The 57,671-nt window shown below is 52.9% G+C and carries 44 protein-coding genes (2 of these 44 only partly in view); 21 read left to right on the plus strand and 23 right to left on the minus strand.

Annotation, left to right across the window (positions count from 1 at the left end):
• On the minus strand, positions 1-142 hold the 5' portion of the coding sequence (locus EFA69_RS19835; RefSeq protein ID WP_245964642.1) for a hypothetical protein. 1,133 nt of this gene lie to the left of the window's left edge; 142 of the gene's 1,275 nt are visible here — the first part of the coding sequence; it begins with the start codon at positions 140-142; the stop codon falls past the left edge of the window.
• Positions 143-273: 131 nt separating this feature from the next.
• Here EFA69_RS19835 and EFA69_RS20170 point away from each other — a divergent pair, with 131 nt between their 5' ends.
• On the plus strand, positions 274-531 hold the full coding sequence (locus tag EFA69_RS20170) for a hypothetical protein (protein WP_148041427.1): 258 nt from the start codon (positions 274-276) through the stop codon (positions 529-531).
• 9 nt (positions 532-540) lie between these two features.
• Here EFA69_RS20170 and EFA69_RS19845 read toward each other — a convergent pair whose 3' ends face one another.
• From EFA69_RS19845 to EFA69_RS19855, 3 genes are all read right to left on the minus strand, one after another.
• Positions 541-2,946 carry a TonB-dependent receptor gene (locus tag EFA69_RS19845; protein ID WP_123134938.1) on the minus strand — a complete coding sequence of 802 codons (2,406 nt, stop codon included), beginning with the start codon at positions 2,944-2,946 and terminating at the stop codon, positions 541-543.
• Between the two features lie 463 nt (positions 2,947-3,409).
• A complete protein-coding gene (locus tag EFA69_RS19850; protein ID WP_148041428.1) occupies positions 3,410-3,712 on the minus strand; it encodes a hypothetical protein in 303 nt (100 codons plus the stop codon).
• A gap of 203 nt (positions 3,713-3,915) precedes the next feature.
• Complete coding sequence (locus tag EFA69_RS19855) at positions 3,916-4,872, minus strand: CvpA family protein (protein WP_123134779.1); 957 nt, start codon at positions 4,870-4,872, stop codon at positions 3,916-3,918.
• Positions 4,873-5,026: 154 nt separating this feature from the next.
• Between EFA69_RS19855 and EFA69_RS19860 the strand changes: the two genes are divergently transcribed.
• The 3 genes from EFA69_RS19860 (at position 5,027) to EFA69_RS19870 (ending at position 7,124) form a co-directional block, all read left to right on the plus strand.
• Complete coding sequence (locus tag EFA69_RS19860; protein WP_123134939.1) at positions 5,027-5,314, plus strand: GNAT family N-acetyltransferase; 288 nt, start codon at positions 5,027-5,029, stop codon at positions 5,312-5,314.
• A 176-nt stretch (positions 5,315-5,490) separates the two neighbouring features.
• Positions 5,491-6,366, plus strand: a complete 876-nt coding sequence (locus EFA69_RS19865) for a prephenate dehydrogenase (RefSeq protein ID WP_123134940.1) — start codon at positions 5,491-5,493, stop codon at positions 6,364-6,366.
• A 92-nt stretch (positions 6,367-6,458) separates the two neighbouring features.
• Complete coding sequence (locus tag EFA69_RS19870) at positions 6,459-7,124, plus strand: hypothetical protein (protein WP_245964643.1); 666 nt, start codon at positions 6,459-6,461, stop codon at positions 7,122-7,124.
• A gap of 9 nt (positions 7,125-7,133) precedes the next feature.
• Here EFA69_RS19870 and EFA69_RS19875 read toward each other — a convergent pair whose 3' ends face one another.
• From EFA69_RS19875 to EFA69_RS19940, 14 genes are all read right to left on the minus strand, one after another.
• Entirely contained in the window at positions 7,134-7,769 is a 636-nt protein-coding gene (locus EFA69_RS19875; protein WP_123134781.1) for a hypothetical protein, read from the minus strand.
• A 194-nt stretch (positions 7,770-7,963) separates the two neighbouring features.
• Positions 7,964-9,019 carry an MJ1255/VC2487 family glycosyltransferase gene (locus EFA69_RS19880; protein WP_123134782.1) on the minus strand — a complete coding sequence of 352 codons (1,056 nt, stop codon included), beginning with the start codon at positions 9,017-9,019 and terminating at the stop codon, positions 7,964-7,966.
• Between the two features lie 4 nt (positions 9,020-9,023).
• A complete protein-coding gene (locus tag EFA69_RS19885) occupies positions 9,024-9,821 on the minus strand; it encodes a phosphatase PAP2 family protein (protein ID WP_123134783.1) in 798 nt (265 codons plus the stop codon).
• Positions 9,822-9,895: 74 nt separating this feature from the next.
• The gene (locus EFA69_RS19890) at positions 9,896-11,410 is read right to left on the minus strand and encodes an ATP-binding cassette domain-containing protein (RefSeq protein ID WP_123134784.1); all 1,515 of its coding nucleotides are present in this window, start codon (positions 11,408-11,410) and stop codon (positions 9,896-9,898) included.
• A 160-nt stretch (positions 11,411-11,570) separates the two neighbouring features.
• Positions 11,571-12,605, minus strand: a complete 1,035-nt coding sequence (locus EFA69_RS19895) for a glycerophosphodiester phosphodiesterase (protein WP_245964644.1) — start codon at positions 12,603-12,605, stop codon at positions 11,571-11,573.
• Positions 12,606-12,829: 224 nt separating this feature from the next.
• On the minus strand, positions 12,830-14,101 hold the full coding sequence (gene ilvA, locus EFA69_RS19900) for a threonine ammonia-lyase IlvA (RefSeq protein WP_123134785.1): 1,272 nt from the start codon (positions 14,099-14,101) through the stop codon (positions 12,830-12,832).
• 429 nt (positions 14,102-14,530) lie between these two features.
• Entirely contained in the window at positions 14,531-15,574 is a 1,044-nt protein-coding gene (ilvC, locus tag EFA69_RS19905; protein ID WP_066837499.1) for a ketol-acid reductoisomerase, read from the minus strand.
• A 326-nt stretch (positions 15,575-15,900) separates the two neighbouring features.
• Positions 15,901-16,509 carry an acetolactate synthase small subunit gene (gene ilvN / locus EFA69_RS19910; RefSeq protein ID WP_123134786.1) on the minus strand — a complete coding sequence of 203 codons (609 nt, stop codon included), beginning with the start codon at positions 16,507-16,509 and terminating at the stop codon, positions 15,901-15,903.
• 21 nt (positions 16,510-16,530) lie between these two features.
• Positions 16,531-18,264, minus strand: a complete 1,734-nt coding sequence (gene ilvB / locus EFA69_RS19915; RefSeq protein ID WP_123134787.1) for a biosynthetic-type acetolactate synthase large subunit — start codon at positions 18,262-18,264, stop codon at positions 16,531-16,533.
• Positions 18,227-19,948: a dihydroxy-acid dehydratase gene (gene ilvD / locus EFA69_RS19920; protein WP_123134788.1), complete on the minus strand. Its 1,722-nt coding sequence runs from the start codon at positions 19,946-19,948 to the stop codon at positions 18,227-18,229. The genes ilvB and ilvD overlap by 38 nt, the downstream gene beginning before the upstream one ends.
• 415 nt (positions 19,949-20,363) lie before the next feature.
• Entirely contained in the window at positions 20,364-21,482 is a 1,119-nt protein-coding gene (gene leuB, locus EFA69_RS19925) for a 3-isopropylmalate dehydrogenase (RefSeq protein WP_123134789.1), read from the minus strand.
• Entirely contained in the window at positions 21,470-22,066 is a 597-nt protein-coding gene (gene leuD, locus EFA69_RS19930) for a 3-isopropylmalate dehydratase small subunit (protein WP_123134790.1), read from the minus strand. The genes leuB and leuD overlap by 13 nt, the downstream gene beginning before the upstream one ends.
• A gap of 209 nt (positions 22,067-22,275) precedes the next feature.
• Positions 22,276-23,670 (minus strand): 3-isopropylmalate dehydratase large subunit, encoded by a 1,395-nt coding sequence (gene leuC, locus EFA69_RS19935; protein ID WP_123134791.1) that lies wholly within the window; start codon positions 23,668-23,670, stop codon positions 22,276-22,278.
• Between the two features lie 108 nt (positions 23,671-23,778).
• Positions 23,779-24,945 carry a 2-isopropylmalate synthase gene (locus EFA69_RS19940; protein WP_123134792.1) on the minus strand — a complete coding sequence of 389 codons (1,167 nt, stop codon included), beginning with the start codon at positions 24,943-24,945 and terminating at the stop codon, positions 23,779-23,781.
• A gap of 147 nt (positions 24,946-25,092) precedes the next feature.
• Here EFA69_RS19940 and EFA69_RS19945 point away from each other — a divergent pair, with 147 nt between their 5' ends.
• The gene (locus EFA69_RS19945) at positions 25,093-26,640 is read left to right on the plus strand and encodes a hypothetical protein (RefSeq protein ID WP_123134793.1); all 1,548 of its coding nucleotides are present in this window, start codon (positions 25,093-25,095) and stop codon (positions 26,638-26,640) included.
• Positions 26,641-26,787: 147 nt separating this feature from the next.
• Positions 26,788-27,648 carry a bestrophin family protein gene (locus EFA69_RS19950; protein WP_123134794.1) on the plus strand — a complete coding sequence of 287 codons (861 nt, stop codon included), beginning with the start codon at positions 26,788-26,790 and terminating at the stop codon, positions 27,646-27,648.
• 156 nt (positions 27,649-27,804) lie between these two features.
• On the opposite strand, the gene EFA69_RS19955 is transcribed toward EFA69_RS19950, so the two are convergent.
• The 3 genes from EFA69_RS19955 to EFA69_RS19965 all read right to left on the minus strand — a co-directional run bounded on the left by EFA69_RS19955 (position 27,805) and on the right by EFA69_RS19965 (position 31,692).
• Entirely contained in the window at positions 27,805-28,359 is a 555-nt protein-coding gene (locus EFA69_RS19955; RefSeq protein WP_245964645.1) for a GAF domain-containing protein, read from the minus strand.
• A gap of 423 nt (positions 28,360-28,782) precedes the next feature.
• On the minus strand, positions 28,783-29,319 hold the full coding sequence (locus tag EFA69_RS19960) for a YceI family protein (protein ID WP_123134795.1): 537 nt from the start codon (positions 29,317-29,319) through the stop codon (positions 28,783-28,785).
• A 177-nt stretch (positions 29,320-29,496) separates the two neighbouring features.
• Positions 29,497-31,692 (minus strand): FUSC family membrane protein, encoded by a 2,196-nt coding sequence (locus EFA69_RS19965; RefSeq protein WP_123134796.1) that lies wholly within the window; start codon positions 31,690-31,692, stop codon positions 29,497-29,499.
• 237 nt (positions 31,693-31,929) lie between these two features.
• Here EFA69_RS19965 and EFA69_RS19970 point away from each other — a divergent pair, with 237 nt between their 5' ends.
• From EFA69_RS19970 to EFA69_RS20010, 9 genes are all read left to right on the plus strand, one after another.
• Complete coding sequence (locus tag EFA69_RS19970; protein WP_123134797.1) at positions 31,930-32,904, plus strand: YpdA family putative bacillithiol disulfide reductase; 975 nt, start codon at positions 31,930-31,932, stop codon at positions 32,902-32,904.
• 268 nt (positions 32,905-33,172) lie between these two features.
• Positions 33,173-33,739: a TetR/AcrR family transcriptional regulator gene (locus EFA69_RS19975; protein ID WP_183906882.1), complete on the plus strand. Its 567-nt coding sequence runs from the start codon at positions 33,173-33,175 to the stop codon at positions 33,737-33,739.
• Positions 33,740-33,785: 46 nt separating this feature from the next.
• Positions 33,786-35,117 carry a TolC family protein gene (locus tag EFA69_RS19980; RefSeq protein WP_123134799.1) on the plus strand — a complete coding sequence of 444 codons (1,332 nt, stop codon included), beginning with the start codon at positions 33,786-33,788 and terminating at the stop codon, positions 35,115-35,117.
• A 27-nt stretch (positions 35,118-35,144) separates the two neighbouring features.
• Positions 35,145-36,284, plus strand: a complete 1,140-nt coding sequence (locus tag EFA69_RS19985) for an efflux RND transporter periplasmic adaptor subunit (protein WP_123134800.1) — start codon at positions 35,145-35,147, stop codon at positions 36,282-36,284.
• Positions 36,285-36,316: 32 nt separating this feature from the next.
• The gene (locus EFA69_RS19990) at positions 36,317-39,484 is read left to right on the plus strand and encodes an efflux RND transporter permease subunit (RefSeq protein ID WP_123134801.1); all 3,168 of its coding nucleotides are present in this window, start codon (positions 36,317-36,319) and stop codon (positions 39,482-39,484) included.
• An 82-nt stretch (positions 39,485-39,566) separates the two neighbouring features.
• Entirely contained in the window at positions 39,567-40,058 is a 492-nt protein-coding gene (locus tag EFA69_RS19995) for a hypothetical protein (protein WP_148041430.1), read from the plus strand.
• A gap of 398 nt (positions 40,059-40,456) precedes the next feature.
• On the plus strand, positions 40,457-44,962 hold the full coding sequence (gene gltB / locus EFA69_RS20000; RefSeq protein ID WP_394342834.1) for a glutamate synthase large subunit: 4,506 nt from the start codon (positions 40,457-40,459) through the stop codon (positions 44,960-44,962).
• On the plus strand, positions 44,962-46,416 hold the full coding sequence (locus EFA69_RS20005; protein ID WP_123134803.1) for a glutamate synthase subunit beta: 1,455 nt from the start codon (positions 44,962-44,964) through the stop codon (positions 46,414-46,416). The genes gltB and EFA69_RS20005 overlap by 1 nt, the downstream gene beginning before the upstream one ends.
• Positions 46,417-46,644: 228 nt before the next feature.
• Positions 46,645-47,496 (plus strand): alpha/beta fold hydrolase, encoded by an 852-nt coding sequence (locus EFA69_RS20010; RefSeq protein ID WP_123134804.1) that lies wholly within the window; start codon positions 46,645-46,647, stop codon positions 47,494-47,496.
• Positions 47,497-47,632: 136 nt separating this feature from the next.
• Here the strand turns inward: EFA69_RS20010 and EFA69_RS20015 are convergent, their stop codons facing one another.
• Positions 47,633-48,961: a DUF6600 domain-containing protein gene (locus EFA69_RS20015; protein WP_148041431.1), complete on the minus strand. Its 1,329-nt coding sequence runs from the start codon at positions 48,959-48,961 to the stop codon at positions 47,633-47,635.
• 468 nt (positions 48,962-49,429) lie between these two features.
• Between EFA69_RS20015 and EFA69_RS20020 the strand changes: the two genes are divergently transcribed.
• Together EFA69_RS20020 and EFA69_RS20025 are read left to right on the plus strand one after the other, a co-directional pair.
• Positions 49,430-50,617 carry a sensor histidine kinase gene (locus EFA69_RS20020; protein ID WP_123134806.1) on the plus strand — a complete coding sequence of 396 codons (1,188 nt, stop codon included), beginning with the start codon at positions 49,430-49,432 and terminating at the stop codon, positions 50,615-50,617.
• Between the two features lie 847 nt (positions 50,618-51,464).
• A complete protein-coding gene (locus EFA69_RS20025; RefSeq protein WP_123134807.1) occupies positions 51,465-53,108 on the plus strand; it encodes a M28 family peptidase in 1,644 nt (547 codons plus the stop codon).
• Positions 53,109-53,372: 264 nt separating this feature from the next.
• Here the strand turns inward: EFA69_RS20025 and EFA69_RS20030 are convergent, their stop codons facing one another.
• A complete protein-coding gene (locus EFA69_RS20030) occupies positions 53,373-53,609 on the minus strand; it encodes a hypothetical protein (RefSeq protein WP_123134808.1) in 237 nt (78 codons plus the stop codon).
• Positions 53,610-53,678: 69 nt separating this feature from the next.
• Between EFA69_RS20030 and EFA69_RS20035 the strand changes: the two genes are divergently transcribed.
• The 4 genes from EFA69_RS20035 to EFA69_RS20050 form a co-directional block, all read left to right on the plus strand.
• Positions 53,679-54,146, plus strand: a complete 468-nt coding sequence (locus tag EFA69_RS20035; protein WP_123134809.1) for a GbsR/MarR family transcriptional regulator — start codon at positions 53,679-53,681, stop codon at positions 54,144-54,146.
• 73 nt (positions 54,147-54,219) lie between these two features.
• On the plus strand, positions 54,220-55,575 hold the full coding sequence (locus EFA69_RS20040) for a TolC family protein (RefSeq protein WP_123134810.1): 1,356 nt from the start codon (positions 54,220-54,222) through the stop codon (positions 55,573-55,575).
• Positions 55,576-55,599: 24 nt separating this feature from the next.
• Positions 55,600-56,661: an efflux RND transporter periplasmic adaptor subunit gene (locus tag EFA69_RS20045; RefSeq protein ID WP_123134811.1), complete on the plus strand. Its 1,062-nt coding sequence runs from the start codon at positions 55,600-55,602 to the stop codon at positions 56,659-56,661.
• A gap of 34 nt (positions 56,662-56,695) precedes the next feature.
• Positions 56,696-57,671, plus strand: partial view of an efflux RND transporter permease subunit gene (locus tag EFA69_RS20050; RefSeq protein WP_123134812.1) — the beginning only. Its footprint extends 2,210 nt past the window's final position; the window shows 976 of its 3,186 coding nt (coding positions 1-976); the start codon lies at positions 56,696-56,698; its stop codon lies beyond the right edge, outside the window.

The raw sequence follows: 57,671 nt of genomic DNA on the forward strand, positions 1-57,671 counted from the left end.
GGTCATTTTCATCTTTGTCACAGGACGCGAGAACGGCTATGGCAAGAAAGCCCAGGAGCGCATGCTGCACGCCTTTATGGATGGAGTAAGTAGTACCCTGGATCTGGGAGAAGTAGTTCTTTAGAAATGTATTAACGTTCATTGTCGAATCTTTAAAAATGATGTATTCGCCCCATGGATGGGGTATGCTTTTAAAATCTATGGGATTTAAACTAGGGGTCGCTTCAACTAAACTTCTTTGGCGGCCCTCTCAGAAAGATACCTGACTCCGTTTTGGGAGTAGGAGAAGTGATCCTATACACCAGCCACTGCGGCTCAGGCACCTTCCACTGTGTGATTGACCACGGCAACACTGGTACCGCTCCTTCCGCCTGGAAATGGCAGAGCAAGCAGTGGTCATATACCGCAACCACCGTTTTGGTTTTGTCAGACGGGCGGGAATGGTGGTTGACTAAGATGCCATGCACCGGCCCGCTGAGCACGGCCACCAGCCAGAGAGCCGTGACCATTCTCGCAGATCTTCCGCTATGAGGTTTGCTTTTAGTCATGGCGTAGAAGCGTGAAGGGCACTTTTAGAGAAAGAATAATATTGCGTCCAGCCTCGGGCAGTTCAATCAGGCGGTAAAAGCTGGTATGGTTGAGGTAGCGGGTGTTCAGCAGATTCTGGGCTTGTACGCTTATGGAAAGCTCCTGTCTGCTGACGCGCAAGGTGGTGCCGGCAGAGAAGTTGAGCACCTGGCTGGCGGGCGTCTTTTTCTCCGGCGGTACAATCCGGTATTGGCTACCCGTTAGCCGGTAGTCAAGCGAAAAATAGGTATTCTTGGGTCCCCGGCTGAACTGGGGCTCATAGCTGATATTGATGATCGCTGTCGGCGGGGGTGAAAAGGGCAACGTATAGCCCTTTTTCTCACCAGACAATTGTTCGCTGTACAAGTATTCGGCTAGGAACTCGGTGCTCCAATGTTTCAGGAACCTGTACTTTGCCTCAAACTCTGCGCCGTAGCGCATTACGCTGCTTTGGGCATACTGGAATACCTGATTACCGGCCCCATAATAATAGTCATGGCGTGAAGTTGGGTTTAGGTAGATGTAGTTGGGGAAGTAATTATAGAAGGAACTTAGCTGAACAGACCATTTCGGTTGCGTCCAGGTCACGCTTACATCCAGTTGGTAAGACTGCTCCGGCGATAAACCTGGGTCTCCTTTTTCATAGCTGAAGTAATGGTAGTTCACGCCGTTAGCCGCTAATTCCTTCGCAATGGGCATCCGGAAGCTCTTCCCCAAATTGGCTTTGAGTTGTAGTTTCTCCCGGTTATAGTTGAAACCCGCTGACCAGATAAAACTTTGGAATTGCCGCTGCAGGCTGTCTGCCCTTACCAAGGCCTGAGAAACTGTGCCCTCCTGGGTCTGCACGTCAGAGTTAAACCAGTCTGTGTACTTGGTGATCTTGATCTTCCCGTAATCGTACCGCAAAGCTCCGTGCAGCAGCCAATGCTCGTTCAGCGTGAACTTGTCATACAGAAAAGCACCGGCACTAAATTGCCTGAACGCCGGCACCAGAAAGCTCCAGCCACCAATGCTATTGTCTTGGTATTCTGTATTCACACCTGCGGCCAGGGTGTGCCTGCCCCAGGCCATGTTATCCTTTATATTGAGAGAATACACCTGCTTCTCAAACTCTCTTTCCAAGGTTTGAGGGGTGCGCATCCGGGTTGGGTACAGGGGCGGCATGTACCCATGGTTGACATACGGGCTAAACTCCTGCCTGAAATTCTTCTGGTAACCAAGTTCCGCCTCCACCTCGTGGCCAGGTAAACTAAAAGAACTCCGGTTAATGAGCTTGAAGTGATTAACTTTCTGGTAAGGCATCAGGATATCACGGTGAGAGGCATCCTGTTCCTCGGTGTTTACGCGGCGGGGCTCCAGGCCGTGGGCGTTGGCAAAGAACCCGCTCTTGCTGTAGGTGTTGCTCAGGTAGAACACAGACCGGTATTTCTCTTCCACCACGCCGGTGCTCAGGTGCAGGTTTGTCTCGTGGCCTGCGGTGTTGCGCAGGCGGTTGTCCTTCAGGTCCACGGCATAATCATAGACGTACACCCTACTGGTGGGGACCCGGTAATCTGCGTAATCTAAACGGGTTACCCGGCTATCAAAGAACCAGCGCTCTTTCCGGCCATACAGGTTGAGAGAGGTGCCGTACAGGTTATTATTCGTTTTGCCTATGATATCTACCGCACCGCCCAGCGTATGCTTTGGGGGAACAGGATGGGGTTTGATGTCAATGGCACCGGCAATGGCGTCTGATCCATAAACGAACGAGGCGGCTCCTTTGATCAACTCCACCTGGCTGGCGGCAAACTGGTCTATCTCCAGCCCGTGGTCTACCCCCCACTGCTGTCCCTCGTGTTTCACACCATTCTCCACTACCACCACCCGATTGAACCCCAGCCCCCTGATGAGCGGTTTGGATTGGCCAGAACCTATACCTATCGTCTTGATCCCCGGTTGGCGCTCCAGCGATTTCATCAGGCTTCCTCCCAGGTTACGTCTGATGTAGACCTCGTTCACTACCTCCACATTCATTGATTCCTCCCGTTTCCTGAACTCTGTACGGTCACCGGCCACCACAACTTCCCCAAGTTCCTGCGGAGCAGGGTAAAGGTTGATGTTTACCTCGGTGCCTCCGCCCACCAAGTGAACGGGTACCACTTGCTGCCGATAACCGGTATAGGAGAAGGTAAGGGAATAGTGACCGGCTGGCACGTGCGGAAAAGTGAAATAACCCGATGCGTCGCTTTGCGTGGCCAACATTGAAGGGCTCAGCCTAACCGTTACCCCCGGTAAAGGATTGTTCCTCTCGTCTGTTATTTTTCCAGACAATGAAACATTTTGGCCCAGAGCATTCATGGCAAAGCTGAAGAGCAGTAAGAAAAGCGTAAGCTTCATACAGAGAAAAAATGAAGGACAGACCACAGACATGGCAAGTGTTACTCCTGCCACCAATCCAGATGTAGCCGTTCCGGTTTCCTGACTTTGGAGATGAGAGCATGTACCCAACCCATGCTTAAGCCTTGCGCAGACTTGGACATGGGTGAAAAGCCCTACCAGGAATAGCAAGGATTCCCTGGGCATATCATCACCAACCAGCCGCACCGCTAGAGGAAGGACAAAGACATCTGATGTTTAGAAATTGTGCCGGAATGCCTGCATTAGCGGAGGCAAGGACACACAGAGAAGGGCAAGCACAGGCTGCTTAGAGAATTGGATGATAGAAGGGCATGAATATCCCTGAGTCATCTTCCCAGATTCTCAAAATGAATAGAATACACTCCTGCCACCTGCTCTCTCTAAGCAGAAAGAGTATGACAGAAAAGCTGCGCTACTACAATAGACAGTGGCTTACCAAAAGTTAAGAAAGGAGTTGGGGTGGTCCCCGAAGGTCAATGTTATTGGGATAGGTGAACTTCCAGGCAAAGCAGAAGTCTGTGGTAAGGGAACTAATGGCAACGGTGTAAACCGGAGTGGGTACCGTAGGCAGTTCCAAGAGGTGAGGCTGCCCGTAGTCTTTCTCTTTGCAATGTTTGTGCACTTTGCCCACGGTATGTTTGGCATCACCGGGGGCAGGCTCATCATGGGCCGCCGTGTGCTCGTGGTCATGCAACGCCAGAATCGCCGCCTCCGGTACCATTACCTGGCAGAAGAGCAGTAACAAAAAGCTGGCGATATAGGGTTGTAACCGGAGCATCTAAAACAGAAAAACAGCCTCTACACAACTGGGGCAGATCAGGGGGAAACGGGAGCGATTTGGATAAAGCCTTCCCGTCCTGGCCATTCGGCAGCAATAATAAACAACAGGACCTCTAAATGCAACTAAGTTGCGGTTAAGTTTAAAGGAATGGTAGAAAAGAGTGTGTTTCAGTTCCTAAAGTTCTGGGTAATCATGAGTCTGCGGTCGCTGCCCTGGAGCACGCCAATGCCCACGCGGCCAAACCTATCGCGAAGAATGTTGGCGCGGTGGCCGGGCGAGTTCATGAGCCCCTCATGCGCAATGGTGAGCGTGGGCGCCAAGGCCAGGTTTTCACCGGCCAGCCGGAAAGGAACGTGCGCTTTCCGGATGCGGTCAAAGGGACTCCAACCCTCAGGGGTGTAGTGCGAAAAATAACCCCGGCGGAACATGTCTTCAGAATGGCTTCGGGCCACGCGGCGCAAAGAGGTGTCGGCGGCCAGGGGTTGTAGGTTCTCCTTGGCGCGCTCCTGGTTGATGAGGTGGAGCATCTGGGCTTCCAGGTCGGGGCGTGGCGTCATGCGGGTGACTTTGTAGGGCAACTCAATCATTTCCTCAGAGCCCGGCGCCACGGTGAGTTTGCGCATGGTGCGGTTCAAGGCTTCGTCAAAGACAGGGGCCAGCGCCATTTCGGCCTTTTCCGTCACCGAGGATAATCTAGAAGCCAGTTTGCTTTCCTGCACTTCCTCTTGAATGCTCTGCGGCAGGGGCAGCGCCATGAACAGCACCACCACAATAGCCGCCGTGACAAGTCCGCTTAGCAGCCCCGGTAACAAGCCCAGCACCTGGTTGCCCTTATGCCGATGCACATGGGCAGGCAGCCGGGAAACAATCACATCGCCCAGCGCCTGAATCAGGATACTGGACAACACCGCCACTATGAAAAAAGAAAGGGGCAAGAGCCACAGCTCGTTCCAGTCCAGCACCTGCTCCAGCCACGAAGCCACGTATGGGTAAAACTTGAGCCCCAGCAGCAGGCTGCCCACCCACCGCACCAGGTCCAGCACTCCGTACACAAAACCCCGGTACCAGCCCGTCCAGAGGCTGGAAAGCACAATGATCAGCAGGAGTAAGTCAATGTAATTCATCTTTCGTGTTTGCGTATGGGTGGTGTAGAAACTTAAGCAGATGGGCTTCTCCCGTTTCTTTTACCGCTCTCTTTCTGGTTCTGTTACTTTATTTTCCGCCAAGGGAAACTTCCCCGTAGCTGGTTTTCCGTATAGCTTCTCAAAAAACGAGCATATGAGCAAACAGGAAGTACAGCACGACGAAGAAGACCTGAGGTTCTACATAGCATTGGGCGAAGAAGACGCAGAACTCACCTACTCCCGCACCGAGCAGGAGGAACTGGACCTGGATTACACCTACGTACCCCAAAGCCACCGCAACCAAGGCCTGGCCGACCAACTGGTGAAAACTGCCCTGGACTACGTGAAAGAGCACCAACTCAAGTTTGTGGCTTCCTGCCCCGTGGTGGAGGCCTACGTGAAGCGCCACCCAGAATACGCCCCTTTTATGGCAGATGCCTAAACCCTGTGATCCGGCATTGGACTGTGCCTGCGTTTAGGGGCCGTTTTTGGAAAAACAGCCCCTAAACGCAGGCGTGTTTTTTTTGACTCTTCGCCTGTGCTCCCCAGCCCAGAGATGAAGCCGAACAGAAAACTTGTTGTACCTTCGTCTTTCTACGTTGCGTACGTTTGTCACTCATGAAAACCATCTCCATTGTAGGAACCGGGCTTATTGGCGGTTCGGCGGCCTTAGACCTCAGAAAAGCAGGAAATGTACGGGAACTGATTGGGGTAGACCAAAACCCGGAGCACGCCGCCCGCGCGGTGGAACTGGGCTTGGTGGACCGCATTCTGCCCCTGCAAGAAGCTGCCGCCGTGTCTGATGTCCTTCTGGTGGCCATTCCGGTGTCCGCTATCCAGAAACTGCTGCCTTCGCTGTTGGACATGCTGCCCCCGCAGGCGGTGGTCATTGACCTGGGCTCTACCAAAAGCCTTCTCTGCGAAGCCGTACGCCAGCACCCTAACCGGGCCCAGTTTGTGGCCGCCCACCCCATTGCGGGTACTGAGTACTCAGGCCCCACCGCCGCGCTGGAAGGTTTGTACCAGGGCAAGATGAACATCATCTGTGAGAAAGAGCTGTCCTCTGAACACGCGCTGCACACGGCCCAGGAAGTGTTTTCCACGCTAGGTCTCAAGACGATTTACATGCAGCCCGAGGAGCACGACAAGCACGTGGCCTACGTATCGCACCTCTCGCACGTGAGCTCGTTTCTGCTGGGTTTGACCGTGCTGGACGTGGAGAAAGACGAACGCAACATCTTCACGCTGGCGGGTTCAGGCTTTGCGTCTACGGTGCGTCTGGCCAAAAGCTCCCCAGACATGTGGGCGCCCATCTTTGAGCAGAACGCCCATTTCCTGAGCCACGCCCTGGCCGAGTACATCAAGCACCTGCAACGCTTCCAGGAGTGTCTCCAGAGCGGCCAAACCCAGGAACTGTACCAGATGATGCAGCAGGCCAACCAGATCAGGCCCGTGCTGGATGGCATTGCGCAGGTGTCGCCGGTGGTGAAATAATCCTGTTTAGCGGCTGTTTTTGGAAAAAGAGCCCCTAAACGCAACGGCTGTCTATTTACCGTATAACTCCCTTTTGCCTGCTCCGTACCAAGGTGAAACACATTCTCTACTGGACCGAAGATATTATGGGCATCTCTGATTTATTTGACAAGCTCAAGAAAGAGTGGGAAGTACTCAAGGGCAACGACGCCAAAGACAAGTTCTTCTACAACGAGAACACCTACCCAGACGAGGCCACCGCCCGGCGGGAGTTTGCCCGCAGCAAGCAGAAACTGTTTGACGTGAACCGCTGGTCTAAACTGCCGGGCATCAATTCCACCTTTCAGCTCTTTGACTCCTCCGGCCATCCATCTGAAGCCACCAAAGTACAGGTAGGCGATTTTATGCAGATCATTCTGCCCGCCACCACCATTGAGAACTGGGTAACGGTGGTAGAGGTGACCGAGGAAGAGAACGCCGCCCAGTTCATTGTGCGCCCCAGCCCCAAACCCGAGCCGCAGCGAAACCCTGACGAGAGCGACGGCGTGAAGCATTTCTTCTCCTCTGAAGCCACCAGTACCTTCCGCATCCTCCGCGACGGCACCAAGCTCATGGGCTTTGAGATTGGCCGCGACGAAGCCATCAATAACTCTGGCGAAGAGACACAAAACCGAACCTTGCTCAACACGCTTATCTCAGAAGGTGGCTGGGCTGGTTTTCAGGATTTGCAGTGGAACAAGATCACGCGCTACTACGTGCACCTGGAGGAGGTGGAATAAGGCAGCCGCTTAGTCTGTTCGCTTCTTTCTTTTAGGATAGAGTTCCCCAATGAGCAGATTCAGGTTCAGTCCGCCGTTGGGCACTTTGCGGTTGTAGTTGAACACGCCCCCTACGCTCAGCCCGAACGCGTGAGTGGCCATCACGGCAAAATCACCGCGTATGCTCCAACCGGGTAGCCAATACGTCCTGACATCGTACTCATAATGGGTGCTGTTGAGAATGCCTCCCCATCCGCCGCTGGTCACTTTTTTAATGTTGTGCGGCATTTTGTACCGCACCAGAGAGGGCCCGGTGGAAAGGGAAAGGTGAACTCTTTTTCGTTCGTTCCTGAATTTCCCTATGGTGAGATTAAGCTCGTCTACAGAATGTTTGGGGAGGTTATTGCCGAACAAAGCGGTGTTTCTCAGCTGCCCATCTTGGGTTTCTTCGTACTCCTGTGAATACATTCTCACGGCCAAAAGATAGTTCTGCCGGGTTTCCTTCACAAAAGAGCCATTCAAAATTGCGTGTGACTCACTGGAAGTAGGAATGGTGGTGCCCAGCATGAAGTAATATTTCCGGGTAAACGCAGTATCCGTGGCCGCCTGCCCAAGGGTGGAGAGACTATAGAAAAGGAACAAGGTAAACAGGGAGAAAGCTTTCATGGCCAATACAGATTACGTGTGTGTTCTTACTCCTTTCCCTCCGCAAGCCCCAGCTCACTAAAGATAACACTTTCCTCGTAAAACCAAATCAGTATCAACCAGTTGCAACAACCCTCTCACAAAACGTCCTTTGCGTTTAGGGGCTCTTTTTGGAAAAAGAGCCCCTAAACGCAAAGGACGTTTTCAGGATGGTGCTACTTTATCTGGGAAAGCAGCTTCTCCAACTCCCCAAACAGAATTTCGTTCCCCTCCTGCCGGTAGTGCTGCAACTGCTCCTGAAACTGCGGCACCTCGTACAGAAACGCTTTGAGTCCGTCTGGCGTGAACTCCGGGAAATAACGGCCATACCCCAGTTTCTGCACATAGGCGGCGTTGAGGTACTGCTCAAACTGCTTGGGAATGGGCACCGAACAGATGGGTTTTCGCAGATACACCGCCTCGCTCAGCAATGAAAAACCACCGTTGGCCACCACAGCCTTCGCCGAAGCCAGATCCTGGATGAAGCCCGCCTCACTGAACGCCTTCAGGTGTACATTGCCGTGCTGTTCTTCTTTGTTGAACCCGTAGACGTAGAAGGTTTCACCGGGCAGTTGCTGCAAGGTCTGCAAGAGGTTTTTCTGGTTCGTGCTGGATTGGTACACCAGCACATGGTTCCCCGGCCGGGGCTGCGCCCGCAGAATCTCTTCCCTAATGATGGGGGGCACCACCGTGGTATTGTCTTTGCACACCGGCACGTCAAAGAAAGAGGCCACCAGATAATGCGCTGAGCGGGGCACTTTGGCTTTCACCACGTTTCTGGCCACCTGGAAACTGCTCTTCCACTCGGGCAGCAGCGGCACGTCCAATACACAGCGGTTAATCACCTGCATGTTGTCTATGCTGATGACGGGCAATTTATGGTGCTTGGCGAAAAAGAAACTGAAGGACTCAAAATCTGAGATCACCACCTCCGGGCGGAATTTCTCCATGAGCTCGCGGTACCGGTTAAAGTTCATCTTGAGCGTGGCCGGGGCGGTTCTGAGGGTCAGCATGGCTGTATTCACCGTGGAGACGGCTGCGTTGCGGTACGCGATGTGAAAACCCTTGATCTCATGTACCCGCCCCGGGAAGGCCCTGGCCAGAAACTGGTACGCCCGCGCGCTGGACACTACCTGCACCTCATGCCCCTGCCCCAACAGGTACGTGATGATCACTTTGCTTCTGGTGGCGTGGCCCATGCCCTCGCCGGGTACTCCGTATAATATTTTCATCTGCTTAAGAATATTGCTCTGGGTGGGTAGCCACTTTGAAGACCCGCTTCAACACCCCAGACAAAGAAAACAAATAAGCCAGCACCATGCCCGTTGCCGACCCCAGGGAAACATCCAGCTCAGAATGCACGCCCAAAGCCACCCTGGACATACAGACCAGCACCGCCCACAGCATGGGCAGCACCAACCAAGGGCGGTGCCGGCGCGGCAGCTGGAGCCCCAGCCACATGGTGAGCATAGAGCCCAGCAGGAAAGCGTTCTGGGAGTGGCCCGATGGGAAAGAATAGCCCGCCTCGCTCACCCAATGCTCCAGCACCACCGGCGAGATCTGGGTATACTTCTCAGGGTTCTTTTTCAGATACTCCGCCAGATACACCCGGCGCGTCTCAGCGTCTTGCAGGTAAAAAGTGTCCAGCAAGGAAGCCTCCTGCCCTTTGCCGCCCAGCAGAAACTGATGGCTGGGGCGTGGCACCTCCGCCAGCGGCTTTATCACGTACTCGTTCAGCATGGCCATACTGCCCAGCGTGAACAGCAAAAACAGAAACGCCACCGTGAAAGATTGTGCCCGCAACTTAAGGCCTGTCTGTTGGCTGGCCGCCAGCAGACAGAGCAAAATGCCCAGCACCGGCGTGCCGTAAACACCGCCAGACTGGGATAATACGTACCAGAAAAGCGTATCACGGTCGGCCTGCAGGTAACCGCTGAACGACACCGGCAGCAGCCACACCACCAGCACCAGCAAAAGCCAGCTCACGCCCGTGAGCAGAAGGGCAAACTTATTTTGGCTTAAATGTTTCCTCATGGATGAACCTACCCAGAACTTCTTGTGGAAGGGATGGGCATAAAATGGAAAGATACGGCATTGCGCGCAATTAACTACGCCGGAGCCAACACCTTTCCCTGCTCCAGCCGCAGCACCTTAGTTACACAAGCTGGAATCTCCTGGGCGTAGTGCGTCACGTAGAGCAGCGTGGTAGTACTATGGGCACAGATCTGTTCCAGCAGTTCTTTGAACCCTCTCTGCTGTTGCGCATCCATCCCCTGGCAAGGCTCGTCCAGAATAAGTAGCGGCGGATGCTTAATGAGGGCCCGCGCCAGAAGGCATAGCCGCTGCACACTAGCTGAGACCGTTCTGAGCGGTTTGTCTTTTGCGTCTGCCACACCCATAAGTTCCAGCCAGCGCAGGGCTTGGGCCGCATTCTCAGGTTGGCTTTTCCGCATCAGCCCCAGCGTGTCATACAACCCAGACTCCACCACCTCCAGGCAGGTGTTTTGGTACGGGAAAAACTGAAACAGCTCCGGCGAGACAAACCCAATTTTCTTTCTGATGTCCCAGATGGTTTCACCGGTGCCGCGCTTACGGTCAAAGAGCGTAATGTCCTGGGCAAAGGCCTGCGGGTGGTCGCCGTTGAGCAAACTGAGCAGCGTGCTTTTCCCGGCTCCGTTAGGTCCCAGCAATGCCCACCGTTCCCCTTGCTGCACCCGCCAGTCCACGTTCTGCAACACCGTTTTGTGGCCGTAGCGCACGTTTACATTCTTCAGTTCCAGAATGGTTTCATACGCAGCCAGCGGTTTGTCTGAAAGCAAACCCGTTAGGGCAGCAGCATCCAGAGCCGGTTTTTGGCCATGGCTAAATACTTGGTGGTGAAAGTTTTCCTTCGGCTGTGCCGAAATAATTTTGCCTTGATGCAGTACCGCTACATGGGTAATAGCCCGGGGAATTTCCTGCGCAGAAGTAGCCATGACCACCGTTACGCCCGAGGCGATGATCTCAGAGAGCAATTGATTGAAATGGACACGGGACTCCGCATCCAGACCAGTGAGCGGCATGTCCAGGAGCAACAATTGAGGGTTGCGCAGCATGGCGGCTGCCAGCAGCAGATGTTTGGTTTCGCCGTTAGAGAGAGTAATGAGTGGTTTATTCCTTAGCTCCTCCAGCCGGACAGCCTGCACCACTTTTTCCAGCGTCCAGACAGGATTTGGTCGGGACGGGGCCGGCAACCCAGACAGATATTCCTGAACGGTGGGCGCATCCTGGGCGTCTGAGGCATGGTACCGCTGTTGGTAGTAAAAGTCTGCGGTATTGGTGGAATGGTTCTTAAACGTATGCTTCTGCCCCACCTCCGCCACCAGATCCCGGAAAGAAGAAAAAGCATCTTGCTGCTTAGGATGGGTTTCCAGAAACCGCTCATAGAAGCCGTACGCCACGTGCCCTCCTACCACGCTCAACCTACCGGCCAGAGCCTGCAGCAGAGAGGTTTTGCCCGCGCCGCTCTCCCCCACCAAGGCCCACTGCTGCCCGGGCAGAATCTGGAAATCCAGCTGGGAGAAAACGGTCTGGTTCACGTACCTGACGGATACGTTCTGGAAGGTGAGAAAAGGGAGAGACATGGAGAAAAGAGCAAATTCAGCGAATAAAAATCTGTATAGAATAGAAAGTTATGCCCACTTGTGCTGGAAACGTTTAGGGACTGTTTTTGAAAAAACAGCCCCTAAACGGAAACATCAGAAATGTATTAGTTTGGAGTGTACCGCGCTGTGCACAAGAATCTTATTTCTTTACCTTGCCCAGTAAAATCTCTGGTTCGTTGGTGGTAATGAAATCCGCTTTGCGCTCCAGCAGCCAATCCATCATTTCGGGGGTGTTTACGGTCCAGACGTTTACGGTGAGGCCTAGTTGGTGGGCTTCGTTTATCCACTGCGGGTTCTTTTGCACCACAGACAGGTTATAGTCAAAGCCCGTCATCTTGTCCTTGGCCAGCTCAGCGGGCGCTTTGCCGCCGTTGAGGTACGCCACCTTAGCCGATGGCTCCAGTTCCAGCACCTTTTTAAGAATGTCATAGTCAAAGCTGATGTAGTCTACCCAGCCCTGCGCCTTGTGCTTTTGCACCAACTCCACCACTTTTCTGGCCAGCGCCTGCCCCCGCTCTTTGCTCACAGAAGAAGGCTTTATCTCCAGAATGAGCTTGGTTTTGTTCTGGTTCAGGCCAGCCAGCAGGTAAGCCTCCAGCGTAGGCAACGGCTCGCCGTTGGGAAGTTTGAGTTTGGCCAGTTCCCCTGATGTTGTCTTTTCAATGTGCGTTCCTTTTACGTCATGGTCATGGTACACAAACAGCACTGAGTCAGCGGACATGTGTACGTCAAACTCACTGCCGGCGCAGCCCAGCCTGATGGCATGTTGCAGGGCCGGAATGGAGTTTTCGCTCACGCCCGTATTCTTGAACGCTCCGCGGTGGGCAATCACGCCGTTGGTGATGAACTCGTCTTTCACAATCCGGAAGGTTTCCTGTTTTCCGTTGGCCGCCAGCGTCACCTCCAGCCATTGATTTTGCGAGGCCGCCCCAGCGGTTTGCTTCAGCCGCAGGGTATTGTCTGTGCCTAACTCAAAGAGCTTCTTGCTTTCCCCCACCAGTTTCACCTTAGGAACGGCAGTACCCTGGCCTACCGCCAGTACTTTTCCTATAGTCGGCTTGCCGGTAGTATAGGTGAAATTGGAAAGGGTAAGCTTTGTTTGGGCCATGGTAACGGAGCAGAAAGCGTAACTCAAGCTTACGCAAGCGGCCAGGCCGAGGAGCATTTTTTTCATGGGTTTAGGGTAGGATTAGCAGTTCAACTTACACAGAATTAACGCATTGAAATTGACAACCTGAAGGCAATATGCAAAGAGGAAGCGTAAAAGCAGCAAGTACCTAAAATTTTGTAGCCACGCCCCAAGCCTGAGCAGAGAGCGTAAAGCGAATGCCCCACCGCCTTTGACAGCAGCGGGGCACTCAAACTACACAACACTTACTAAAACGAACTAATAAAATCTTACACAAATAGATTGAGGAAGTCCTGCTTGCCGTTGAGGTACTCATAGGCGAAGCCTTCCTCCAGCATTCTGAGTTTGATGGCTTCCACATCCTGCGGGTGCTTCACCTCCACCCCAATGAACACCGGGCCTTTCTCTTTGTTGTTCTTCTTGATGTACTGGAAATGGATGATGTCGTCCTCGGGGTGCAATACGCGGTTCACGAAGGTTCTCAGCGCCCCGGGCTTCTGGTTGAACGTGACCATGAAGTAGTGCTTGAGGCCCTGGTGCTGCAGCGCGCGTTCCTTGATATCTTCCATGCGGGTGATGTCATTGTTGCTGCCGCTGATCACGCACACCACGTTTTTACCTTTGATTTCCCCGGCGAAATCTTTTAAAGCCGAAATGCTCAAGGTGCCGGCCGGTTCCAGCACCACGCCTTCCTCATTGTACATCTTGAGAATGTCTTCGCAGATTTGGCCTTCGGGCACCAGCACCACGTCATCTAGCAGTTCCCGGCAGATCTCAAATGTGATCTCACCGGGGCATTTCACGGCCGCCCCATCTACAAACGAGTCAATGGTCTCCAACGCCTGACGCTGATCTTCTTTAATGGACCGGTACATAGACGGCGCGCCCAGCGGCTGTACCCCAATCAGTTTGGTATTGGGGCTCACCTGCTTGAACACACTAGAGACGCCAGAGGCCAACCCGCCCCCGCCAATAGGCATGAACAGGTAATCAATGGCAAAATCAGCGTCTTTGAAAATCTCCAGCCCCACGGTGGCCTGGCCTTCTACAATGGCCAGGTCATCAAACGGCGGAATGAAAGTGCTCCCGCGCCCGTCGCAGAATTCCTTTGCGGCTTTGAACGTGTCATCATAGGTGGCACCGGTGAGCACCACCTCTACCATATCTTTCCCGAAGAGGCGCACTTTGTTCACCTTCTGGGCGGGCGTTTGGGCAGGCATGAAGATGTAGCCTTTGATGCCCAGCAATTGGCAGGCATAGGCCACCCCCTGCGCGTGGTTCCCAGCGCTTGAGCAGACAATCTCCCCCGCCCTTTCCTCGGCAGAAAGCGACGAAATCTTGTTATACGCCCCTCTTATTTTGTAGGAACGCACCACCTGCAAATCTTCCCGCTTCAGGTAAATCTCGGCGTCATAGAGCTGCGACAGCCATAGGTTCTTCATGAGGGGCGTTTTGTAGATCACCCCTTTCAGGTTCTTGGCCGCTTTCTCTACATTTCCCAGCGCTACCACGGTTTCTAATGAAGCTGTCTGTTTCTGCATGGTGAATTCCTCTTTCTGCTTTTGTCCTGTTTTCAGAAAATAAGCCCTAAAACAAGTACCTTTTTCCCTGGCTGCCGAAGGATGCGTGGAGTCTCCCGACTCCCATATTACGCTTGGTCTAACTCCTGACAGACCAACGCACTTCGAATCAGTGCCATTTCGGTCTGTTAGGGGACAGACCGGGGGAGGTAGTTTCCAGACTCCATTCGTCAAAATCCTACTCGTGGCTCCCGGCGAGTCTGGAGACTCGCATCATCTTTTGTCACGAGTCTTGAGACTCGCGCCAGTAGATGACGGTTACCGTTTGGTTTAAACGCCTGTGAAGCCTTAGAGACTTCACAGGCGTTTCTGTTTTGGGCCCATTTTCAAGAAAACATGTCCAAAACGCACTAAAGATTTTATTCTTCTCCTGAGAAAAAGGAGGTAAGACTATCTGCCGGAGCGGAGTTTTCTTACGGTAGCACCGGTCTGCCATAACTCTGACTCACGCACCTCCGCCAACTCGGCTTCCAGCTCGGCACGGTAGCCTGGGGTTGAACCGCGCTGAATGGTACGGGCCGCTTCCTGGCCAGACGCCACGCTGTCATACAGTTCATTCAATACAGGCAAGGTAGCCTCACGGAATTTGCCTTTCCAATCTAAAGCACCACGCTGAGCGGTTACAGAGCAGTTGCTGAACATCCAGTCCATACCGTTCTCGCCTACTAATGGCACCAGGCTCTGGGTTAGTTCTTCCACGGTTTCGTTGAACGCCTCAGACGGTGAGTGACCGCGCTGACGCAATACTTGGTACTGGGCTTCAATGATACCCGCCAAAGCACCCATCAACACACCGCGCTCACCAGTTAAATCAGAGTAGACTTCTTTTTTGAAATCAGTCTCAAATAGGTAACCAGAACCTACGCCAATGCCCATAGCAATAGCTTTCTCGTAGGCTTTACCTGTGGCATCCTGGAACACCGCGAACGAAGAGTTCAACCCGCTACCGGCTAAGAACAGACGGCGCAGGCTGGTGCCGCTTCCTTTAGGGGCTACCAGAATCACATCTACATCAGCGGGCGGAACAATGTTGGTTTGCTCTTTGAACGTGATGCCGAAGCCGTGTGAGAAATACAGGGTGTTGCCTGGCTTCAATCTTTCTTTGATGGTGGGCCAAACGGCAATCTGACCAGCGTCTGACAACAGGTTGCAGATGATGGTACCGCGCTCCACGGCTTCTTCAATAGAGAACAAGGTCTCGCCTTCTACAAAACCGTCTTGCTTGGCTTTCTCCCAAGAGGCTGAATCCTTGCGCTGGCCCACAATCACCTTGAAGCCATTGTCGCGCATGTTCAACGCCTGACCCGGACCTTGCACGCCGTAGCCAATCACCGCAATCACTTCGTCTTTAAGCGTCTCTTGGGCTTTTGCCAACGGATATTCATCGCGGGTTACAACGGTTTCTTCTACACCGCCGAAATTAATCTTTGCCATTTTACTGTAGCTAATAAAGGTTTTAAGATGATTTACACTTCTAAAAGAGCCCTTCTGCGCTCTTTGCGTTTAGGAGCTGTTTTTGGAAAAACAGCCCCTAAACGGCTTTTTTATCTCTGGCGCGAGTCTCCAGACTCGTGCCGATGGATGCGTGGAGTCTCCAGACTCCCATTACTTCTACTGGTGGTTCCCGGCGAGTCTGGAGACTCGCTTCATCTTTTGTCACGAGACTAGAGTCTCGCGCCAGGAAATTCCAGACTTTCTGTTTTTGGCCTTTTTTCAGAAAAACAGGCTCTAAAAGCAATCGGACTCTCCTCGCCGCGGAATTACATGCTGAACACCTTCTCGCGGCTGTTCAGGAATTCGTTCTCCATGACCTCATGCCCCGGCTCGGCGCGCTCAAACTCACGCAGTTTGCGGTTGAAGCCGTCGCTGTCTTTGATGATGGCGATGCGGGCGCTGCGCACAAACTCAATCAACCCGAATGGCTGCAGAATTTTAATCAGGTTGTCGGTTTCCTCGCGGTGGCCGGTGGTTTCAAAGACAGTATAATCTTTTCTAATCACCACCACACGGGCTCCATTTTCGCGCAGCAGCCGCTCCACTTTCGCTTTCTCGGCCACAATATCAGTGGGCACTTTGTAGAGGGCCATTTCTTGCCAAATCACATCTTCGTTGGTGTTGAAGTACACCTTGAGCACCTCTACCTGCTTCTCAATCTGGCGGGCAATTTTGCTCACCACCTCCTCAGTTTCGTGCACCACGATGTTGAAGCGGTGAATTCCCTCTATCTCGCTGGGCGAGGTATTGAGGCTCTCAATGTTCATCTTGCGGCGCGAGAATATCATGGCGATGCGGTTGAGCAACCCAATCTGGTTCTCTGTGTACACCGTGATGTTGTATTCCTGCCGTTCTATTGGCGCTTGCTCACTCATCTTCTTCTTGGTTTAGCAAGGTTATTTCAATCTGATTTCACTCACGCTGCAGCCCTGCGGCACCATAGGGAACACGTTGTTCTCTTTGGTCACCATCACCTCCAGCAAGAAAGAGCCGGGGTTGGAGAGCATTTGCTGCAACGCCTCTACCAAGTCTTCGCGCTGGTTGATGCTGCGACCCGGTATGCCGTAACCCTTGGCTACCGTCACGTAATCTGGGCTGGTAATGTCCACGAACGAGTAGCGGCGCTCATGGAACAGCTCCTGCCACTGGCGCACCATGCCCAGGAACTGGTTATTCAGAATCAGGATTTTCACGTCTATGCCGCTCTGCATGATGGTGCCCAGTTCCTGAATGGTCATCTGCACACCGCCGTCGCCAATTACGGCCACCACGGTTCTGTTAGGTGCCCCAAACTTGGCCCCGATGGCCGCCGGTAACGCGAAGCCCATGGTGCCCAAGCCGCCGCTGGTAATGTTGCTGCGGGTCTGGTTCAATTTGGCGTAGCGGCAGGCCACCATCTGGTGCTGGCCTACGTCGGTGACAATGATGACCTCGCCCTTAGTGAGCTCGTTCAGTTGCTGAATTACTTCGCCCATGGTCATCTCATCGCTGGTGGGGAACAACTCTTCTCTGATGACAGCGTCAATTTCCTTCTGCTCGTACTCTTTGAACTTGGCCAGCCACTCGGTATGCTGTTTGGTTTCCACCATTTGGGTGAGCAACGGTAAGGTTTCTTTGCAGTCGCCCCACACCGGCACGGTGGTTTTCACGTTCTTGTCAATCTCGGCGGGGTCAATGTCCAGGTGAATGACTTGGGCCTGCTTGGCATATTTGTCCAGGCGGCCGGTTACGCGGTCATCAAAGCGCATGCCTATGGCAATCAAGACATCGCACTCATTGGTCATCACGTTGGGGCCGTAGTTGCCGTGCATGCCCAGCATACCCACGTTCTGCGGGTGGTCGGTAGGCAACGCACCTGCGCCCATGATGGTCCAGGCCGCCGGGATTCCGGTTTTCTCCAGAAAAGTCCTGAACTCCTGCTCGGCAGAGCCGAGCATCACGCCCTGGCCCCATAGCACGAACGGCTTCTTGGCTTTATTAATTAATTCCGCCGCCTGGCGGATGTATTCTTTGCGCACAATGGGCTTGGGCCGATAGCTGCGGATGTGGTCACACGGCGTGTAGCCCCGAAAAGCGAACTTCTGCAGCTGGGCGTTTTTGGTAATATCAATCAACACCGGACCGGGGCGACCACTGCGGGCAATGTGAAACGCTTTGGCCAATACCTCCGGAATCTCAGTGGCATCGGTTACCTGATAGTTCCACTTGGTGACCGGCGTGGTAATGCCAATTACATCTGCTTCCTGAAACGCATCTGTCCCTAGCAAGTGCGCGAATACCTGACCCGTGATACAGACCAAAGGCGTGCTGTCAATCAAGGCATCGGCGAGGCCGGTGACTAAATTGGTAGCACCGGGGCCGCTGGTAGCGAACACCACGCCTACTTTGCCGGAGCTTCGGGCATAGCCCTGGGCAGCGTGAATGCCGCCTTGCTCGTGGCGCACCAGTATGTGTTTCAAGTCACCTTCAAAGTCATAGAGCGCATCATAGATGGGCATGATGGCTCCACCCGGATACCCGAAGATGGTGTCTACGCCTTCCACCACGAAGCCGTGCAGTAGCGCCTGGCTACCGCTAATCATGGTATCTGTCTCAGGCAAGGCTGGGGCTTGTTTCTCTTGCGTTAACATAGGCTTCGTCTTGTAAATCGGTGATACAACCGTGGCTGGCATCACTCACTGTTCTAATGTATTTCAATAGCACACCGCCCTGCACGTTGGCTTTCGGGCGTTGCCACACGCTTCTGCGGGCAGTTAATTCGGCTTCGTCAAGCTGCACATCTATGGTGTTGGTGGTGGCGTCCAGCACAATCCAGTCGCCGTCTTCTACCAGAGCAATGGTGCCGCCGTCGTAGGCCTCTGGGCTCACGTGGCCAATCACAAAGCCGTGGGTACCACCCGAGAAACGGCCGTCGGTAATCAAAGCTACTTTGTCGCCTAACCCAGCACCCATGATGGCCGAGGTGGGTTTCAACATTTCGGGCATGCCCGGACCGCCTTTGGGCCCCACGTACCGGATGACGACGACCTGACCCGGTTGAATTTTCCCAGCGGCAATACCGTCATTCAGTTCTTCTTCTGAGTTGAACACAATGGCAGGGCCTTCAAACCGCAGTCCTTCTTTGCCCGAAATCTTAGCCACCGCTCCTTTAGAGGCCAGGTTGCCGTACAGAATCTGGATATGGCCGTCTGATTTGATGGGGTTGGAAAGTGGTCTCAGCAAATCCTGCTCCGCGCCCAGCGGTTTTATATTTTCCAGGTTTTCCGCCAAGGTTTTGCCAGTCACGGTCAATAAATCACCGTTCAGCAAACCAGCTTCCAGCAATGTTTTCTGCACAGCCGGTACACCGCCCAGCGCGGAAAGGTCTTCCATGAGGTACTTGCCACTGGGTTTCAAATCTGCCAACACCGGCACGCGGTTGCTCACGTCCTGGAAATCTTCCATAGTGAGATGCACGCCCGCCGCATGGGCAATGGCGATGAGGTGCAGCACGGCGTTGGTAGAACCGCCCAAAACCGTAATCATGACCAGCGCATTCTCAAACGCCTCACGGGTTAAGATGTCTCTGGGCTTGATGTCTTTCTCTAACAAATTCAGAATGTAGGCTCCGGTGTCCAGCGCTTCCTGGTTTTTCTCTGGGCTCACGGCTGTGGCCGAAGATGAGAACGGCAAGCTCATGCCCAGGGTCTCAATAGCCGCCGCCATGGTGTTGGCCGTGTACATTCCGCCGCAGGCGCCCGGACCCGGACACGCGTTCCGGATGATGCCGCGGTAGTCTTCGTCTGAGATAGTGCCATTCAGTTTTTTGCCGTAGGCCTCAAAACAAGACACAATGTTCAGCTTTTGGCCTTTGTACTCACCGCCTTTGATGGTGCCGCCGTAAATCATCACCGAGGGGCGGTTCAAGCGCGCCATGGCAATCAAGGCACCCGGCATGTTTTTATCACAGCCTACCACCGTGGCCACCGCATCATAGTAATGCGCACCGGCCATGGCTTCAATGGAATCAGCAATCAGTTCTCTACTCACCAGAGAGTAGCGCATACCGGCGTTGCCGTTGGTAATGCCGTCGCTCACGCCAATGGTGTTGAACCGCAGGCCCACCATACCGTTGGCCTGCACACCCATTTTCACGGCATCGGCGAGGCCGTTCAGGTGCATGTTGCAGGTGTTCCCCTCAAAGCCGGTAGAGCAGATGCCCACAAACGGTTTGCGCAGGTCTTCTTCTTTCACCCCTGAGCCAATCAGCATGGCCTGGGAGGCCGGAAGGCTGTCGTCTTTGGTGTAGATGCCGCTGTATTTATTCAGAGCCATGGTGTACTATGTTGTTAATCTGGTAATTATCAAATAAAAGAGCCTTTCTACCGGGTGGTTAGAAAGGCTCCAAAAGATTGTAAGAGGCCTGTCCTAACCACCTTGCGGCAGAGGAGTAATGACGATAAAGCAAATGACCGACCTATGTCGCATCTTGGTTCTCTCTTTGTGTTTAGCGCCCGTTTTTCCTAAAACAGGGCAAAAACGCACTCTATTCTTTGGCTGGCGCGAGTCTCAGGACTCGTGCCGATGGATGCGTGGAGTCTCCAGACTCCAGTGTTTTACTTGTGGTTCCCCGCGAGTCTGAAGACTCGCTTCATCCAGTGTCACAAGACAAAAGTCTCGCGCCAGAGATAACCATCACGAGTTTCCGTTTAGGGGCTGTTTTTGGAAAAAGAGCCCCTAAACGCGTTCATCAGATAATGGTGCTCAGGCCCAGTTCCAGGTTCTTCAGGTGCCGGAAACACTCGCCGCCCTCCTGCACATAGTCCGCAATGAAGCAACCTACCTGCTCGGTGGTGTAAGGGTGTTCTTTGTTCAGTTCGGGTGTAAGCACATTGCGTCTCAGAGCATAGTCCACGCCATCTTTCACCAGATTGGCCTCTTCCTGCAACCCGAAATGCTCCAGCATCATGGCTACGGAAAGAATGGTGGCGATGGGGTTGGCAATGCCCAAGCCTTTGCCCTGCGGGAATGATCCGTGGATAGGCTCAAATAACGCGGCAGTCTCCCCTACGGAGGCCGAAGGCAACAAGCCCAAAGAACCGGCAATCACCGAAGCCTCGTCTGAAATAATATCCCCGAACATGTTCTCGGTGAGAATCACGTCAAATTGCTTGGGGTTCAGAATCATCTGCATGGCGGCGTTGTCCACGAACAGGTAATCAACGGCAACGCTCGGATACTCAGGGGCAATCTGCTGCACCACTTCGCGCCACAGACGGGAAGTCTCTAGCACGTTGGCTTTGTCTACCAGCGTCAGTTTGTTGCGGCGCGTGGTCGCCGATTGGAACGCCAGGTGTGCAATGCGCACAATTTCCTCGCGGGAATATGTGCAGTGGTCATAGGCACCATCTGCGGTGCGGCCTTTCTCTCCGAAGTAGATACCGCCGGTCAGCTCCCGGTAAATCAACATATCAGCCCCTTGAATGCGGTCTGCCTTCAGCGGCGAATGCTCAATCAGCACATCATAAGCGGTTACCGGACGGATGTTGGCGAACAGACCTAATGATTTCCGAAGGCGCAACAGCCCTTGCTCGGGACGTACCTTAGCGGCGGGGTTGTTGTCGTATTTCGGGTCACCAATGGCGCCTAACAAAATGGCATCGGCTTCAAAGCAAGCCTGTAGGGTTGACTCCGGAAGCGGGTCGCCGGTGGCGTCAATGGCGCAGGCGCCCATCAACTGCACATCCAGCTCAAACTGGTGCCCGAAACGCTCAGACACCGCCTCCAGCACTTTCAGGGCCTCGGCACAAACTTCCGGCCCGATTCCGTCGCCGGGTAAAACGGCTATTCTTTTGGTTAATACGCCCATGGTCTGTTGCTTTCGTATTGTTCTATCGCTTCTTTCTGGTTCACTAAAAAATCAATGTCATCGTAGCCATTGATGAGGCACTCTTTCTTGTAGGCGTCAATGGCGAAGGGGATTTTCTCTTCCCACACCGGCACTTCCAGTTCCTGGTTGACCAGATTCACCACCAGCGTGGTCTGCGGGTCTTCTTCAATCTGGGTCAGCAATCTTGCCAGCACCTCGTCGCTCACCTGCAGTGGCAACAGGCCATTGTTCAACGCATTGCCTTTAAAGATATCGGCGAAGAAGCTGGAGATGACCACCTTGAAACCGGCATCATAAATAGCCCAGGCAGCGTGCTCGCGGCTACTGCCGCACCCGAAGTTTTTGCCTGCCACCAGGATTCTTCCGCTGTAGCGGCCTGTGTTCATAACAAAATCTGCCTTCGGCTGACCAGCGTTGTCAAAGCGCCAGTCTCTGAATAAATTCTCCCCGAAACCTTCGCGGGAGGTGGCCTTTAAAAATCGGGCCGGGATAATCTGGTCGGTATCTATATTCTCAATCGGGAGCGGAACCGCTGTGGATTGAAGCACTTCAAACTTTTCCATTTAACTGCTTTATGTGCCACAAGTGCACTTTACAATTCTTTATATGATCGTCCCCCTTTGAAGGGGGTAGGGGGATGATTTCATGTGCTGAGCTTCGCATTCCCGAGAATCATTTTTAATCACTTTGTAGCTGAAGCTGATGGTTCTTCAACTGCCTTTGTCATCCCCCTACCCCCTTCAAAGGGGGACGCAATGCGTGTAAATTTTTCTTAGTTCAGGTATTGGGTAATGTCCACAATCTTTCCTTCCACGGCGGTGATGGCCGCTACCAACGGGCTGGCCAGTAAAGTGCGGGAACCTGGCCCCTGGCGACCCTCAAAATTGCGGTTAGAGGTAGAGACGCAGTAAGCCCCGGCCGGAATCTTGTCTTCGTTCATGGCGAGGCAGGCGCTGCAGCCCGGCTCCCGTAGCTCAAATCCAGCCTCGGCGAGCACTTTGTCAATGCCCTCTTCAATGGCTTGTTTCTCCACGTGCTTGGAACCGGGTACAATAATGGCCTCCACGTGCGGCGCTTTTCTCTTGCCCTGCACATATTTTGCTACCTGGCGCAAGTCTTCAATGCGGGAGTTGGTGCAAGACCCTATGAACACGTACTGAATCTCTTTCCCCAACAACGACTCGCCTGGCTGGAAACCCATGTACTGCAAAGATTTGCTGTAGCTGGCCTGCTCACTCACCGGTACATCAGTTGGAATTACCGCGTCAATGGCCATGCCCATGCCCGGGTTAGTCCCGAACGTAATCATAGGCGCAATGTCGGCCGCGTCAAACGTCAGTTCTTTGTCAAAAGTGGCTCCTTCTTCAGTGAACAGGGTTGCCCAATAGGCCACCGCCTGCTCCCAGCGCTCTCCCTTCGGCGCAAACTCGCGGCCGTTCAGGTAGTCAAAGGTGGTTTGGTCGGGGGCAATCATTCCGCCGCGGGCGCCCATCTCAATAGACATGTTACAAACGGTCATGCGGCCTTCCATGCTCAGGTTGCGGAACGCACTGCCCGCATACTCTACAAAGAAACCTGTTGCTCCACCTGTACCCAGCTTGGAAATCACATAGAGGATGATGTCTTTGGCCGTTACGCCAGGTTTCACATTACCATCAACGGTGATGCGCATGCTCTTGGGTTTGCTCAACAGCAAGCACTGCGAGGCCATCACCTGCGCTACCTGGCTCGTACCAATCCCAAACGCAATGGCGCCGAAAGCTCCGTGGGTAGAGGTGTGGCTATCGCCGCACACAATGGTCATGCCCGGTTGGGTGATGCCCAGTTCCGGACCCATTACGTGCACAATGCCTTGTTTCTCGTGCCCCAGGCCGTACAGTTCAATGTTGTGCTTGGCGCAGTTCTCAGTGAGTTTGTCTACCTGAAACCGGGACAACGGCTCCTCAATGGGCAGGTGCTGGTTTTTGGTAGGCACGTTATGATCGGCGGTGGCTACAATCTGCTCTTTGCGGAACAGCGGCAAGCCCCGCGCCTCAATCTCATCAAACGCCTGCGGGCTGGTTACTTCATGTATGAGGTGACGGTCAATGTAAAATACATCTAACCCACCCGGAATGGACTTCACTACGTGAGCGTCCCATATTTTATCTAATAATGTCTTTGCCATTGTTGGATGTTCTTCTCATTTCTGTGGGCGGCTTACTTGTTCCCAAATTCTGTCTTTGCTGTTCGCCCACAAGTTCCTTTCAGGATGACAATAAATGTTAGGCATTGCCTAACTAGCCGATACCAAATTGTCCTGCTCCACCATTAAATGGAGATCTTCGTCTACTACTTCTTTCTTTCTGTCGGCTACTTCCAGGAAGGCGGTATATGCTTTGTCTAAGGCTTCTTTCTCTAAAGAATAGCCTAATTTCTGCATGCGGTACGCCAGCGCAGCTCGGCCGGAGCGGGCGGTGAGTACAATGGAGGAATCTTCGGCGCCTACTTCTTTAGGATCAATGATCTCATAGGTTTCACGGTTTTTGATCACACCGTCCTGGTGGATGCCGCTAGAGTGCGCAAACGCATTGGCGCCCACAATGGCTTTGTTGGGCTGCACGTGCATGCGCATCATATGAGACACCAGGTGTGAGGTCTCGGTGAGCAAGCGGGAATTTACGCTGGTATCCAGGTTTAGATAAGGGTGTTGGCGTAGAATCATAACCACTTCCTCCAGGGCCGTGTTGCCCGCGCGCTCCCCTACCCCGTTGATGGTACACTCAATCTGGCGGGCACCGTTAATGGCACCGGCAATAGAGTTAGCGGTGGCTAAACCTAGGTCATTATGGCAGTGGGTAGATAGGGTCACATTCTGCACCCCGCGCACGTTCTCATAGAGGTATTTGATTTTGGCACCGTATTCCTCTGGCAGGCAATACCCGGTGGTGTCTGGAATATTCAACACGGTGGCACCGGCTTTGATGACGGCTTCGCAGACCATGGCCAGGAACTCATTGTCGGTGCGGCCAGCGTCTTCAGCGTAGAATTCTACGTCCTCCACAAAGCTTTTCGCTAATTTGACCGCCGCTACGGCCCGCTCAATCACATCGGCCTGGGTGGTGCGCAGCTTGAATTTCACGTGCGATTCTGAGGTGCCAATACCGGTATGGATTCTAGGGTAACGGGCGGTTTTCAAGGCCTCAGCCGCCACTCTGATGTCATTTTCCACGGCGCGGGTGAGGCCGCACACGGTAGCTTCTTTGGTTTGGGCCGCAATGGCGCGCACGGCTTCAAAGTCGCCGGGGCTGGAAACGGGGAAGCCAGCCTCAATCACGTTCACGCCCAGAAGTTCCAGTTGCCGCGCGATTACCAACTTCTCCTCCATGTTTAACTTGCAGCCAGGCACCTGCTCGCCATCGCGCAACGTTGTATCAAATATTTGTATCTTCTGAACTGACATCGTTATTTTGGGCTTCTTGTTCGTTACAAAGAAGTGGGTACTTCTACGGAAGCAAAAAACTTTTTTCAGTACCTCTACTATTTCCAAGAAGCCACTTTTAATTCACATCAATCTGAAAATCAATATTTTAATTACTTTTCATTTACAATGCCCAACCAAAATATTGATCCTATTTTTCAATTGATAAAATCCCTGACTCCCTCTGAGAAACGGCACTTCCGGCTGTTCACCAACAAAAGCGGCTCCAGTGAAGACTTGAAGTTCTTGCAGTTGTTTGATGCCCTGGACCAGCAGGAAACCCTTAACGAGACCCTGATTCTGAAGCAGGTGCCCAGCATAAAGAAAGCGCAGCTGGCCAACCTCAAGAGCAACCTGTACAAGCATCTGCTCTCCAGTCTGCGCGCCTACCATGCTCCCCAGAATCTGGACATTCAGTTGCACGAACAGCTAGACTACGCCCGCGTGCTCTATAACAAAGGATTCTACCAGCAGAGCCTGAAAATGCTGGACAAAGTGAAAGTAGCGGCCCTGGAGTTTGAATTACCGCACATTGCCCTCACGGCCATTGACCTGGAGAAACTGATAGAGAGCCAGTACATTACCCGCAGTTTGAGCGGCCGCGCCGAAAGCCTTACCCAGGAAGCCACCACCGTTTCTACCCACCTGGCCCAGATGCACCAGCTTTCCAACGTTGCATTGCGCTTATATGGGCATTATTTGAAAGTGGGCCTGGCCCGAAACCAGGAAGACCATGAATCCATCACGGCTTTCTTTGAGGCTAACTTACCTATTTTGGATCTGAAGCGAGCCGGTTTCTATGAGAAGCTGTACTACTACCAGGCGCACGTGTGGTACCATCTCATGACCCAGGACCTGAAAGCCTGCTACCGCTACGCCCAGAAATGGGTGGACTTGTTTGAGGAGTACCCGCACATGAAGGAACGGCGGCCGGTGCTGTATATCAAAGGCATGCACAACCTGCTCAACGCACTGTACAACCTGCTCTACCACTCTAAATTTTCTGAGGTGCTGCAACAGCTGGAAGAATTCGCCAATGCCCCCAAGCGCCGTTCCAACCCCAACATTGACACCCTGCTGTTCCTGTACATTTACACGAACAAGATCAATGCGTACTTTCTGGAAGGCAAATTCACGGAGGGGCTGCAGATTATTCCGGGAGTACTCAAGAATCTGGAGGGGTTTCAGGCTCAGCTAGACCCGCACCGCATGCTGGTGTTCTATTACAAAATTGCCAGCCTCTACTTTGGCAGCGGCGATTTCAAGAAAGCCATTGAGTACCTGAACAAAGTCATCCATCACCGCAACACCAGCCTGCGCGAAGATTTACAGTGTTTCGCCCGCATTCTCAACCTCATTGCCCACTACGAGGCTGGTTACGACGATGACACCCTGGATTACCAGATCAGGACGGTGTACCATTTCCTGGGCAAGATGGACAACCAGCAGCAGATGCAGGTGGAGATTTTCCGGTTCCTGCGCAAAGTGGGCGGCATTGCCCCGCACCAGGTGAAGGATGCCTTCATAGAGTTGAAAGACACGTTGATCACGATCTCGCAGAACCCCTTTGAACGCCGGCCTTTCCTGTACCTGGACATTATCTCCTGGCTGGAAAGCAAGATAGACAACGTACCCGTGCAGGAGGTGATGCGCCGCAAGTTAGCCCGGTTGAAATAAATTTCCGCCTTCTGTCTATTTCGGTTAGCTTCTGATCGTTTTGGGGCTGTTTTTGGAAAAAGAGGCTCTAAACGCCTCCGGGCGACGGGCCGAAAAACCCTTTTTTGTAAATGCTTATCTTTGGGCTTCCTATAAGTATTGTAACATATGATCAACTATAACCCCAAAGACTGGTTCGTTTTCATCTTCCGATTCACCAAATCAGACACGTTTCTGCGGCTGCTTCCGCTGTTGATAGGCGTGGGCGTGTACGCGGGGCTGGTGGCGTACGTGGAGCTCAATTATCTGGCGTTTTCCCAGAATGAGCACATCCGGAACGTGGGACTCATGCACAGCGTGCTGGGTTTTGTGCTGTCTATGCTGCTGGTGTTCAGGACCAATACCGCCTATGACCGCTGGTGGGAAGGTAGAAAAATCTGGGGCAGCCTCACCAATTGCTCGCGCAACCTGGCGCTTAAACTGCAAGCCTGCGTCCCCAATCCGGAGGACCGGCTTTTCTTCCGGCAAATGATTTCTTCGTACGCCTTCGCCCTCAAGAGCCACTTACGCGGTAATGAGGATTACCAGGAGCTGGACCCCGTGCTGGACCTTTCCAGGAAGGCGCATGTGCCCAACCAGATTGCCGCCGCTATTTTTGGCCGGGTCAACCATCTGCACCAGATGGGCAGCCTCTCGGCGGGCCAGCTGCTGGTTTTGAACGATGAGATCAAAGTCCTCACGGAAGTGACCGGAGCCAGCGAACGCATCAAGAACACGCCTATTCCGTTCACGTACAGCGTGTTCATTAAGAAATTTATTTTCTTCTACGTCATGACCCTGCCGTTTGGGTGGTCGTTCAGCATGGGTTTTTACGTGATTCCGGTGGTCATGCTCATCCTCTACGCCATGGCCAGCCTGGAGCTGATTGCGGAGGAAATAGAGAACCCCTTCGGGACCGATGACAATGATCTGCCCATTGACCAGATCTGCCACAACATACAGAAACACGTGGGCGAGCTGCTCCCCTAAAGCCTTTGCCCCGGCAACCGATAGCTATGTTCTGGTTTAGGCCTTTTTCCGGAAAAAGAGCCCCTAAACGGAAATATGCCTTTCTTGGTCCGCCCATAAAAGCAGAAGCCTGCCCCAAACGGAGCAGGCTTCTGCTTTTATGGCAAGGGTTGGTTCTTATTGCGCAGAGGAATCCTGCAGGCGGCTTTCTGAGTAGAGTTTGCATTTCCAGAGTTCCAGCTCGTCCATGGCCAGTTTGGCCATGTATTCCAGGGTAATCTGGTCATCAATGCCAAACTCACGGGGTTCTTTGTCTACAATGCACACAGAGCCCAGGTTATAGCCGTCATGGGTGGTGAGCGGAACGGCCGCATAGAAGCGCAAGCCAAACTCCCCGGCCACTAACGGATTTTTAAGCAGGCAAGGCTCTTTGAGGGCGTCTTTGAACACCGTGGCCTGCTGCCGCATCACTGAGAGGGAGCATAAGCTGATGCCGCGCTCCACATCGGTCACGTCTTCCATGCCCACGTTCCCTTTGAAAAACACCCGCTCAGAGTCTACAAAAGAAACCAGGGCAATAGGCACCTTGAACACGTGGGCGGCCAGGGCGGCAATGTGCTTGAAAGGGCCGTTGTCCTCTGATTGCAGTATTTGGTAATCGTGCAGTTTCTTAACGCGTTCTACCTCATTGTCTGGGATAATGCTCACCCCAAAAGTATTGTTTATTGTCATGTACGCTTTCTTCCTATTCTGTCAACTTCTTCTGGCATGCTGGCTATACGTACTTATCCGGAGGTTTGTTAAAAAAAAGATAATATCAGATAGGAGAATAATTATAGAATACGTTTTTTCTCAGAACCCATCGCGCAGCAATCTCTTAACCTTCTGATAATAAAGAAGATTGTACTGGGCTCAATTAGACAAAAGCGCTGAAAAAAATTCACGTGGGTCTTCTTCACTTCAGAGGCTCGTTGAGGTAAACCGCAACGGGCAGGTAGGCAGGGCAAGAATTAGTTTACCTTAAAGCTGGAAGCCGTTTAGCGGCCATTTTTTCAATTTTGGGGCTAAACCAGCCACCGCAGCCTACTGGTTAAAAGGAAAGGGAGCCACACCCATGCGGTTCCCTTTCCTTTGCGTTGCTGCGGTGAAAATAAACTAGGCTTGCTTCACCAGCTGGATTTCAGCTTGCAGGCGGATGTCATCACTCACCACCACGCTTCCGGCCTCGGTGACCGCGTTCCAGGTAAGCCCAAATTCTTTGCGGCTGATTTTTCCCGTAACGGTGAAACCGGCCTTGGTCTGTCCATAGGGGTCTACCACAATACCACCAAACTCCACGTCTACGGTAACGGGTTTGGAGATGCCCCGCACCGTTAACTCGCCGTGCAGTTTAGCGGAGTCTCCGCCGGAGGTTTCGTAGCGGTTGCCCACAAACCGAATCTCACTGTGCGTCTCGGCATCAAAGAAATCGGGGGACTTCAGGTGCGTGTCGCGCTGCTCGTTGTTGGTGTTGATGGAGTTCACATCGGCGGTGAAGACCACATTGGAAGCTTTGGAGAAATCATCGTCCTCGGTGTCCACTTCCACCTGGAAGCTCTGGAAATAACCGGTGACGGTGGTGATCATGAGGTGCTTTACTTTGAACTGCACTTCGCTGTGCGTAGGGTCAAGAATCCACTTGGTGTTTGCCATAGTCTTTAGATTGGTTTAGAGGTTTTTCCGGAGAGTTTGGTATACGTGCCGCTCTTCATTGGGTTGAACAGAAGCCCTAACATTAAATGTATATACATATATACGTTTCTCCCCCGCAAATTCCAAAACCATTTTCCTGTTTAGGGGCTCTTTTCCCAAAAACAGCCCCTAAACAGCTTAGGCCGCAGACGGGGCCAGAACTTTGTTTTCCTCCGGGGAAGTATCTGTGGACAGGACAACTTCGGTGATGCGTTGGATGTCGGTGCAGACTTTCCGGATGAACTCCAGTTGTTCGGCCAGGAGCCGGTCTTCCACGGAGAGCGTTGGCGCGGCTTCCTTGGGGGCTTCAGAGGGTTCCGTTTCCCCTTCCGGCACCTGAAACTGCGGGTCCAGCTTGCGGAGGGCCTCCAGGAGCGAAAGGTGCGCCCGTCGCACCGGCCTCAGGAAAGACTTGGAACAGGCCGTGCCCGCCCCCGCCATGCGTTCAGACAGAATGGTGGCAATGTAAGAAGACAGCACGTGGTTCAGGACCACCAGTTCATACACCTGCCGACTTTTGCGCTGCTTGCTCTTGGGCTCGGCGGTCATGCGCTGGAACGCCGCCGAGAGGTTAGCCGAACTCACGTATACTTCCTTCCGGGCCAGTTTGTAGTCCAGTTCCTGCACCTGGCGGCCCTCCAGGCAGTTGGTCAAGACCTGCAGGTACCTCAGGTTGGCGTTGAGCACATTCTGCAAAAACTGTTTCACCTGCGTAGATTCCCAATTGGGCAAGACAAAATAAGTGGCGGCAAAGGCGATGGCGCAGCCCACCACCGTGTCTATGACGCGCTCCTGCACAATGGCCAGCCCGCCGCCGCCCAGAAAGTTGAACAGGATGAGCATGAACGGCGTCATGAGAATGACGCTGAGCATGTAGTTGATGCGCTGCACGCTGTAGAAACCCGTCATGAAAAGCAACAGAAACACAAACTGGAGAGTCTCGTTGCGGACCAAGAACAGAATGAGCAAGCCAATGGCCCCGCCCACCACCGTACCTATAATCCGTTGCACGTTGCGCTGCTTTGTGAGCCCGAAGGCCGGTTTGAGCAGAAACACCACCGTGAGCAAGACCCAATAGCTATGCTGCCCGTACGGGAACAGCTTGGTGAGCACAAACGCGAAAACTGACACCAGCGCCACCCGCAGCGAAAACCGGAAAGCCGATGAGTTGAACGTGAGGTTGCTCCAGAACAGCCTAGGCGAATAATTCTGATGCGACACAAAGCGGGTAAACTCCAGCACCCGGTCTTGCCGGGCATCCTGCGCCTCCTGCACATTGAAGTACGCCACAATGTCTGTGATGCGCTGCGAAATGGTTCTGATGTTGACCAGAATCCGTTTCAGCACCAAAGTATTGCTGTGGGGCTGCCGCTCGGCCAGAGCGTCAATGCTGGCTTTCAGGTGCTCCAGTTGCTGCGGAAGGTTCAGGTGCTGGGTATGGCGCAGGTTGGCCTGCATGGCAAACCCAATGTTATCCAGCTCATGCGCCAGGCTCTCTATCACCGCTTCTATCTCCTTCAGGATACCCGTCTGGCCGAACCGTTCGTGGATAGAGCTGTAGTCATAATGGATGGCCGTTATCTGCTCATAGAGGTCCACCAAATCCACAAAAGACAGGACCAGTCTCCGCCCCGTATCTGTGGACTCTTTCACTATCTGGCGGCTCTTGAACAACACCTCGCGCACGGCATCCTGCTTCTCGCTCACCAGAATCTGCTGGGCCACCAGCTGGCGGTACTGCTTTTCCAGGTCTAGCTGCGTGGCGTAGAAGGTGGCTTTGATGCGCAGGAATTTGGCTACTTCCCGTATGCATTCGCCCAAGGCCTGCTGGGCCGGGCGGTAGGGCATCATCTGGTACGTGAGCAGCCCCAGCAACAGATACCAGATGCCCCCCACCATGACCAACGCCCCGTAAGGCAGCACCTGCGCCAGAGAAAGCGGGCGGTCCATGGTCATGACCAACACCAGCAAACCCGCCAAGCCAATGAACGAAGCCCTGGCCCCGTACACCAGCAGCATAGACAGCGCAAAACTCAGAAAGAAAATCTCCAGCCCCAGCGTGACCACGTGCAGCCGCGCAACACCGGTTAACATGCCCACCAGCGTACACACCGCAATAGAAGCCAACATGCCGTTACGTCTGTGCACCACCGGCCCCGGCGAATCTCCCAGGCTGGCCCCCAAGGCCCCCAAAGACACTGTAATACCCGTTTGCAGCTGACCCAGGTACGAAAAAAGCAAGGCCGGCAACAGCACCCCAATGGTGATTCTGATGCCGTCTGAAAAATTCTGGCTGTAGAAGAAAGACTGTAATTCCCGTACTTTCCTGTTCATTTAGATGAGCGTGAATAATGCGTGAAGGTAGCTAAACGTGCCCAGCGGCAAGAAGGTGTAGAAAAAAATCTGGTTTAGCCCCGCTTTTTACCTTTGCCAGACCCAGTGCGTTTAGCGGCTGTTTTTCCTAAAACAAGCCTAAAACGAAAACGAAAGGACAACCGCAGCGTGTTGCGCTCCTGTCTCACTTTCTCCAACCTTCTCTCCTTCCTAGTTCTCTTTACGTAGATTTGCAGTATGCGTACTTCCTCAGACTTTGACATTGTCATCATAGGTGCAGGCCCCATAGGGCTGAGTTGCGGCATTGAAGCCCAGAAAGCGGGACTTTCCTACGTGATCCTGGACAAAGGGGCCTTGGTCAACTCGCTGTACAATTACCCGGTTACCATGACCTTCTTCTCCACCTCAGAGAAGCTGGAGATTGGCGATGTGCCCTTTATTTCTGACAACCCCAAGCCCCGGCGCAACGAGGCGCTGGAATATTACCGGCGCGTCACGCTCAAGTTCAACCTGAACCTGCGCCTGTTTGAAGAGGTATTCTCTGTGCAGAAAACTGGAAACCATTTCATAGTGGAAACCGCCAAGCAAACCTACCTCGCCCGGAATGTGATTGTGTCTACCGGCTTCTATGACCTGCCTGCCACCATGGACATCCCCGGCGAAGACCTCCCGCACGTAACCCACTATTATAAAGACCCGCACTACTACGCCCTCCAGAAAGTAGTGGTGGTGGGGGCCAGCAATTCCTCCGTAGACGCGGCCCTGGAAACGTACCGAAAAGGCGCCCAGGTGACCATGGTGGTGCGGGGCCCCGAGATTGGCCGGCGCGTGAAATACTGGGTGCGTCCAGACATTGAGAACCGCATCCAGGAAGGCAGCATCAAGGCCTATTTCAATTCTTCCCTGCTGGAAATCCGTCCGGGTGAGGTAGACATTCAGACCCCCGAAGGCGTGGTGACCCTGGCTAATGATTTTGTGCTGGCGCTCACCGGCTATAAACCTAATTTTGACCTGCTGCGCAAATTTGGGGTAGAACTGTCTCCAGATGATAAACTGTACCCCCAGCACAACTCCCAGACCATGGAAACGAACCAGCCCGGCCTTTACCTGGCGGGTGTGGTATGCGGCGGCATGGACACCCATCTCTGGTTTATTGAGAACTCCCGAGACCATGCCCAGAAAATTGTGCAGCATCTACTTGCCCAGAAATAGCCGTACCGCGTTTAGGGCCTGTTTTGGGAAAAAGAGCCCCTAAACGCACCCAATCCCTCCGCTGCACGTGCGGTTGGTATCTCTATAGATACCAACCGTCTTTATTCCCACAGCTCATTGATTATCAATTAATACTTCATCATAAATAATTCCCTGGGTACAGCATTCAGGAGGCGAGTCAAAGAAAACCTTTCCAACTCCGGCGCAATCTGCTTTACTTTGCCACCCGAATGAACGTTCAATAGATACCTAATTGATGGGCCCGGCAATGATTGCAGAGAAAAAAAAGGCGATTCTGGAGAGTACGCTCAAACTGATAAAAGAGAATGGGTTTCATGGCACACCCATGAGCCAAGTGGCGAAAAAAGCGGGGGTAGCCGCTGGTACCATCTACCATTATTTTGACAGCAAGGACACCTTGATCATGGAGCTGTTCTCCTACACCCAATACATGATTCAGGCGGCCATGCAGGAAAGCCTGCGCGAGGACATGGATTTCAGGGAGAACTTTTTCCTGCGTTGGATCAGCCGCTGCCAGTTCTACATCCAGAACCCAGACGTGCTCTTCTTCATTGAACAGTTTGTGAATTCACCATATTTCCCGCGCTGCTCCAAAGAGCAGAATGAGTTTTCCCAGAATGAGATCATCCAGTTCATCCGGCTGGGCCACCAGAACGGCATCTTGCGCGATCTGGACCCCAAGCTGATGTCCATCATGATTCATAGCAGCATCATGACCGCCGCCAAAGTACACCTTGACGGTAAGTTTTCCTTAGCCGAGAAAGAATTCAAGCAATTGGCACAGATGATTTGGGACAGCATTCGTAAGCTATAACCTCCACCCACTTACCCACTTATAGATTTAATTTTTACCAGTACTTATGAAAAAAACGAAATATCTGATGCCCCTGCTGTTGAGCTGCCTCCTGGCTCCCCTGGCAGTACTGGCACAGGTGACGCCAGATAGCACGGCCGGCAGGCTCACGCTGGAACAATGTGTTGAATTCGCGCTCAAGAACCAGGCCCAGGTGCAGCAGGCCCAATTAGATGAAGAGATTGGGGAGCGCCAGATCAAGGCGCAATTGTCTGGTTGGCTACCTCAGGTAACGGCCCAGTTCGCGGCGGTGCGCAACATTCAGCGGCCCCGCTTTGTCATTGGGAACGAAGTCATTACCACCGGGCAGAACTATACCTCCAACCTTAACCTACAGGCAAACCAGACGCTGTACAGCAATGATCTGTTATTGGCGAGCCGGGCAGCCCGGTTCACCAGATCATCGTTGGACCTGAATACCAAAGCCACCAAAATCAACACGGTGGTAGACGTGAGCAAGGCATTCTACAACATCCTGCTCAGCCAGGAGCAGCTGCGTATTTTGGAGGAGAACATCGCCCGCCAGGAGAAGCAGTACCGTGATGCCCGTGCCCAGTATGAGCAAGGCCTGGTAGACAAAACCGACTACCAACGCGCCAGCATCACCCTCAATAGCATCCGCTCAGACCGCAAGAGAACGCAGGAAGCCATCAAAGCCAGCACTGCGCTGCTACAGGAACTGATGGGATTGCCGGTGGGCGCACCGCTAACCCTGGCATACGACTATAACCAGATGCAGCAGAACATTCTTGTAGACACTACGCAGAATGTGACGTTCGCCAACCGCGTGGAATTCCAGCAGATACAGGTGCAGCGCCAGATCCAGGGGTTGAACACCAGCTTTTACCGCTTCGGCTTCCTGCCAACGGCTTCCATCTATGGCAATTACAACCCGCAGTTCTTCAGCAGTGAACTTTCCAGCCTGTACAATAACATCTACCCTACATCACAGGTAGGCTTGCAGGTGGGTATCCCCATTTTCCAGGGTGGCAGAAGACTGCAGAATGTGCGCATCTCGCGCTTACAGGAAGACCGCCTCAGCATAGACCTGCAGAACCTGCAACGCAGAATCAACACGGAGTACCAGAGTGCCCTGGCCAGCTATAAAAGCGACTACAATGACTGGATTACCCTCCAGAGCAATGTGCAACTAGCGGAGGAGGTGTACAATGTCATCAAGCTTCAGTATAATGAGGGCATCAAGACTTACCTAGAGCTTATTGTTGCCGAAACGGATCTCAGAACCGCCCAGCTCAACTATTACAATGCCCTTTACAACGTGCTTTCCAGCAAGCTGGAAGTGCAGCGTGCTTTGGGAACCATACCCGTTAATCAGTAATCAGAGAGAAAAACCATAGATACCATCATGAAGTTACATTTATCCACCTTGGCGGCGCTTACCCTGTCCAGCGCTTTGTTGGTTTCCTGCGGTAAACAAGAGGCGCCGCAGCAGAACCCCATGGCCGCCGCAGTACCTGTGAACACGTACACCGTTACCCAGGAACATGTTGTGGGCACAGACACCTACCCTGGCACCGTGGTTCCGCTGAATGAAGTAGAATTGCGCCCTCAGGTGAGTGGCTACATCACCCAGATCTTTGTAAAAGACGGCCAGCGCGTGACCAAAGGCCAGAAACTGTATGAGATTGACCGCACCAAATACCAGGCGGCTTACCGTCAGGCCCAGGCCAATGTACGCAGCGCCCAGGCAAATCTGGACCGCGTGCAGAAAGACCTGGAGCGCTATGAGAACCTGGCCCGCCAGGACGCGATAGCCCGCCAGCGCGTAGATTACGCCCGCGCCGATGTGGAAACAGCCCGCGCCCAAGTGGCGGTAGCCCGCGCACAGGTGGCCAGCGCCTCCACTGACCTTGGCTACTCTATCATTGAAGCGCCGTTCAGTGGTACCATTGGCATCTCTCAGGTACGCGTAGGTTCACAGGTTAGCCCTGGACAAACCCTCCTGAACACCATCTCCTCTGAAGGACCTACCGGGGTAGACTTCGTGATCAATGAAAACGAACTGCCGCGTTTCACTAATCTGCAGAAAGGAAAGCAGCCAGACTCTCTTTTCACCCTCAGCCTTTCGGGCGGAGCCAGCTATCCCCATACCGGTAAACTGACGGCCATTGACCGGGCTGTGGGTCTGCAAACCGGTACTATTACTGTACGGGTAAGCTTCCCTAACCCAAATGGCCAGTTAGTGGCCGGTATGACGGCCAATGTAAACGTGCTGAACCAAGACATTGGTCAGCAGATCACCTTTCCGTACAAAGCCGTGACGGAGCAGTTGGGCGAGTACTTCGTCTACAAAGTGCAAGGCGATTCTGTACAGCAGCAGAACGTGTTGTTAGGAACCCGTTTCCAGGAGAAGATTGTAGCCCGCGAAGGCTTGAAGCCCGGAGATGTGATTGTGGTGGAAGGTATCCAGAAACTGCGCCAGGGCGCGAAAATACAGGTGGGTGCGCCGCAAGCCGCCGGAGGTGCCCCAGCTGGTGCCAGATAATATAAATTTCAAGTAGCTTTTTCAGAACGAGTATGATATCTGATGTATTTATAAGACGGCCCATCACCGCCATCGTGATCTCCATTGTGATCGTGTTGGTAGGGTTGCTGGCCATGATGAACCTGCCCATCACCCAATACCCGGACATTTCCCCGCCCACGGTATCGGTGTCGGCGAACTACACGGGCGCCGATGCGCAGACCATTGAGCAAACGGTGGCCACCCCCATCGAAACCCAAATCAACGGTACGCCGGGCATGGCCTATCTGACCTCTACCAACACCAGTACCGGCCAGATGAACATGACCGTGACCTTTGAGGTAGGAACGGACATCGATATCGCCACCCTGGACGTGCAGAACCGCGCCAGTGTGGCCGAGCCCACCTTACCTGAGGAGGTACGCCGGTTAGGGGTAACGGTACGGAAACGGAACCCAAGTATCTTGATGGTAATCGGGATCTACTCCCCCAAGAAAACCCACGACGTTCAGTACCTGGACAACTACGCCAACATCTACGTGAAAGACGCTTTGCTGCGGGTGCAGGGAGTTGGGGACGTGACCGCCATTGGCCAGGATTTCAGTATGCGTCTATGGTTGCAGCCAGATAAAATGGCGCAGTACAACATGAACGCGAACCAGGTGGTAGCTGCCATTCAGGAGCAAAACCTGCAGGTGGCCGCCGGTACGGTGGGTGCCCGTCCGCAATACAACACCCAGGCGTTCCAGTACCCCATCACCGTGAGTGGCCGCTTGACCACGAAGGAAGAGTTTGAGAACGTGATCATCCGCACCAACCCAGAAGATGGTTCTTTGGTGTACCTGAAAGACGTGGCGCGGGTAGAGTTCGGTCAGTTCGACTATGGCCGGCAGTCTACCATCAACGGGAACCCGTCGGCGATGATGCTGATCTACCAGGCCCCGGGCTCCAACGCGGTAGCCACCGCCGAAGGGATCTACGCCACGCTGGAGGAAATGAAAAAATCTTTCCCCGCTGACGTAGATTACATTGTCTCCTTTGAATCTGTGACCGTGGTGGAGGTTTCCATCAACGAGGTGGTGCACACCTTGATTGAGGCCTTGATTCTGGTAATTGTGGTGGTGTTCCTGTTCCTGCAGAGCTGGAGAGCGACCCTGGTGCCTATTTTGGCCATTCCGGTATCCATCATTGGTACGTTCATCTTCTTCATTCCGCTGGGCTTTACCATCAACACGTTGACCCTCTTCGGGTTTGTGCTGGCCATTGGTATTGTGGTGGATGACGCCATTGTGGTGGTGGAAGCGGTGCAGCACTATATTGACCATGAGCGGCTCTCGCCCAGAGAGGCTACCCGCAAGGCCATGAAAGACATCACGGCGCCGGTAATTGCCATTGCCCTGATTCTGGCGGCGGTGTTTATTCCGGTAGGTTTCATCCCAGGTATTGTGGGCCGTCTGTACCAGCAGTTCGCCATCACCATCGCGATCTCGGTACTGATCTCAGCCTTTGTGGCCTTGACCTTGACCCCGGCGCTTTGCTCTCTGATGCTGCGCCCCATGAACGTGAACCGCGAGTCCAGAGGTCTGAACAAGTTCTTCTACAAGTTCAACAACTGGTTTGCCAGAACCACGGAGTCTTATTCAGTGGGGGTTCGCAAGAGCATTAAAGCCGCGCCTCTCGCCTTAATTCTGCTGGTGTGTTTGTACGTGGGTACGGTAGGGCTCTTCGCCAAAAAGCCGACCGGCTTTATCCCGACGGAAGATGAAGGCCGTCTGTTTATCTCCGTGGAATTACCAGAGGGTTCCTCCGCCAACAGAACGCAGGAGATTCTGGAGAGAATGGCCGGTATTCTGGGAGAGGTAAAAGCCATTAAAAACGCCACCTCCATCTCTGGTTTGAACGCAATTAACTTCTCCTTTAAGTCTAACAGTGGTACGTTCTTCATCCAGATGCTGCCCTGGGACGAAAGACAGGATCCCTCCATGCAGTTGCAGGGGGTGATGGCCGAGCTGAACCAACGCTTTGCCGCCATCAAAGAAGCGAATATCATTGTGGTGGCTCCTCCGGCCATTCCGGGTCTGGGGCAGTCTGGTGGTTTCAGCTTCATGCTGGAGCAACGCACGGCAGGCGACATCAAAGAGCTGGAGCGCGTGATGGGTCAGTTCCTGATGGCTGCGAACCAACGCCCCGAGATTGCCATGGCGTACAGCTTCTTCAACACCCGCACGCCCGGCTACCACGTAGACGTGGACCGCGAGAAAGTGAAAAAACTGGGCATCAGCCTGACCGATGTATACGCCACCATGTCTTCTTACATGGGTAGCCGCTACATCAACGACTTCACCCGTTACGGCCGTAACTACCGCGTAGTAGCCCAAGCAGATACCGCTTACCGGATGGATATCCAGGACATGAAACAGTTCTATGTCTTGAACCAGCGGGGAGAATCGGTGCCACTGAGCGCCCTGGTGACGACCAAAGTAGTGGAAAACCCAGCCGTAATCTCCCACTACAACTTGTTCAGATCAGTGGAGATTTCGGGAGGTGCCAAACCGGGTTACAGTAGCGGGCAAGCTTTGCAGGCGCTGCAAGAGGTAGCCGCCCAAACGTTACCAGCCGGTTACGGCTTTGACTTCTCGGGCCTCAGCCGGGAGGAGTTATCAGCGGGGAACAGCACCATCTACATCTTCGCGCTGTCCATCATCCTGGTGTTGCTGTTACTGGCCGCCTTGTATGAAAGCTGGAGTGTGCCGTTCTCTATCCTGTTTGCCATTCCGCTGGGGATGTTCGGGGCGATCCTGGCTCTTACCTTCCTGCCGAAACTGGAGAACAACGTCTACGCCCAGATTGGTATGATTACCCTGATTGGTCTGGCCGCCAAAAACGCCATCCTGATTGTGGAGTTCGCCAAAGAACGGGTAGACCGCGGCATGGAACTGATTGAAGCGACCATTGAAGCCGTTCGGCTGCGTCTGCGTCCTATTATCATGACCTCCATGGCCTTTATCTTAGGAGTGATTCCGCTGGTGATGGCCTCCGGCGCCGGAGCGGTTTCCCGCCAGACCATCGGTTGGGTAGTAATTGGCGGTATGTTGGCCGCTACCTTCCTGGCCATCTTTATTGTACCAGTGCTTTACGTAGTGATCACCCGCCTGGCCTATGGTAAGAAAGGTTTAGCTGCTCTCCGTGACAGATACAAAGACATAGACTTTGACCACTAATCTGTAGATACTTATTTTGATTTTTGAGAAAGCCCTGGCTCCGTTAGCCAGGGCTTTTTAATAGAGACCTTTTTCTTCCATCATGAAGCAACAGCAACCAATTGCTCCAAAACGAATCTCACCCTTAGTTCTTTCACTGGCTATTTACCAACTGGCGGGTGGTCTGATAGGGTTGGGCTTGTTCCTGAAATTGATTCCGCAGTTACAGAACCCTTCCACCTCTACCTGGGTAGGTATTGCGCTGGCCGCCGTGCTGTACACCTTTTCCATTTTATGCGGCTTTCTGCTGTTCCAGGGAACACGCCGGGCTTTTACTTTATCTATGGCAAACCAGATACTGCAGGTGCTGAGCTTTGGGATATCTGGTGTAGCCTACAATTATGTGGCGGGGCTTAAACTGGGGATAGGGGTGGAATTCTGGGAAAGCTGGCTTTTTAAATTCCGGCTGTCTCTGTCTTCCTTTAATTTCAGCGTTGGCGCAGAAAACTCTTTATCATTTGTGACCGTCAACCTGCTGGCCTTGGTGTGCATCTACCTGCTGGAAAGAACCAGGGAAGACAGCAAGAACAGATAACAAGAAAAACACCACATTGACAGAAGGCCCAAACCAGAAGTGAAAGAGACACTTCTGGTTTGGGCCTTTTTTTGGAAAAACGGCCCCTAAACGTCTTTATCAAGAATCAATATATTACTTAGCAACTGGAGAAGCTTGCGGGCGCTCTTAGCCCAAAAGCATTGCTTGCCAATCGTTTTATGACTAAAAAATATTTTTTCACCTCATTGACATTTCCTTAAAGGAAGATTCTCCATAAATAGCTGTATTAGCAGCTTCTAAAACACAAGGTTAATTATTTAAAAATTTCATTAAGCTAACGCTTGTTAAGTAATAAAAACACAAATAACCGCTTGCTTTTTTGATAACTTTCTTACAATTTACTGATTCACCCTTACCCGAATCCAACAAACAAAGGAATGAATCAGGCAGATGAGTTGAAGAAGGGGCTTTATACGCCCGAGTTAGAGCATGATGCTTGTGGTGTTGGTTGTGTCGTTAATTTAGATGGCCATACGTCCCATACCACGGTTAAAGATGCCCTTACCATGCTCAAGAACATGGAGCACCGTGGCGCCACCGGCAGTGATCCAGAAACCGGCGACGGCGCAGGTATCTTAGTACAGTTACCCCACGATTTTTTCAGGAAAGAATTGGCTGAGTTTGCCATTACGCTTCCTCCGCAAGGCAGCTATGGGGTGGGCATGGTCTTCTTCCCCACTGTCTATGAAGTGAGGGAGAAATCCCGCAAAATATTAAACAACTGCCTGCGTAAACTAGGCTTGAGTTTGTTGGGCTACCGTTTGGTACCGGTGAACGGACAAGTGCCCGGCCATGGGGCCAAAGCTGTGGAGCCTTATATTGAGCAGGTGTTTGTGCAGCCGGTAGACCCCACCATCAAAGGCGAAGACCTGGAGCGCAAGCTGTTCGTGCTGCGCAACCTCATCAGCAATGAAACCAAGAAGAATGTTCGCGGCGAAAACGGCACTTTTTACATTGCCAGTTTCTCTTCCCGCACCATTATCTATAAAGGCCAGCTTAAAACCGACCAACTGGAGAAGTACTACCATGACCTGCGCCACCCCGAGTTTAAATCGGCGATAGCCGTGGTGCACTCCCGCTTCTCCACCAATACGTTCCCTAACTGGCGCCTGGCCCAGCCCTTCCGGTTCATTGCCCACAACGGCGAGATCAATACCATCCGGGGGAACGTGAACAAGATGAAATCTAAGGAAGCGCTCATGTCTTCTCCCTTGTTCACCGAGGAAGAAATGAAATGGTTGATTCCTATTACCAACCCTGAAGATTCCGATTCGGCTAACTTAGATGCCCTGGTAGAGCTCTTGACACTGTCTGGCCGTCCGCTGCCGCACGTGATGATGATGCTGGTGCCCGAGGCTTGGCAAGACAACCCGCACATGGATACCTACCGGAAGGCGTTCTACAAGTTCCATGCGTCTCTGATGGAACCGTGGGACGGTCCTGCTGCCCTCTTCTTTACCGATGGCACCCAGATTGGCGCCACCCTGGACCGCAACGGGCTGCGCCCGGTCCGTTACTGCGTGACCAAACAAGGTCGCTTGGTCATGGCTTCTGAGGCCGGGGCCCTCTGCGTAGACCCTAGAGACGTAGTGAAACGTGGTCGTTTGCAGCCGGGTAAAATGCTTCTGGCAGATATCTCTGAGGGTCGTATTTATGAAGACGAGGAAATAAAGGCCACGGTCTGCAATGATAAACCGTACTATGACTGGATACAGAAAAACCGCATCAAACTGCGTCTTCGGCCAGAGCCCCGCGTCTTGCTGGAGCCATGTACGCCAGAGGAACTGAGACAACGCCAGAAAGCCTACGGCTACTCCCGCGAAGACCTCAAAATGTTGGTAGAACCAATGGCCGCTACAGGGTATGAGCCCATAGGAAGCATGGGCTCAGATACTCCCTTGGCCGTATTGTCCCAGCAGAGCCAGCACGTATCCAGCTATTTCAAGCAGTTTTTCGCGCAGGTAAGCAATCCGCCCATAGACTCCATCAGAGAGCGTTTGGTCATGTCTTTGTTCACCCGGGTGGGAGAATCATTGAATATCTTAGATGAGACCGAGGCACACACGCGCCAGATCCATATTTCACAGCCGGTACTTGACCCGGTGGAGTTCCAGAAACTGGTATTCCTGAAAGAAGAAGGCTTTGACCATGAAATAGTAGACGCCACCTTCTCCACTCGTGAGACCGGCAACCTGCAGCGCGAAATTGACCGCATCTGCGCCCAGGCCGAAGCCGCGGTACGGGCGGGCAAGAAAATCTTGATCATCTCTAACCGCAATATCCAGGAGCAGCGGGCCGCTATTCCGTCTTTGCTGGCGGTGGGCGCGGTACACCATCACTTGGTGGAGAAACGCATCAGAACCAAAGCCGGACTGGTGGTAGAAGCCGGCGATGCCTGGGAAACCCACCACTTCGCTACCATTATTGGGTATGGGGCCAGCGCTGTGTATCCGTTCCTGGTCTATGACACCATCAAAGGCCTGCACGACCAGCAGAAACTGGACAATGCACAACCGTACACCTACTATTTCCAAAACTTCATCAAAGCGGTAGACAATGGCCTGCTGAAAATCCTGTCAAAAATGGGCATCAGCACGTTGCAGAGTTACCAGAGCTCCCAGATTTTTGAGATTCTGGGTCTGGGGCAGGAAGTGATTGAAAAATGCTTCAAAGGCACCACCAACCGCCTGGAGGGGCTCAACTTTGAGGATCTGGAGAAAGAAGCCCTGACCAAACATAGTTCAGCTTTCCCAGATCTGGAGAACCTGCTGGAATCTGGTGGCTTTTACCAGTGGCGCCGCGATGGCGAAGAGCACCTGCTCACGCCCAAGGTGATTCACCTACTGCAAAAGTCTACCCGCCTCAACGATTACCTATTATATAAAGAGTACTCCAAGGCCATACGCGAGCACCAGCAGCAGACCACCATTACGCTACGCAACCTGTTTGAATTCAGGAAACGTCAGTCGGTGCCGCTGGACGAGGTAGAGCCGGTGTCGGCCATCTTGAAACGTTTTGCCACGGGTGCCATGTCGTTCGGGTCTATCTCGTATGAGGCGCACAGCACACTGGCCATTGCCATGAACCGCATCGGCGGCAAAAGCAACAGCGGCGAGGGCGGCGAAGATGAAGCCCGCTATATCAAAAAGCCCAACGGCGATTCTGAAATGTCACGGGTAAAGCAGGTGGCCTCCGGCCGATTTGGCGTGACCAGCCATTACTTGGCCAACGCCGATGAAATTCAGATTAAGATCGCCCAAGGGGCAAAACCCGGCGAGGGTGGTCAGTTACCCGGCCACAAGGTAGACCATTGGATTGCCCGCGTGCGTTGCTCTACGCCCGGCGTAGGATTGATCTCACCGCCGCCGCACCATGACATTTATTCCATTGAAGACCTGAAGCAGCTCATCTTTGATGTGAAGAACGCCAACCCCAAAGCCCGCATCAACGTGAAGCTGGTCGCTGAGGCCGGGGTAGGCACCATCGCCTCGGGCGTAGCCAAAGCCAAGGCAGACGCCATCATGATTTCCGGTGCCGATGGTGGAACAGGGGCTAGTCCGCTGAGTTCCATCCGTCACACGGGTTTGCCCTGGGAAATCGGCTTGGCCGAAGCCCATCAAACTCTGATTAAGAACAACCTGCGCAGCCGCGTGGTGTTACAGACCGATGGCAAGATTCTGACCGGCTATGACCTGGCCGTGGCTACTCTGTTGGGAGCCGAAGAATATGGCGTGGCTACTGCCGCTCTCATTGTGGAAGGCTGTATCATGATGCGTAAATGCCACCTGAACACCTGCCCAGTAGGTATTGCCACGCAGAACCCAGACCTGCGCAACCTCTTCACCGGCGACCCAGACCACGTGGTGAATTTGTTCACCTTTTTGGCAATGGAGTTGCGGCAGATCATGGCTCAATTGGGCTTCAGGACCATCAATGAAATGGTGGGCCAGTCACAGGTCCTCAAAATCAGAACCGACCTGAACCACTGGAAATTGAAAAACCTGGACCTCTCTCCTATTCTGCACCAGGAGTATGTGCCCAAAAATGTGGGTACCTACAAGCAGATTGAGCAGGACCACGAGATTGCCAAAGTGCTGGACAAAAAGCTCATCAGAGACCTGAAGAAAGGCAACACCGAAGTTGAGTACCGCATCATCAACGTAGACCGCTCGGTGGGCACCATGTTGTCATATGAAATCAGCAAGAACTTCGGGAAATATGGTTTACCAGAAAACTCCTTCAAGGCTACCTTCTACGGTTCTGCCGGCCAAAGCTTCGGAGCGTTTTTGGCGCCAGGCGTCACGTTCAAACTCTTCGGCGAAGCCAATGACTACCTGGGCAAAGGCCTATCTGGGGGCAAGTTGATTCTGCAGCCGTTCAAAGAGAGCGAGTACCTGGCGCACGAGAACATCATCACGGGCAACGTGGCGCTGTACGGAGCCACCTCAGGCAATGTCTTCATCAACGGGATGGCCGGGGAGCGTTTCTGCGTGCGGAATTCCGGCGCCGAGGCCGTGGTGGAAGGTATTGGTGACCATGGCTGCGAGTACATGACCGGCGGTAAAGTGCTGGTGCTGGGTGCCATTGGGAAAAACTTCGCGGCGGGCATGAGCGGTGGTATTGCCTATCTCTATGCCCCAGACCCTAGCCACGTGGAGCAGTGTAACTTAGACATGGTAGGCCTGGAAGAGCCTGATACCGATGACCTGCTCTGGATTGTGCAGAAACTACAGGAGCACGTGGCCTACACCGGCAGTGTACTGGCCCAGGAGTTCTTGGAGAACTGGGAAACACACCGCAACTACTTTGTGAAAGTAATGCCGCACGACCTAAAGAAGGCCCTGCAAGTAAAAGAAGCTGAAACCGAAAAAGCCTTGGTATAATGGGAAAGCCAGACGGATTTTTAATATATAACCGCGAAGTGCCCGGCACCCGCGACCCTAAAGTCAGAATCAACGACTCAAACGAGATATACCTTCCGTTTCCGGAAGACAAAACAAAACAGCAGGCCAGCCGCTGTATGGATTGCGGCATTCCCTTCTGTCACAACGGCTGCCCACTGGGTAACCTGATCCCGGATTTCAACGATGCGGTGTCTGAAGGCGATTGGGAACGGGCCATACGTGTGCTTTACAGCACCAACAACTTTCCGGAGTTCACCGGCCGCATCTGCCCCGCCCCGTGTGAGAGCAGCTGCGTGCTGTCCATCAACAAACCGGCGGTGGCCATTGAGCACATAGAGAAATCCATCGCTGAGAAGTCTTTTGAGTTAGGTTTGGTGAAAGCCCAACCGCCTTTGTACCGCACCGGCAAAAAAGTAGCCATTGTGGGTTCCGGCCCGGCCGGGTTAGCAGCCGCCGCGCAGTTGAACAAAGCCGGCCATAAAGTAACGGTGTACGAAAAAGATGAGAAAGCCGGTGGGCTGTTGCGTTACGGTATCCCAGATTTCAAGCTGGAGAAATGGGTGATAGATCGCCGTCTGGCTATTCTGGAAGAGGAAGGCGTTAAGTTCAAGTTCAACCGCCGTATTGGCGAAGACACCACTCTCAAGAAGCTGTACCGCAAATATGATGCGGTGCTGCTGTGTATCGGTTCCTCTAAACCCCGCGCCATTGCTATTCCGGGTAACCACCTGAAAGGCATTCACTTCGCCATGGACTACCTGGGTTTGCACAACCGGAGAGTAGACGGGGTAGAAATTGCCCCTGAGCAAGACATCAACGCGTATGGCAAGCATGTGCTGGTGATTGGCGGCGGCGACACCGGTTCTGACTGCGTGGGCACGGCCAACCGGCAGTTCGCCAAATCCATCACGCAGTTGCAGTACCGCTACATGCCCAGCGCAGAACGGCACCCTACCAATCCCTGGCCGGAGTGGCCTACCACGTTTTCCTCGTCTTCCTCACACGAAGAAGGGTGCGAACGCAGTTGGGGCTGGCTGAATAAGGAATTCATCGCCGATGAAAACGGGAACGTGAAAGGATTGCGCGTGGTGGAGCTGGAGTGGAAAAACCAGTCTGAATACACCGAGAAACCTAATAGCGAGAAAATCCTGCCCTGCGACCTGGCCTTCATCGCCATTGGGTACGAACGTCCGGAGCACGACGCCTTTACCGCCAACTTCAAGTTTGAGCTGGACCGCCGCGGCAACTTCAAACTTAATGACTGGCAAACCAATGTCCCGGGCATCTTCTCGGCCGGTGATGCCTGCCGCGGTCAGTCACTGGTAGTTTGGGCCATCTCAGACGGACGCGAAGCCGCCCGCGCCATTGATGTGTATTTGATGGGAGAATCTGAACTTCCTTCCAAAGAACTGTCTAAGTACCAGTTGTTCTAGCCGCTGGGTGCTATTTGACAGTCCACTTTATCAAGCGTTTCTCCTTAGTTGTTTGCCCCGCTTCTACCGCAAGGTGAGGCGGGGATTTTTTATAGTTTTAACTTTCCCCTCCGGATGTAGCACATTCTACTCCCTGAGTGCGTTTAGGGGCTGTTTTTCGAAAAAGAGCCCCTAAACGGAAGTTTCTGAGCCAGGTACGTAAAAAGAACTTCACGACACGTACCATACATGAAAACCAGAGCCCAGCATTATTCTGTAAATAAAATTCAGCTGCACACCGTAGAGGCCGGCCCCACTAGCGGCAACACCATCCTCTTCCTGCATGGCTTCCCGGAATTCTGGTACGGCTGGAAAAACCAATTGGCATTCTTTGCGGCACAGGGCTGGCACGCCGTAGCCCCAGACCAGCGCGGCTACAACCTGAGCAGCAAACCAACCGGCGTAGAAGCCTATACCATTGACCAACTCACCCAAGACGTTGTGGAACTGATACCGCAGGTGAGCCAGGGAAAAGTGGTGCTGGTGGGGCATGATTGGGGCGGAGCGGTGGCCTGGAACATAGCCTTAAAATACCCGCACCTACTGGACAAACTGGTGATCCTGAACATGCCGCACCCAAAAGTAGCCCACCATCATCTCACCCACAACCCCAAACAGATGCTCCGGAGCTGGTACACCGGCTTTTTCCAGATTCCGTGGGTGCCCGAGACCGTTAGCAGTTCCTTTGATTTCAAGCTGTTGGAAAGCTCCATGACCGGCTCTGCCCGGTCCAATGCGTTTAGTCCGGCAGAGATGGAAGGCTACAGAACCGCCTGGGAACAACCCGATGCACTAGAAGCCATGATTAACTGGTACCGTGCGTATAAGTACAATCCCATAGAGGCAGACCAGAAGGTACAGGTGCCTACCCGCATGATCTGGGGGAAGCAGGACAAATTTCTAGGCACTGAACTGGCCCAGCCCAGCATAGAACAGTGTGCCCACGGGGAATTGATCTTTCTGGAAGAAGCCACCCATTGGCTCCACCATGAGTTTCCGGAGAAGGTGAACCAGCTCATCTATGAATTCGCACAATCTTGATTATTATGTCTGTTAGGGTTCCCGATATTGCGTTTAGGGGCTCTTTTTCCAAAAACTGCCCCTAAACGCAATGGCAATAAAAAACCGCACCCCAAAGAGGTGCGGCTTTTCCATCATTCATTACATCAATCTTAACTCAATTTCTGCCACTCCGTCCCCCTTCCCTTCGGGAGGAAGATTCTGAGCGGGAAGTGGTTCCGCGTTGGGCTGGAGCCTGGGCGGGTGAGGCCATTTGTCTACTCCGCTGCTGCTGGTATTGCCCCTGGGTTCCGGCCTCCTGCCGGTTGCGCTGGTATTGCCCTTGGGCCGGAGACTCAGCTCTTCGTGTGGGATAACTCCCTTCTGCACGGGTAGCGGGCGTTTCTCCCATGGAACGGCTTTGGGTGCCGGTGCTTTCCATGGTCCTGGAGCGGCGCGAGTACTCAATTCCTGCTGGCCGTGGGGCTGACTCTTCCTTCTGCTCAGTAGCGTGGCTTGTTCTGGGTTCAACTTCCCGTACCCGGCTACGTCTTCCTTCCTCAGATCTGGGTGCCGTAGATGCTTCTGACGGTGTGCGGGAGAGTGCCTCAACTTCCCTTCCTTCTACAGAACGGCTGCGTACGGTACCTGCTTCTTCACCAGAAGTCGTTCGGCCTTGGTTGCTGCCCCGGTCGGTTCTAGTCATGGTTCCATTGTTGTCTGTAAAACGGGAACGAGTGGCATTGTCTCGGGTTTCTACCCTTACCGGAGCATCTTCCTGGCGGCTCCGCACCTCTGGCCGATAGATTCTCACTGAGTTATCTGCCAACGCTGTTCTGCCTGCCCGGCTATCATTCTCTACCCGGTAAACGTTGACTTTCCGGTTGGTAGCCCGTTCTATATCCCGGTTTCTGGGGCCATAGACGTACCGCCGGTTGTCGCGCTCATAATAGTTGTTAATGATAGTGGTGCGGTGGTAAATGTTCACTACCTGGGTTCTGGGCACATAGTAGCTGTACACGCGCGGGCTGGTGATGTACATGACGGGCACAAACACCCACCTAACGGGCGCTACCACAATGGTGGCTCTGGGTGCCATAGGAGCCCAACCATAATAGCCGTCGGTGTGGCGCCAGTCTACCCAGGCGGGCCCCCATTCCTGGCCGGGTACCCAAAGCCAACCGTAGAAGTCGTCGTACTTCCAGCGGCCGTAGTGGAACGGCGCCCAGCCCCAGTCATAGTCAGACACCCAGGTATTGCCATAGTCGGTCATGACCCAGTGGCCACGGGTGGCGTAAGGCTGGAAATCACGCTCTACCCTGGGAGCCCACACATAACCAAACTCCGGGTCATTGATCCAGCGGCCGTGGGGGCTGAGTTCATCGTAGAAGACCTGAAAGGAGACGTTTCCGCCAGGTCCTGCCTGCGCCTCCCGGCTGCCCAGCAGGCTGAACACCATGAGGACTATAGCCCCCAGCGCCCACGTTCTTTTTATAAATGTTTTCATCTTGACAGTAATTTAAACGAGACGGCAGCTTTCTGTTGGGAGCATCAAAAACTTGATCTCAGGTAACAGAAGAGATAACGCTCTTAACAGCTTTAAACCAAAATCTTGCCAAAAACAGATCCAACCGCTGCCTTTTCTTTCTTTATTTTGTTCCGCTGAGCGGCAGGTTTACCCAAAGCCATTCATTACACGCCCCTAGAGTTGAATTATTCATAGCAGCATCTCAGAATTGATACAGGAAGCTACAATTTTTCTGTTTAAATTCTTATCTTTGGGCAAGCTAGTGCCGCTCTTTATCAATTTGTTGCCGTTGAGCTGGCTCTTTCCCCTATCGCTTTGAAATTCTACTTTTTCAATACCCTTCCTCTCCAAACATTAGAGGTATTCAGGCAAGAGTATGCTTTACAAAATCTGAAGAAACTCCGGCTGGCGGCGCATCTTACCCTACTAGTACCTTGCTGTATTATCATGTTGCCCCTGCTGTTCCCGATGCTCAGCCACACCGCACACGCAGATTTCTACCGCGGCCTGAACATCTTCCTGGCCCTGGCATCAGCGCTGGTGCTGGCGGTGGAGCAGTTTGCCTTTAGCGGAAAGCCCCGCCTGCCCTACTCTCAGCTCCTGTGCCTGTGGTATGGGTTCCTGTTCATTCTCTGCTGCCTGGGCATGACGTATATTGCCCAGAGCAACCCAAAGAACACCCTTACCATGTACCTGTTGGGCTTAGTTACCGTAGCCTTTCTCTGGGACTTTGAATATTTTGAGGCCCTGGCCCTAGCGGCTCTTACCACAGTGGCGTTCTCGGTTATCCTGCTTTTCTCGGGTATCAGCACAGAGCAGATCTTACTCAACCACTGCATCTCGTTCGTGATCATGACTTGCTTTTATGTACTCTCGCGGGTCATGTACAGCTATAAGGTGGCAAACTTTCTGCAACTGCAGGAAATTGAGGCCAGGAAGCTGGAGATTCAGAAAATCAGCCAGGCTAAGTCTGAGATTCTGGGCGTGGTAGCCCACGATTTGCGCAGTCCGTTCAACAACATTGAGATGATTGCCACGCTGCTGCAGAAAGGCACCGCCTCCAAAGAGCAGGAGCAGCAATACCTCAACCTAATTCTCACCAGCTGCCAGTCTTCGCGTGAGACCATCAATGAGATTTTGTACCTGGCCCGCGAGGAACAGCGTGACTATATTCCGCTGGAGAAAGTAAACCTCACTACTTTGCTGCAGGAAGTACGCGATGAATGGGAAACGCAGCTCCAGGGGACGCGGGACCTCAAACTCAGCTTGCCTCCTACCCCGCTCTACGCCAACCTGAACAAAGAACGGTTCCACCGGATCATGAACAACCTGCTCTCCAATGCGGTGAAGTTCACGCCCCACAACGGCGAAATCATGATTCAGGCCCGGCAAACCGACAAGAAACTCCTGCTGGACATCGCAGACAAAGGCATTGGCATTCCAGAGAAGTTCAGGGGCCAACTGTTTGACCGTTTCTCCAAAGCCCGTCGGCGGGGCCTGAAAGGCGAGAAATCTAATGGTTTGGGGCTCAGCATCTGCCGGCAATTGGTAGAACAGCACGGAGGCTCCATTGAGGTGGAAAGCGAGGAACGGCTGGGCACCACTTTCCATATTGTCTTACCGGTGGCTTTTTAGCTTAATTGAAGAATTCTTAGTGCCTGCCTTTGCAGTAGTTTTCCCCTTTACGCCGCACCTAAAAGAAAAATTAAAAAATTTGGTGTCACTATTGGTTTTGCAAGCCCGTATTACGTAACTTAAATCAACATTAGGGCTTCCGTGGCGAGAAGAGAGTGCTAAATCTCTTCCCTCCGTTGCTGGGCAAATTTCCAATGATCGCTGTTCTGAATAGGAATAATTTCAGCGGAGAGGAAACCAACGGGATTGCGCTATTGTTGTAGCTACAACTATTGGTATGGGTATTGCTTATGAAAACCAAGGCGGAGAATCTTTCCTCTGCCGTAAAATCTTAAAGACAATCCTGCGTTCAAGACAACGAAGGGGCAGAAACAGAGCGTACAGTAAGCCAAGCTTCTCCCTGAACAAATTAAATTTTAAACCCATGACAAGCAAGACATATTCTTCCATTGCCTCCTTACTGAAAGAATTGATTTCAAGATTGACTGGTCCTACCCTGCAACCTATTCCGGTGCCCGTACGCCAACAGTCCAATAAATAATAGAGAGTTCAAGAAGTGTACACCCGCTGGCACGGCGGGAGCCTGTTTCACATTCCTGAGTCTTTCCCGCAGTAAAATCCCTGTAACCGAGGTTACAGGGATTTTTGTTTTTAACTGACTACCAATTAGCTTCCTGTTGGGCCCGCCGTTGCGTTTAGGGGCTGTTTTTGGAAAAAGAGCCCCTAAACGCAAAACTACACATCACTAGCGCGGCAACTCCTCCTCTACCTTATCTGAGACCTTGCGCCGTTGGTGGCTATACAGGGTTTATTTAGTAATTTCCCTCCCACAAAGCACTAACCTCACATGAAACGAACCAAACTTCTGCTGCTGGCCGCGCTCCTGAGCACCGGCACCGCTTTTTCCCAGACTTTGAAGGTAGACCAGGATGTAGCGAACAGCCTTACACTGGTCAAGCCCAATGCCCTTAAAGCGCACATTCAGTACCTCGCCGACGATAAATTACAGGGTCGTTTGCCGGGCACACCCGGTTACCAGATAGCCGTAGACTATGTGGTACAGCAGTTGAAAGACCTGAACGTACAGCCTGCCGGTGAGAATAACACGTATCTCCAGAAAGTGAGAATCAGGAAAGCCTACACGGGCAACGGCGCCACGTTCACCCTAATTTCTGACCAGAAGGAGACGGCACTGGTGCAGGGCCGGGATTTCGCCTTCTACCCAAATCCGCAGACGCCATCTGTGCAGGTAGAAGCACCTTTGGCCTTTGCCGGCTACGGGATCACGGCCCCCGAGGTAGGATATGATGACTATGCTAAACTGGATGTGAAAGGAAAAGTGGTGGTAGTGCTAAGAGGCGCGCCCAAAAATTTCCATTCCACTATTGCGGCCGCCAGCATGAGCCTCTCCACCATTCTGCAGAACGCGGTAGACCACGGCGCGGTAGGCGTGATCATTGGCAGCAGCAACCCTAACCCCAGAGCCACGGTGCCTAACTTGTCGCGCGGTGTGAACAGCGTCATGGATGCCAAGGGAAAAGTAGGCGCGTCCGGCAGCTTTGTGTCTGACCAATCCAAAGTACTCGCCCAGATCAATGCGGCTACGTTCCATACCCTGCTACAGGGCGCGGGGTTAGACACGGCCCAGGTGGTGGCTAACCTTCGGAAAGGAACCCCCTCTTCGGCCAATTTGCCGGCTAAAATGAAAGCGAGCTACACCTCCACGTACCAAGACTTCGACTCCTATAATGTAGTGGGCAAGATCACCGGCTCAGACGCTAAACTGCGAGACGAATACGTGGTGCACAGTGCCCACCTGGACCACATGGGCGTGAGCACTCCCGTGAAGGGCGACTCTATTTATAACGGCGCCCATGACAACGCCTCTGGGGTGGCCAGTGTGCTGGAAATAGCCCGCGTGTACTCCAACCTGAAGCAGAAGCCAAAGCGGTCCGTGTTGTTTGTGCTGGTAACCGGCGAGGAGATGGGTTTGCTTGGATCTTCTTACTTCGCCCGCTATCCCACCGTACCTAAGCAGAAAATAGTGGCCAACATCAATACCGATATGCCCACCATCATTGCCCCGCTCCTTTCGGCGGTAGCGCTGGGGGCCGAGCATTCTTCGCTGGCGCAACCGGTAGCCAACGCGGCCGGGTATTTAGGGATTGCCGTGGAAGCCGATCCTGAGCCAGACCAGAACCGCTTCATCCGTAGTGACCAGTTCAGCTTTGTGAGCCAGGGCATTCCGGCGCTCCATATTAAATACGGCAACAAGACCAAAGACGGGCAGAACAACCTGAACAAACAGGTAGAGGTGTGGCGCGCGTCGTTCTACCACAAGCCGCAGGATGAGCTCAATGACAGCTTTGATTTTGAAGCGGGCAAACACTACGTGCAGCTCAACTTCCTCATCAGCTATCAGGTGGCGCAGGCCAAGGAACGCCCCACCTGGAACGCCAACGACTTCTTTGGCGGACGGTTCAAGAAATAACAGCGTTTGCGTTTAGGGGCCGTTTTTCCAAAATCGTCTCAAAACCAGCACCTCCTTAAAGCGGGTGGAGCAAGTTTGGTTTACTGAAATATGGATACAGCTGAACAGTTCCTTTACCTATTTTGCGTTTAGGGGCCGTTTTTGGAAAAACGGCCCCTAAACGCAACCCTTTTGTTTGCCGCATAAATTTGTTGAGTAGTACGGCATCAGCATTAATATTTCCTTGGATAAGAGGCTTGTGGGTTCACCAAAACACGGGTGATCTCACAGGCCTCTTTCCATTTCAGCAGGATACTTTTCGGTTTCATCGCCTGAAAACGCACCTTCATCCGGTACTCTGTCCTGTTGGCCAGCTAGAGGGTTGCGGGCTGCGCCTGAACACGTTAGCTTAGCGGCGGCTTGCGGCACCAAGGCTTTAAATCTTTGTTCCGCAAAACTGTTCTGAAACCAGCCTTGGCCGTTTCCAATAAGTGAAAAGTATTCAAAAAATTTAGTTCTCAAAATTATAAACCAAAGAAACTAATCTCTACCTTTGTGACGTTCTCAGAACAAATACAAGGAGATTAATAAGTGACGAAGCTAACCTCAGAACAGAAACAACTGATAGAAAAGATTGGGATCTACCATGAGCAGCAGGGTTTCCCGCCGGCCACGGGCCGGATCATTGGGTTGCTGTACGTCTCAGACAGACCGCACCTCTCCTTTGAGGAGATCATTGATACGCTGAACATTAGCAAGAGCGCGGCCAGCAATGCCCTCAATCTTTTGCTCCAGATGCGTTTGATTGAATACATCACGTTCCCCGGCGATAGAAAAAGGTACTTCGGAGCCTTGCTGGAGAACTGGCACGAGGAAGTGATCAGCAAGATGGATTACATTCTGGCCTTCAGCAAATTGCTCAGGAAAACGAACGAACTCCGCGGAAGCGCCAATCCAGACATGAATGAGAAGGTGCTGGAGCGCATTGAATTCCTGGAGTTTCTTTCCAGAGAAGTACCCGCGCTCTTAGACAAGTGGTTGAAAGAGAGAAAAAAATAATTTTTTTTGCCCTTTTGGTTCCTTTTATTCTGAACCAACTATTTATTACAAACTTTTAAATACCTACGAAACCGTGAATCAAAAGCATTTATTACTGAGTCTCCTGCTCACGATAGTGGCGAGTTTCAGTTATGCGCAAACCCAACCGCAGGGCAAAGTGCTCACGCTGAAAGACGCGCTGACCTTTGCCACCACCAATAACATTGGTGTGACCAAAGCCCAATTAGATGAACAAGGCGCTGAGTACAGAATCAAGGAAACCAAAGGATCCGGTTTGCCGCAGTTAACGGGTACCGGGCAATTGAGCATCTATCCGTCTATTCCTACCCAACTCCTTCCCGGTGAGATCATTGGGCAGCCCGGCACTTTTGTACCGGTTCAGTTTGGTACTAAATACAACGCCAACGGCGGGGTGGAGCTGTCGCAGTTGATCTTCAGCAAATCCTACTTTGTAGGCCTGGAAGCGGCGCAGACTACCCGTGACCTGTACCGCCTGCGCACCCAGATGAGCAGAGAAGACGTGCTCTATAACGTGAGCTCGGCTTATTTACAGGCCCTGCAAACGAAGGAGCAGTTCAGCACCATTGAAGCAAACTACAACCGTCTGGTGCAACTGGAGAAAATCCTGACGCTGCAATACAAGAATGATTTCGCCAAGAAGGTAGATGTGAACCGCATCACGGTCAACAAAACCAACCTGGAGAATCAGCGCCAGACTCTGGCCTCGGCGTATGAGCAGCAGAAAAACGCGCTTAAGTTCTTCATGGGCATGCCCATAGACCAGCAGTTTGAGATAGCAGATTCCACCACGCTTTCCAACACGGTGCTTCCGCTTACCACAGACGCCAATGAGATTCTGGCTCAGCGCGCCGATTACCAGGCCCTGGAAACCCAGAGAAGGCTGTATGGCCTGAACGTGGAAAACATTAAAGGCAGAGCATTCCCTACCCTGGCCGGTTTTGGGCAGTACACCTATAACGCTCAACGCAGAGAATTCAACTTCTTTGACACCAGCCAACCCTGGTTCAAGACTTTTGTACTGGGTGTGCGTTTGAACATCCCCATCTTTGACGGGTTCCAGCGCAGAAACCAGGTAAGACAGGCCGAGATAGAAGTGAAGAAGACTGAGCTGGACATGCAGAACCTGGCGCTTAACACGCAACTGGGCTTAGACAATGCTATCAAGCAGATTAGCACCAGCCAACTGGCCATCCAGAACCAGGAACGGAACGTTGAGCTGGCCCAGGAGGTTTACAATACCACCAACAGCCTTTACAAAGAGGGTCTCTCCCCGCTCACCGATTTACTTGAAGCTGAAGTGAGCCTGAGAGAAGCCCAGACCAACTTGAACAACGAACGCTTAAAATATAAGATCTCGCAGCTGAACTACATCAGAGCCCGCGGCGAATTAAGAAACCTAATCCAATAACCCTTTTCGGTACACTCTAAAAAAATGAAAAAACTTATTTATATCCTGGTTGCTGTTCTGCTCATTGGTGCGGTTGCTTACACCCTGAATAAGAACAAAAAGGAAATGACCGAAGCCGCCGCCGTGGCCGAAATCAAAAGCGAAGCCATTCCGGTAACATTAACTGAAGTGCAGAATGCCAAGCTGGACAAGTCCTTCACGGCGCAAGGTAACTTTAGACCAGTGCAAAGCTTAACCCTAATGGCCGAAGTGTCTGGCCAGATCCAGCGCGTGTACAAACGCAAAGGCGATAAAGTAAGAGCCGGTGAGGTGCTGATTCAGGTGGAAGACAACACCACCAGTGCCAACTTAGCCACCGCCCAAGCCAATTACCAGAAAGCCCAGAAAGATCTGGAGCGCATGAAAAATCTGGTAGCCGGTGACGCGGTGACCAAACGCCAGGTGGAAGATGCCCAAATCAACGTGAACGCCACCCGTGCGCAGTTGGTAGCCGCCCGCCAGAACCAGTCTAACGCACGTGTAACGGCTCCTATCAACGGTGAGATCAACGAGATGTACATTGAAGTTGGATCTTACCTGAACGCCAATGCCAGCACCAAGCTGTACGACATTGTGAACGTAGACCGCCTGAAACTGAACGTGAAGGTTTCTGAAGCCGAAGTTCTTCTCATCAACCGTGGTCAGAAAGTGAAAGTAACCGCCAATGCCGGTGGTGCCCAGGAATATGAAGGCACCGTAACCGCCATAGGGGCAGCCGCTGATGCCAGTTTGAAGTTTGACGTGGAGATTGAAGTGAAGAACACCGCCAACAACAACCTGCGGGCAGGTATGTACGGCACGGCCTTCTTCCCGGTGAATGCCCAGCGTGACGCCTTGCTGTTACCTCGTGAAGCCATTGTGGGAAGTATCCAAGACCCAAGCGTGTGGGTGGTGAACAACAACAAAGCCAACCTGCGCAAAGTGAAAGTGGGAACTGTAACCCAGGACCAGGTAGAGATCCTGGACGGCATACAGCCGGGTGAAAAAGTAGTGCAGAGCGGCCAAATCAACCTGCGTGAAGGTATTCAGGTAACCGCGCTTAAGTAATTACATCTTTTCTTATACAGAAGAAGTTTAGAAAATGAACATAACCAAATTATCCATTCAGCGGTCAACCTTGGTGGTGGTGGTCTTCACCGTGCTCACCCTGCTAGGTGTTGTCTCCTATAACTCCCTCAACTACGAGTTGCTGCCTAAGTTCAGCCCTCCGGTGTTGACCATTACGACCCTGTACCCGGGGGCTTCGCCGAACGAGGTGGAGAACTCCGTGACCAAAGAGATTGAAGATGCGCTTTCTGCCCTGGAGAACGTGAAAGAGATGAAGGCCACCTCCTTAGAGAGTTTCTCCATCATCACCATTCAGCTGAACCAAGGCACCAACGTAGACTTAAGCTTGCAGGACGCACAGCGGAAAATCAACGCGATTCTGGCTAATTTGCCTGAGGATGCAGATCCGCCCACGCTGAACAAGTTTGACTTTGACGACTTGCCCATCATCAAAATGGGGGCTACGGCCAATATGCCCGCCACCGAATTCTTCGACCTGATTGAGAACAAGATCAAACCTGAACTTTCCCGCGTGCCAGGGATGGCCCAAATCAAAATCCTGGGTGGTTCTGAGCGCGAAATAAAAGTAAACATTCAGGCTGAGAAACTGGAAGCCTACGGGATCTCCATCCTACAGGTGCAGCAGAAAATCAAGAATTCCAACCTGGACTTCCCTACCGGTAGAATCAAGAACGAGAACGGACAGACCCAGCTGCGATTATCAGGTAAATACCAGGATTTGAACCAACTGCGCAACCTGGTGATTAAAGATGACCAGAATGGTATTGTACGTCTGTCAGACTTAGCCGAGGTGCAGGATACCCAGAAGGATGTGGACGTGTTGAGCCGTATCAACTCCAAAGCCTCCGTGGGTATCACTATCCAGAAGCAGTCAGATGCCAACGCCGTAGAGGTGAGTGCCCAGACCAAAGCCGCTTTGGCTAACCTGGAGAAAATCTATGCCAAAGAAGGCCTGAAATTCAACATCGCCTCTGATAGCTCTGACTTTA

It is taken from the genome of Rufibacter immobilis (genome assembly GCF_003721565.1).
Lineage (GTDB): Bacteria > Bacteroidota > Bacteroidia > Cytophagales > Hymenobacteraceae > Nibribacter > Nibribacter immobilis.

Bases quoted from the DNA above. Each gene is read 5' to 3' on its own strand.
- EFA69_RS19845 (WP_123134938.1), bottom strand. From the start codon at position 2,946: ATGAAGCTTACGCTTTTCTTACTGCTCTTCAGCTTTGCCATGAATGCT.
- EFA69_RS19855 (WP_123134779.1), bottom strand. From the start codon at position 4,872: ATGAATTACATTGACTTACTCCTGCTGATCATTGTGCTTTCCAGCCTC.
- EFA69_RS19860 (WP_123134939.1), top strand. From the start codon at position 5,027: ATGAGCAAACAGGAAGTACAGCACGACGAAGAAGACCTGAGGTTCTAC.
- EFA69_RS19865 (WP_123134940.1), top strand. From the start codon at position 5,491: ATGAAAACCATCTCCATTGTAGGAACCGGGCTTATTGGCGGTTCGGCG.
- EFA69_RS19875 (WP_123134781.1), bottom strand. From the start codon at position 7,769: ATGAAAGCTTTCTCCCTGTTTACCTTGTTCCTTTTCTATAGTCTCTCC.
- EFA69_RS19880 (WP_123134782.1), bottom strand. From the start codon at position 9,019: ATGAAAATATTATACGGAGTACCCGGCGAGGGCATGGGCCACGCCACC.
- EFA69_RS19885 (WP_123134783.1), bottom strand. From the start codon at position 9,821: ATGAGGAAACATTTAAGCCAAAATAAGTTTGCCCTTCTGCTCACGGGC.
- EFA69_RS19890 (WP_123134784.1), bottom strand. From the start codon at position 11,410: ATGTCTCTCCCTTTTCTCACCTTCCAGAACGTATCCGTCAGGTACGTG.
- EFA69_RS19895 (WP_245964644.1), bottom strand. From the start codon at position 12,605: ATGAAAAAAATGCTCCTCGGCCTGGCCGCTTGCGTAAGCTTGAGTTAC.
- ilvA (WP_123134785.1), bottom strand. From the start codon at position 14,101: ATGCAGAAACAGACAGCTTCATTAGAAACCGTGGTAGCGCTGGGAAAT.
- ilvC (WP_066837499.1), bottom strand. From the start codon at position 15,574: ATGGCAAAGATTAATTTCGGCGGTGTAGAAGAAACCGTTGTAACCCGC.
- ilvN (WP_123134786.1), bottom strand. From the start codon at position 16,509: ATGAGTGAGCAAGCGCCAATAGAACGGCAGGAATACAACATCACGGTG.
- ilvB (WP_123134787.1), bottom strand. From the start codon at position 18,264: ATGTTAACGCAAGAGAAACAAGCCCCAGCCTTGCCTGAGACAGATACC.
- ilvD (WP_123134788.1), bottom strand. From the start codon at position 19,948: ATGGCTCTGAATAAATACAGCGGCATCTACACCAAAGACGACAGCCTT.
- leuB (WP_123134789.1), bottom strand. From the start codon at position 21,482: ATGGGCGTATTAACCAAAAGAATAGCCGTTTTACCCGGCGACGGAATC.
- leuD (WP_123134790.1), bottom strand. From the start codon at position 22,066: ATGGAAAAGTTTGAAGTGCTTCAATCCACAGCGGTTCCGCTCCCGATT.
- leuC (WP_123134791.1), bottom strand. From the start codon at position 23,670: ATGGCAAAGACATTATTAGATAAAATATGGGACGCTCACGTAGTGAAG.
- EFA69_RS19940 (WP_123134792.1), bottom strand. From the start codon at position 24,945: ATGTCAGTTCAGAAGATACAAATATTTGATACAACGTTGCGCGATGGC.
- EFA69_RS19945 (WP_123134793.1), top strand. From the start codon at position 25,093: ATGCCCAACCAAAATATTGATCCTATTTTTCAATTGATAAAATCCCTG.
- EFA69_RS19950 (WP_123134794.1), top strand. From the start codon at position 26,788: ATGATCAACTATAACCCCAAAGACTGGTTCGTTTTCATCTTCCGATTC.
- EFA69_RS19955 (WP_245964645.1), bottom strand. From the start codon at position 28,359: ATGACAATAAACAATACTTTTGGGGTGAGCATTATCCCAGACAATGAG.
- EFA69_RS19960 (WP_123134795.1), bottom strand. From the start codon at position 29,319: ATGGCAAACACCAAGTGGATTCTTGACCCTACGCACAGCGAAGTGCAG.
- EFA69_RS19965 (WP_123134796.1), bottom strand. From the start codon at position 31,692: ATGAACAGGAAAGTACGGGAATTACAGTCTTTCTTCTACAGCCAGAAT.
- EFA69_RS19970 (WP_123134797.1), top strand. From the start codon at position 31,930: ATGCGTACTTCCTCAGACTTTGACATTGTCATCATAGGTGCAGGCCCC.
- EFA69_RS19975 (WP_183906882.1), top strand. From the start codon at position 33,173: ATGATTGCAGAGAAAAAAAAGGCGATTCTGGAGAGTACGCTCAAACTG.
- EFA69_RS19980 (WP_123134799.1), top strand. From the start codon at position 33,786: ATGAAAAAAACGAAATATCTGATGCCCCTGCTGTTGAGCTGCCTCCTG.
- EFA69_RS19985 (WP_123134800.1), top strand. From the start codon at position 35,145: ATGAAGTTACATTTATCCACCTTGGCGGCGCTTACCCTGTCCAGCGCT.
- EFA69_RS19990 (WP_123134801.1), top strand. From the start codon at position 36,317: ATGATATCTGATGTATTTATAAGACGGCCCATCACCGCCATCGTGATC.
- EFA69_RS19995 (WP_148041430.1), top strand. From the start codon at position 39,567: ATGAAGCAACAGCAACCAATTGCTCCAAAACGAATCTCACCCTTAGTT.
- gltB (WP_394342834.1), top strand. From the start codon at position 40,457: ATGAATCAGGCAGATGAGTTGAAGAAGGGGCTTTATACGCCCGAGTTA.
- EFA69_RS20005 (WP_123134803.1), top strand. From the start codon at position 44,962: ATGGGAAAGCCAGACGGATTTTTAATATATAACCGCGAAGTGCCCGGC.
- EFA69_RS20010 (WP_123134804.1), top strand. From the start codon at position 46,645: ATGAAAACCAGAGCCCAGCATTATTCTGTAAATAAAATTCAGCTGCAC.
- EFA69_RS20015 (WP_148041431.1), bottom strand. From the start codon at position 48,961: ATGAAAACATTTATAAAAAGAACGTGGGCGCTGGGGGCTATAGTCCTC.
- EFA69_RS20020 (WP_123134806.1), top strand. From the start codon at position 49,430: ATGTTGCCCCTGCTGTTCCCGATGCTCAGCCACACCGCACACGCAGAT.
- EFA69_RS20025 (WP_123134807.1), top strand. From the start codon at position 51,465: ATGAAACGAACCAAACTTCTGCTGCTGGCCGCGCTCCTGAGCACCGGC.
- EFA69_RS20045 (WP_123134811.1), top strand. From the start codon at position 55,600: ATGAAAAAACTTATTTATATCCTGGTTGCTGTTCTGCTCATTGGTGCG.